The organism is Paenibacillus sp. MDMC362 (assembly GCF_003269305.1).
Lineage (GTDB): Bacteria > Bacillota > Bacilli > Paenibacillales > Paenibacillaceae > Paenibacillus_AQ.
The window spans coordinates 1-49,866 of sequence record NZ_QLYT01000054.1; the positions used below are offsets into that span (position 1 = coordinate 1).

42 protein-coding genes and 1 pseudogene are annotated in these 49,866 nt (G+C 51.4%); 13 read left to right on the forward strand and 30 right to left on the reverse strand.

Annotated features, from left to right (window positions below):
* Nucleotides 1-116 precede the first annotated feature (116 nt).
* On the reverse strand, nt 117-599 hold the full coding sequence (bcp, locus tag DP091_RS25015; RefSeq protein ID WP_071220856.1) for a thioredoxin-dependent thiol peroxidase: 483 nt from the start codon (nt 597-599) through the stop codon (nt 117-119).
* Nucleotides 600-728: 129 nt separating this feature from the next.
* On the opposite strand from bcp, the gene DP091_RS25020 reads away from it, so the two are divergent.
* The 3 genes from DP091_RS25020 (at nt 729) to DP091_RS25030 (ending at nt 4,254) form a co-directional block, all read left to right on the forward strand.
* Nucleotides 729-1,814: an LCP family protein gene (locus DP091_RS25020; RefSeq protein ID WP_113060803.1), complete on the forward strand. Its 1,086-nt coding sequence runs from the start codon at nt 729-731 to the stop codon at nt 1,812-1,814.
* Between the two features lie 79 nt (nt 1,815-1,893).
* Nucleotides 1,894-3,210: a glutamate-1-semialdehyde 2,1-aminomutase gene (locus DP091_RS25025; protein WP_113060834.1), complete on the forward strand. Its 1,317-nt coding sequence runs from the start codon at nt 1,894-1,896 to the stop codon at nt 3,208-3,210.
* Between the two features lie 171 nt (nt 3,211-3,381).
* Nucleotides 3,382-4,254, forward strand: coding sequence for an aminoglycoside 6-adenylyltransferase (locus tag DP091_RS25030; protein ID WP_113060804.1), 873 nt, complete (start codon nt 3,382-3,384; stop codon nt 4,252-4,254).
* 191 nt (nt 4,255-4,445) lie between these two features.
* Here DP091_RS25030 and DP091_RS25035 read toward each other — a convergent pair whose 3' ends face one another.
* From DP091_RS25035 to DP091_RS25100, 13 genes and pseudogenes are all read right to left on the reverse strand, one after another.
* The gene (locus tag DP091_RS25035) at nt 4,446-5,894 is read right to left on the reverse strand and encodes an ABC transporter substrate-binding protein (protein ID WP_113060805.1); all 1,449 of its coding nucleotides are present in this window, start codon (nt 5,892-5,894) and stop codon (nt 4,446-4,448) included.
* 129 nt (nt 5,895-6,023) lie between these two features.
* On the reverse strand, nt 6,024-6,890 hold the full coding sequence (locus tag DP091_RS25040) for a carbohydrate ABC transporter permease (protein WP_113060806.1): 867 nt from the start codon (nt 6,888-6,890) through the stop codon (nt 6,024-6,026).
* A gap of 1 nt (nt 6,891) precedes the next feature.
* Nucleotides 6,892-7,827: a carbohydrate ABC transporter permease gene (locus tag DP091_RS25045; RefSeq protein ID WP_113060807.1), complete on the reverse strand. Its 936-nt coding sequence runs from the start codon at nt 7,825-7,827 to the stop codon at nt 6,892-6,894.
* Between the two features lie 96 nt (nt 7,828-7,923).
* The gene (locus DP091_RS25050) at nt 7,924-9,243 is read right to left on the reverse strand and encodes a response regulator (RefSeq protein ID WP_113060808.1); all 1,320 of its coding nucleotides are present in this window, start codon (nt 9,241-9,243) and stop codon (nt 7,924-7,926) included.
* Nucleotides 9,243-11,075: a cache domain-containing sensor histidine kinase gene (locus tag DP091_RS25055; RefSeq protein WP_113060809.1), complete on the reverse strand. Its 1,833-nt coding sequence runs from the start codon at nt 11,073-11,075 to the stop codon at nt 9,243-9,245. The genes DP091_RS25050 and DP091_RS25055 overlap by 1 nt, the downstream gene beginning before the upstream one ends.
* Before the next feature lie 304 nt (nt 11,076-11,379).
* A pseudogene (locus DP091_RS25060) lies at nt 11,380-13,229 on the reverse strand (SLC13 family permease).
* Between the two features lie 377 nt (nt 13,230-13,606).
* Complete coding sequence (locus tag DP091_RS25065) at nt 13,607-14,869, reverse strand: SGNH/GDSL hydrolase family protein (protein ID WP_113060810.1); 1,263 nt, start codon at nt 14,867-14,869, stop codon at nt 13,607-13,609.
* A 348-nt stretch (nt 14,870-15,217) separates the two neighbouring features.
* Nucleotides 15,218-15,484, reverse strand: a complete 267-nt coding sequence (locus DP091_RS25075; RefSeq protein ID WP_113060812.1) for a hypothetical protein — start codon at nt 15,482-15,484, stop codon at nt 15,218-15,220.
* A gap of 64 nt (nt 15,485-15,548) precedes the next feature.
* Nucleotides 15,549-16,412 (reverse strand): inositol monophosphatase family protein, encoded by an 864-nt coding sequence (locus DP091_RS25080; protein WP_373456951.1) that lies wholly within the window; start codon nt 16,410-16,412, stop codon nt 15,549-15,551.
* Nucleotides 16,413-16,675: 263 nt separating this feature from the next.
* Entirely contained in the window at nt 16,676-17,677 is a 1,002-nt protein-coding gene (gene uvsE, locus DP091_RS25085; RefSeq protein WP_113060814.1) for a UV DNA damage repair endonuclease UvsE, read from the reverse strand.
* Complete coding sequence (locus DP091_RS25090; RefSeq protein ID WP_006208215.1) at nt 17,674-17,991, reverse strand: hypothetical protein; 318 nt, start codon at nt 17,989-17,991, stop codon at nt 17,674-17,676. Before DP091_RS25090 ends, uvsE begins: the two co-directional genes overlap by 4 nt.
* Before the next feature lie 98 nt (nt 17,992-18,089).
* Nucleotides 18,090-19,184 (reverse strand): D-alanine--D-alanine ligase, encoded by a 1,095-nt coding sequence (locus DP091_RS25095; RefSeq protein WP_113060815.1) that lies wholly within the window; start codon nt 19,182-19,184, stop codon nt 18,090-18,092.
* 45 nt (nt 19,185-19,229) lie between these two features.
* The gene (locus tag DP091_RS25100; protein WP_113060816.1) at nt 19,230-20,252 is read right to left on the reverse strand and encodes an amidase domain-containing protein; all 1,023 of its coding nucleotides are present in this window, start codon (nt 20,250-20,252) and stop codon (nt 19,230-19,232) included.
* Between the two features lie 316 nt (nt 20,253-20,568).
* Here DP091_RS25100 and acnA point away from each other — a divergent pair, with 316 nt between their 5' ends.
* Nucleotides 20,569-23,286: an aconitate hydratase AcnA gene (gene acnA, locus DP091_RS25105; RefSeq protein ID WP_071220873.1), complete on the forward strand. Its 2,718-nt coding sequence runs from the start codon at nt 20,569-20,571 to the stop codon at nt 23,284-23,286.
* A 183-nt stretch (nt 23,287-23,469) separates the two neighbouring features.
* Nucleotides 23,470-23,625 carry a hypothetical protein gene (locus DP091_RS31480; protein WP_181469917.1) on the forward strand — a complete coding sequence of 52 codons (156 nt, stop codon included), beginning with the start codon at nt 23,470-23,472 and terminating at the stop codon, nt 23,623-23,625.
* Nucleotides 23,626-23,827: 202 nt separating this feature from the next.
* Here DP091_RS31480 and DP091_RS25110 read toward each other — a convergent pair whose 3' ends face one another.
* The gene (locus DP091_RS25110) at nt 23,828-24,568 is read right to left on the reverse strand and encodes an IclR family transcriptional regulator (protein ID WP_113060817.1); all 741 of its coding nucleotides are present in this window, start codon (nt 24,566-24,568) and stop codon (nt 23,828-23,830) included.
* 226 nt (nt 24,569-24,794) lie between these two features.
* Between DP091_RS25110 and DP091_RS25115 the strand changes: the two genes are divergently transcribed.
* The 5 genes from DP091_RS25115 to DP091_RS25135 all read left to right on the forward strand — a co-directional run bounded on the left by DP091_RS25115 (nt 24,795) and on the right by DP091_RS25135 (nt 29,497).
* Nucleotides 24,795-25,787, forward strand: a complete 993-nt coding sequence (locus DP091_RS25115) for an alpha/beta hydrolase (RefSeq protein WP_113060818.1) — start codon at nt 24,795-24,797, stop codon at nt 25,785-25,787.
* Between the two features lie 134 nt (nt 25,788-25,921).
* Nucleotides 25,922-27,097: a Fe-Mn family superoxide dismutase gene (locus DP091_RS25120; RefSeq protein ID WP_113060819.1), complete on the forward strand. Its 1,176-nt coding sequence runs from the start codon at nt 25,922-25,924 to the stop codon at nt 27,095-27,097.
* 469 nt (nt 27,098-27,566) lie between these two features.
* Complete coding sequence (locus DP091_RS25125) at nt 27,567-27,845, forward strand: hypothetical protein (protein WP_071220877.1); 279 nt, start codon at nt 27,567-27,569, stop codon at nt 27,843-27,845.
* A gap of 71 nt (nt 27,846-27,916) precedes the next feature.
* Nucleotides 27,917-29,191: a Tle-like phospholipase domain-containing protein gene (locus tag DP091_RS25130; RefSeq protein ID WP_113060820.1), complete on the forward strand. Its 1,275-nt coding sequence runs from the start codon at nt 27,917-27,919 to the stop codon at nt 29,189-29,191.
* A gap of 33 nt (nt 29,192-29,224) precedes the next feature.
* Nucleotides 29,225-29,497 carry a hypothetical protein gene (locus DP091_RS25135; RefSeq protein WP_113060821.1) on the forward strand — a complete coding sequence of 91 codons (273 nt, stop codon included), beginning with the start codon at nt 29,225-29,227 and terminating at the stop codon, nt 29,495-29,497.
* Nucleotides 29,498-29,605: 108 nt separating this feature from the next.
* On the opposite strand, the gene folE is transcribed toward DP091_RS25135, so the two are convergent.
* From folE to DP091_RS25180, 9 genes are all read right to left on the reverse strand, one after another.
* Nucleotides 29,606-30,199, reverse strand: coding sequence for a GTP cyclohydrolase I FolE (gene folE / locus DP091_RS25140; protein ID WP_113060822.1), 594 nt, complete (start codon nt 30,197-30,199; stop codon nt 29,606-29,608).
* A gap of 126 nt (nt 30,200-30,325) precedes the next feature.
* Nucleotides 30,326-30,562 (reverse strand): YneF family protein, encoded by a 237-nt coding sequence (locus tag DP091_RS25145; protein ID WP_009594912.1) that lies wholly within the window; start codon nt 30,560-30,562, stop codon nt 30,326-30,328.
* A 142-nt stretch (nt 30,563-30,704) separates the two neighbouring features.
* Entirely contained in the window at nt 30,705-32,546 is a 1,842-nt protein-coding gene (queG, locus tag DP091_RS25150; protein ID WP_113060823.1) for a tRNA epoxyqueuosine(34) reductase QueG, read from the reverse strand.
* A gap of 43 nt (nt 32,547-32,589) precedes the next feature.
* Nucleotides 32,590-33,192: a signal peptidase I gene (gene lepB / locus DP091_RS25155; RefSeq protein ID WP_113060824.1), complete on the reverse strand. Its 603-nt coding sequence runs from the start codon at nt 33,190-33,192 to the stop codon at nt 32,590-32,592.
* A gap of 205 nt (nt 33,193-33,397) precedes the next feature.
* Entirely contained in the window at nt 33,398-33,820 is a 423-nt protein-coding gene (locus DP091_RS25160) for a GNAT family N-acetyltransferase (protein WP_012819018.1), read from the reverse strand.
* 438 nt (nt 33,821-34,258) lie between these two features.
* Complete coding sequence (locus DP091_RS25165) at nt 34,259-35,347, reverse strand: efflux RND transporter periplasmic adaptor subunit (protein WP_113060825.1); 1,089 nt, start codon at nt 35,345-35,347, stop codon at nt 34,259-34,261.
* A gap of 33 nt (nt 35,348-35,380) precedes the next feature.
* The gene (locus tag DP091_RS25170; protein WP_113060826.1) at nt 35,381-36,676 is read right to left on the reverse strand and encodes an ABC transporter permease; all 1,296 of its coding nucleotides are present in this window, start codon (nt 36,674-36,676) and stop codon (nt 35,381-35,383) included.
* Between the two features lie 50 nt (nt 36,677-36,726).
* Complete coding sequence (locus tag DP091_RS25175; protein ID WP_113060827.1) at nt 36,727-37,494, reverse strand: ABC transporter ATP-binding protein; 768 nt, start codon at nt 37,492-37,494, stop codon at nt 36,727-36,729.
* Between the two features lie 27 nt (nt 37,495-37,521).
* The gene (locus DP091_RS25180) at nt 37,522-40,089 is read right to left on the reverse strand and encodes a hypothetical protein (RefSeq protein ID WP_113060828.1); all 2,568 of its coding nucleotides are present in this window, start codon (nt 40,087-40,089) and stop codon (nt 37,522-37,524) included.
* Nucleotides 40,090-40,416: 327 nt separating this feature from the next.
* On the opposite strand from DP091_RS25180, the gene DP091_RS25185 reads away from it, so the two are divergent.
* The gene (locus tag DP091_RS25185) at nt 40,417-41,025 is read left to right on the forward strand and encodes a superoxide dismutase (protein WP_100540176.1); all 609 of its coding nucleotides are present in this window, start codon (nt 40,417-40,419) and stop codon (nt 41,023-41,025) included.
* Nucleotides 41,026-41,125: 100 nt separating this feature from the next.
* Here the strand turns inward: DP091_RS25185 and DP091_RS25190 are convergent, their stop codons facing one another.
* The 3 genes from DP091_RS25190 to acpS all read right to left on the reverse strand — a co-directional run bounded on the left by DP091_RS25190 (nt 41,126) and on the right by acpS (nt 43,995).
* Nucleotides 41,126-42,361, reverse strand: a complete 1,236-nt coding sequence (locus tag DP091_RS25190; protein WP_113060829.1) for an MFS transporter — start codon at nt 42,359-42,361, stop codon at nt 41,126-41,128.
* 64 nt (nt 42,362-42,425) lie between these two features.
* Nucleotides 42,426-43,574 (reverse strand): A/G-specific adenine glycosylase, encoded by a 1,149-nt coding sequence (gene mutY, locus DP091_RS25195; protein ID WP_113060830.1) that lies wholly within the window; start codon nt 43,572-43,574, stop codon nt 42,426-42,428.
* A gap of 25 nt (nt 43,575-43,599) precedes the next feature.
* On the reverse strand, nt 43,600-43,995 hold the full coding sequence (gene acpS, locus DP091_RS25200) for a holo-ACP synthase (RefSeq protein WP_113060835.1): 396 nt from the start codon (nt 43,993-43,995) through the stop codon (nt 43,600-43,602).
* 191 nt (nt 43,996-44,186) lie between these two features.
* Here acpS and DP091_RS25205 point away from each other — a divergent pair, with 191 nt between their 5' ends.
* Nucleotides 44,187-44,738: a dihydrofolate reductase family protein gene (locus DP091_RS25205; protein WP_113060831.1), complete on the forward strand. Its 552-nt coding sequence runs from the start codon at nt 44,187-44,189 to the stop codon at nt 44,736-44,738.
* A gap of 73 nt (nt 44,739-44,811) precedes the next feature.
* Here DP091_RS25205 and nadE read toward each other — a convergent pair whose 3' ends face one another.
* The 3 genes from nadE to DP091_RS25220 all read right to left on the reverse strand — a co-directional run bounded on the left by nadE (nt 44,812) and on the right by DP091_RS25220 (nt 48,325).
* Nucleotides 44,812-45,621 (reverse strand): ammonia-dependent NAD(+) synthetase, encoded by an 810-nt coding sequence (gene nadE / locus DP091_RS25210; protein WP_071220892.1) that lies wholly within the window; start codon nt 45,619-45,621, stop codon nt 44,812-44,814.
* A 219-nt stretch (nt 45,622-45,840) separates the two neighbouring features.
* The gene (locus tag DP091_RS25215; RefSeq protein ID WP_071220893.1) at nt 45,841-46,275 is read right to left on the reverse strand and encodes a BrxA/BrxB family bacilliredoxin; all 435 of its coding nucleotides are present in this window, start codon (nt 46,273-46,275) and stop codon (nt 45,841-45,843) included.
* A gap of 325 nt (nt 46,276-46,600) precedes the next feature.
* Nucleotides 46,601-48,325, reverse strand: coding sequence for an ATP-binding protein (locus tag DP091_RS25220; RefSeq protein WP_113060832.1), 1,725 nt, complete (start codon nt 48,323-48,325; stop codon nt 46,601-46,603).
* Nucleotides 48,326-48,536: 211 nt separating this feature from the next.
* On the opposite strand from DP091_RS25220, the gene DP091_RS25225 reads away from it, so the two are divergent.
* The gene (locus tag DP091_RS25225) at nt 48,537-49,814 is read left to right on the forward strand and encodes a BaiN/RdsA family NAD(P)/FAD-dependent oxidoreductase (RefSeq protein WP_113060833.1); all 1,278 of its coding nucleotides are present in this window, start codon (nt 48,537-48,539) and stop codon (nt 49,812-49,814) included.
* Nucleotides 49,815-49,866 lie beyond the last annotated feature (52 nt).

Genomic DNA, 49,866 nt, shown 5'->3' on the forward strand with positions numbered 1-49,866 from the left:
TCTGCTCACGAATCGTTCATGGCAGAGCTGTCGCACTTGGCTTGACAATCCGTCATTTAAAAAAAGGTCCCTTATCATGCCTGTTCAGGCATGCTGAGGGACCGTTCTTCATATAGCTATGACAGCACGGCTGCGAGGACCGCTTCGACATGGCCTTTTACTTTTACTTTCCGCCACTCGGCGGCCAGCTTTCCCTGCTCATCAATCAAGAAGGTAGAGCGTACAATACCCATATACTCGCGGCCGAACATCTTCTTCATCTGCCACACGTCAAACATTTCGCTTACCTTATGCTCCTCATCAGACAAGAGCAAGTAGGGCAGGCTATGCTTATCGATGAATTTGGCATGGGATTTCAGGGGATCCGGGCTAATCCCGATCACGACCGCCCCTGCCTGCTCCAAGCTTCCATAATGGTCTCGGAAGCTGCAAGCCTCTTCCGTACAGGTTGGGGTCATATTTTTCGGATAGAAGAACAGCACGACTTTACGTCCACGAAAATCGCTTAAAGCTACCTTCTCCCCGTTCGAAGCCGGAAGTGAAAAATCCGGCACCTGGCTTCCAACTGTTAACTGTGTTTGATCTGCGATAAGGCTCAACTCCTAAAATACGGACTATAGTCCCGAAAATTGATTGTCTTTTCGAAAAAAATTATAATAGAATGAATGTCGAATGTTCAAATGTTCTATCGAATTCATTCATCAGCGTAATCCGAAAGGAAGAACACAATGACCAAAAAAACAAAGAAGACGATTATATGGAGTGTCAGCCTCATCCTCGCCGCTATTATTGGTTACGGCATTTATTATGCGGCATCGTTCTACGACGGCTTGCAGAGTCTTCAGAAATCAGGTGAATCCTCCCCTTTTCGTGAAATTGAAAAGGTAGATGCCAAAGTTCCAGCGCCACCCGAGTGGGAAGGAACGGAGACGGTTAACATTCTGCTGATGGGCGTGGATGCGCGTGGTTTTGAGGAAGGCGAAATTCCTCGTTCCGACAGTATGCTTGTTGCCTCGATTGATCCCGTGAAGAAGAAAATGCACTTATTCTCTATTTTGCGCGATACTTACGTAGAAATACCCGGATATGACAGAAACCGAATCAATACGGCCATTACACACGGCCCGAATACGGCCATGAAGGCAGTAGGCGATCTGCTGGGCATTCCGGTTCAATACTACGTCTATACGGATTTCCAGGGTTTCATGAAGCTGGTTGATTCCGTTGGCGGGGTTGATTTCTATGTTGAGAAGGACATGAACTATTCCAGTAAAGCTGACAAAAACGAATACGACATCGAGTTGAAGCAAGGCATGCAGCATCTGGATGGCAATGCGGCGCTGCAATATGTCCGATTCCGCTATGATGCGATGGGCGACTTTACCCGCACCGAGCGGCAGCGTGAGCTCTTGAAGGCCGTAGCCAAGAAAATGCAGACCACCACTTCCATCATGAAGCTTCCGGACATTCTGAAGTCCGTCAGCCCGTATATCGATACCAATCTCGATGTTGAGGATATGTGGAAGCTGGCGAACGTTGCCTACAAGAGTAAAATGAGCGGCAGCGAACAGGTGCCTCCGATGAAGCTCCTGAAGGAAGAACATATCGGCGGGGCAGCCGTTCTAACGGTCGGCAATTCGGATACGCTGAAACAGTATATCCAGGACATCTTAAATCCGCCAACGCCTGACCCTGAGACAGAAGGCAGCGAAGGTACGGACAGCAATTCTGAAACCACTGGTTCTGAGAATAACGATTCTGAGGGTCATTCGGATAGCTCCACTGCTCCATCTGCAACAACGGATCGTAACTAATGCACCTACAGCAATCAGGACAGGAGCTATGTCATTTTAGCTGCCTGTCCTGCTTCATGAAGAAAGGAAGTTAACCATGATGACAACATCAAGAAACCGTTCGGAAACTCTATATCAAGAAGCGCTGCAGCATATCGTAGGCGGCGTAAACAGCCCCTCCCGTTCGTTCAAAGCCGTAGGCGGCGGCGCGCCCGTATTCATGAAACGCGCGAATGGAGCTCACTTCTGGGACGAGGACGGCAATCGCTACATCGATTATTTGGCAGCCTATGGCCCGATCATAACCGGACATGCCCATCCGCATATTACGGCCGCAATCACGGCAGCAGCTCAAAACGGCACCCTCTACGGGACGCCGACGGAGCTTGAGATCACCTTGGCCAAAATGCTGAAGACCGCCATCCCGTCCATGGATAAGGTGCGTTTCGTCAATTCCGGCACCGAGGCGGTCATGACCACGATCCGGGTCGCCCGCGCCTACACTAAACGCAACAAAATTATCAAGTTCGCCGGCTGCTACCATGGCCATTCCGATCTTGTCCTCGTGGCAGCAGGCTCCGGCCCTTCCACGCTCGGCATTCCGGACAGCGCCGGGATCCCGGCCAGCATTGCGACGGAAGTCATTACCGTTCCGTTCAACGATTTGGATGGCTTGCGGACTGCCCTCGACGCATGGGGTGATGATGTGGCTGCCGTTATGGTAGAGCCGATCGTCGGCAACTTCGGGATGGTGATGCCGAAGCCGGGATTTCTCGAAGGCCTATGCCAGATGACGCACGATAACGGCTCATTGGTCATCTACGACGAAGTTATCAGCGCTTTCCGCTTCCACTATGGATCTACCCAAACCTATGCCGGTCTGAACAATCACGAGGCGATTCAGCCGGATCTTACGGCGCTTGGCAAAATCATCGGCGGCGGTCTCCCGATCGGCGCCTATGGCGGACGTAAACACGTGATGGAACAGGTCGCGCCGCTTGGTCCTGCTTATCAGGCAGGAACCATGGCGGGTAATCCAGCCTCCATCGCCGCCGGAATCGCTTGCTTGGAGGTTCTGCAGGGTGAAGGCGTATATGAAGAAATGGAGCGCTTGACCATCAAGCTGACGGAAGGCTTGCAGGCATCCGCCGACCGCCACGGCATTCCGCTCACAATCAACCGCATCCGGGGCTCCTTCTCCACTCATTTCTGCGACCATCCGGTTACGAACTATGACGAAGCGCAGGACACCGACGGCGAAGCCTTCGCCGCTTTCTTCCGCCATATGCTGGACCGCGGCGTGAACCTGGCTCCTTCCAAGTACGAGGCCTGGTTCATGACCACAGCCCATACGGATGCCGACATTGAGGCTACGCTTGAGGCTGCGGAGGAATCTTTTAAGGCCATGAAGAATTAATATAGATATATGCATAACCCGCGAAAGGAGATCTCCTCATGAAGAAGCGATTGAACAAATTATAACATGCTCCAGATCGCTGCCGAGCTTCCACAGTCCGAATTCGTGGACCTCCTGACCTGCCCGATTCAAACATGCGTAATCTAAATTTGAATACGGAGGCTGGATAACATGAGAAGCGAGCAAGAAATGATGGATTTGGTATTGGGCTACGCAGCCCGCGACGAACGGGTTCGGGCCGTTACCCTGGAAGGATCCCGAACGAATCCCAACGTGCCTAAGGATATATTTCAGGATTACGATATCAGCTTTCATGTTACGGACATGGAGAGCTTTATACAGGACCCGGATTGGATCGACGTCTTCGGTGAGCGGATTATTCTGCAGACGCCCGAAGACATGGCCATGTTCCCTCCGGATCTTGGAGGCTGGTTCTCGTACCTGATGTTGTTTACCGACGGCAACCGGATTGACATGACTCTGATTCCCATCGAGGAGAAGGAAAAATACTGCAAGGAGGACAAACTGATCCGAATCCTAATGGATAAAGATCAGGCGTTCCCGGCGATTCCGGCTCCATCTGACGAGGATTTTTGGGTAAAGCGTCCGTCCGCTGCCTTTTTCGAGGATTGCTGCAATGAGTTCTGGTGGGTATCCACATATGTAGCCAAGGGCTTGTGGCGGGAAGAAATACTGTATGCCCAAGACCACTTCCACAACATCATGCGGCCGATGCTGATGAAAATGCTGGAGTGGCATGTGGGCGCCCAAACCGATTTCTCGCTCAGCGTGGGCAAGAACGGCAAGTACTTGAAAAACTATTTGTCTGCGGACAGCTGGAACGAGCTGATGTCCACCTATCCGCGCGGAACCTACGAGGAAGTGTGGGAGGCGTTGTTTACGATGGGAGCGCTGTTCCGCAGAACCGCGCTGGATGTCGCTGAGCAGCTGGGCTTTGAATATGATATGGGGCAGGATCAGCGTGTAACGGGCTTCCTGCAGCATGTCCGTCAGCTGCCGGCGCATGCCAAGGCGATCTATTAAAAATCGCCGATGACGCGGTTCACTTGATTCCAAATATCGAATCGGGCAGCCGTGCTCGAGGAGGGCGGACCACTGGTCCAAGTCAACTCCAGATCGTAAGGAAATGGAACAGCAAAGAGAGACGCCGCTCCGGCGTCTCTCTTTTTTGTGCTGCAGAACTCTCCCCAATCCCATACGGGACAGCCGCTCTTTTACTTCTGTTCGATCTTATCGAAGAAATTCTCCTGAACCAGCTTGGCTGTTTCATCCAGCTGTTTCTTGGAATCCGTGCCTTCCTTCGAGAACGCTTCCTGTACGACGTTGGACATCGCTGCATAGTAGTCCTGCGTGCCAAATTGTGCTTCCGGCTTGCCCTCCAACAGGCTGAAGAGCTGCGGATCGTATTTGTAGACGTTGTCGTACTTATCGTAGATGGCTTTTACCTTCGCGGCATACTCGGAATCATCGCTGAAATATTCCAGCGGCGTCGGTACAAAGTATTTGCCTTCGGCTTTGCGGGCATTAATCGTATCTTCCACCGATTTCAGCGCATCATCCGTAAAATAATCAAACGTGATGTAACGGAAAGCCATTTCCTGCTCTTCCTTCGTGGCATTCGGGTTGATGACCAGATAATTGCCGCCTAGAATGCCGTGGTGAGCTCCTCCTTTCTCCATCGCTGGCATCGGATATGCCAGCACATCCTCAGGCTTCATGCCGCCCTCATTCAATGCCGGCTGGATCACGTCAAATGCGCCTGCAATGACCATCGCCGTACGTCCCTGCTGGAACGAACTGACGGCATCGCCCCAACCGAGAGCCCAGTCCTGCGGAATGGCATTCGCTTCCCATCTCAGCTTTTTATAGAAATCCAGCGCCTTCACGCCGGCTTCCGAGTTAAACACGGCCTTCACTTTGCCGCCCTCGTTCACTTCGATATCCCCGCCGGCTTCGAACAGGAAGTTGGTCCAGTTCCAGCCCGCTTCATTACCTTTGCCCATCGGCGCGATGCCGGATATGCCGGCCTTGGGATCTGCAGCCCCTTTCGCCGTGTTGTACATGTCGTCCCACGTCCAATCCATCGGCGGAACCGGTACGCCCTTCGCATCCAGCAGCTTCTTGTTCACGATCGTTGACGTGATGTACCCGTTCTGCGTAACGCCATACACCTTGCCGTCCACGATGAATTGATCCTGCAGCACGGGATTCATGTCGTCCTTGTACTCCCACTCGTTCCAGAACTCCGTGATGTCGGCCACCCAGCCCCGCTCCACGAGCAGCTGTGCTTCCGTAGCCCAAGTGTTATAAAACGTCGGCGCTTCGTTCGAAGCCATCTTGACCCCAATTTCGTTGACGCTGTACTGCCAATCGTCCTTCACGATGGTCACGTTCGGATATTTCGCCTGGAAACGGGCGATTTTATCATCCTCCTGCTGACGCAGCGTTGTATCATCCGGCAGCGGATAGTGGATCTTGATCGTTATCTTTTGATCCGCGATATCCTCCTTCGGCTCCTCCGTCTGCGTTGCAGTCGTGCCGCCCGAATTGGCGGTCCCTCCGTCTTTATTGCCGGCCTCCGGCGCTGCTTTGCCTCCGCCGCAAGCGGCGAGCAAGGAGCTGAACAGCATAAGGCAGATCAGTAATGCTGAGAACTTGCGCATGGATACTCCCCTTTTCCTGATTGAATTGATAATGTCCTTCTTATCTCCATCATAAAATTGAAACTCGGAAAGGACGATGTGCATTCATATGACGATCATGTGCAGGGCTACGATGGTGTACACGCTGCCCTACCCCTTAACAGCCGAGAGACTGACGCTGCGCATAATGAATTTCTGGAATATCAGAAATACGAAGATCGGCGGCACCATGACCATGAACAGGATCGCGAATTTGATGCTGCTGTCCAGGCTCCTTGCGTTGATGACATACTTGTAGATGGCCGTGGCCAGTGTGTACTTGTCCTGCGTCTGCATGACCAGCGACGGCCAGAACCAGTCATTCCATGCCGTGGAGAAGGTGAAAATCGCCAGCGTTGCAAAGATCGGGACGGACAGCGGCACGGCAATTCGCAGGAAGCTGCTCAACTCCGAAGCGCCATCGATGCGTGCCGCCTCGAAGATCTCCGGATGAATGCCATCGAAGAAGTTTTTGATCAGCAGGAAGAAGTACGCATTCGCTCCCGCCGGCAGCCAGAAGGCCCAGTAGGAATTCAGCAGCCCCAGCTCCTTCAAATTGACGAAGTTCGGAATCATATAACTTGACGCCGGAATAAACAAGGTCATGAGAATGAAGAAATAGAAGACGCGGTGATAGGGAACCCGGATACGGGAAATGCTGAATGCCGCCAAGCCCAGTACCAGAATCGTCACCAGCAGATTACCGCCAAAAATAAGCAGCGTATTCTTCAGAAACATCGGCAGATCGATGTATTCCCACCCCTTCGGGAAGTTATCCCAATGCCATTCCGACGGGAAAAAGCGCGGCGGAAACGTGTTGATCTCCTGATTGCTCTTCAGCCCGTTAAACATCGTCATGCCAATCGGATACAGCATCGTAAAGACCATCACCGCGATGCACAGCACCATAAACCCGTATATCGCCTTGTTCCACGGTTTTCTCAGATCCGAAGCGGACAGTATGCCTCTCTCTTTCATTCTAGTACTCCTCCCTGTTCATCTTGAACTGCAGGATGCCCAGCAAACTCAGCACCAGAAACATCAAGATGCCCATCGCGGTTCCTGCCCCGTAATCCAGCTGGTTAAACGCGTATTTTACGGTTAGAAGCGCATAGGTAAGCGTCGCCTTGTTCGGTCCGCCGTCCAGCATCGCCAGCTGCGACTGATACGCCTGCGAAGTGCCGATCAGCTGCAGGATCAGCATGAGCATAATCAAATTGCGCATCGAGGGGAGCGTAATGTATTTAATCCGGGCCCATACGCCCGCACCGTCGATCTCGGCGGCTTCATACCAATCCTTCGGTATGCTGAGCACGCCCGCCAGATAGATCAGCATCGCCGAGCCGAATTGCTGCCATGTCTCCATCACGACCAGCGACACCATGGAGAAACGGCTATCCGAAATAAAGGATACCGGTTCTGCCCCAAAGAAGCCGAACAGGGCGTTGATCGGACCTACCGGGTCATACATCCACCTCCACATGCCGTAAAGCACGACGCCGGGTACGACAAACGGTAGATACGCCGCAATCCGGGCGAAGCCCTGGAACAGCTTCAGCTCCGAGATGGCAATAGAGGCCGCGATGGGCACCCAGAAGCCGATGACCAGCGTTAACAGCATGAAATACAATGTATTTCGAACGGAAACCAGCAGATCGGGATTGCTGAGAACCTTGGCATAATTATCGAACCCGACGAACGTGTTCCCTTTTACGAAATCGATATGAAAAAAGCTGTAAAAGATCCCTTTCAAGATCGGCACCCACAAAAAGACGATAAAGATCGCAATGGCCGGAACGAGGAACATATACCCCCATATGTACTTCTTCCACAGCGGCTTGCGCTTGTGCTCCTGTCGGGTGCGATGACCGGGCTCTATCCGAGCCTGGCCTTGCGGCATGGCCGTTTCTTCCATGTAAACTCCCTCTTCCTTCATTAAATGTCCAGCTTTAATTGTAAAAAGACAGGGAGTCTTCGAACATGTCTAAAACTATGTGAAGTATAGCCGTTCTTACTTCTTTAGCTCGCTGGGGCTGACGCCGTAATATTTTTTGAAGATTTTGCTGAAATGCTCCGGAGATTCATAGCCGACTCGCTCCGCGATTTCGTAGCGGCGGTGATCCGTGCTCAAGATCAGGGACCTGCTCTCCTCCATCCGCAGCTTCACGACATACTCCCACAGGCTGCTGCCGGTATATTTTTTGAACAGATAACTCAAATAGTTCGGGCTCACGTGATTGTTCTTGGCTATCTCGTGAATCGTCAATCCCTTCTGGCGGTAATGCTCCTCGATATATTGCCTCGTATTCTCCACGATCCGGTTGCCCTGGCTCGAAAGCACCTCATGCGACGTCTCCTGGGCATAGTTGTGCCAATTGAAATCCCCGTAATAAAACACGTGAAAGTCCTGCAGCTGCTCGCTCCACAGCATCGCTTTGTCCGCCTGACGGCTGAGCACACTCAAAAATTCGGGCCCCCTCAATATTTGGCTGATCCCAACGGTACAGCTTCGTTTCAGGTACAGCTCCACATGGTGGTGCAGACTCCGGCCGATCATCTCCAGATGCTGGATCTTGCCGCCCGTATTCTCCTCCATCTCCTGCTCGCTCCATTGGAGGATGATGTTGATGTCCCGCTCCGGCGAATAGAATACGAAGGCGTGCGGCTCCTGCTCCAGCAGCTCCTTGGCGATATTCAGCGCGGCATATTGAATCAGGCTTACATCTTGCCTGGAAAAAGAAGCGCTGCTGTCTTCCCTTAAGCCCAGCTTCATCTTGATAACGGCAAAATAAGGACCGATCAAGCCCAGCTCCGATTCGTCCAGGCCGGCCAGATGCGGCTGATCCTGCTCCGTGGAGAGCCGCTGATTCAGCCGCTCTATTCGTTCGGACGGAGGCTCCTCCATCCGAAAATGCTCGTTATCGGCCATGAGAAATGGCTCCATCTGAGGCGCCGGTCGATCCATCTTGAGCAGCACGCTGCGAACCGAATCCAGAAACTGCTCGCTGTTCAGCGGTTTGATCAAATAATCCTTGGCTCCGAGCTGGAGCGCCCGCTGCGCATATTGAAATGTTTCATGGGCTGAAATAATGATCGTCTGAACCCACGGCTTTACGATCTTGGCCTGCTGCATCAGCTCGATGCCGTTCATCTCGCCCATCTGGATATCGGTGACCAGCAGGTCGATATCTCCCATCCGTATGTAATCCAGCGCTTCCTGCCCGCTGTAGGCCGTAGCAATCCCATCGATGGCCAGGCCCGAGGACGTTAACAGCCCGGCCAAGCCCTTGCAGATCAAAGGCTCGTCATCTACCACCAAAATGTTATACATCAGGAAACCTCCCGTCCGGTTGCGGTAATGGTTGTTTCTTCTATTCGGGGAATCGTGATCGTCACGCGGGTTCCCCCTTCTTCTCTTGGTTTATATTGCAGACCGCAGCCGCTTCCAAAATGCAGCTGGAGCCGCTCCTGAATATTGCGGATGCCGTAGCCAAGCGAAGGGTTCGGCGCTTCATCATGGAGCAGCCTGTGGATGGATTCGTAGTTTACGGGGCGGAAGCCGTTATCTTCAATGACGATCCGGCATTGTCCCTCCTCCAGATGGCCTGAAATCCGGATGATTCCGTCCTCGCCCATATTTTTAATGCCATGAATGATGGCGTTCTCCAGCAGCGGCTGCAGCGTAATCTTCGGCACATGGTTCACCAGCAAGGACTCGGGCACTTCCCAGTGGACGGTAAACTGATAATCATAACGGTTCAGCTGCAGATTGATATAAGCCCCCGCATGCTCAAGCTCTTCCCCAAGCGTGATGAGTTCCCGCCCCCGGCTGAGACTGATCTTCATCAATTTGGACAAATCCTTGATCATCTCGGCGGACTCGGTATTGCCCTCCATCGTGCTCTTCCAATAGATGCTCTCCAGCGTGTTGTACAGCAAGTGGGGGTTGATCTGCTGATACAGCAGCTGCAGCTGCGCTTCCTTCTGCTTCAGATCCATACGGTATTTGTAGTGGATCAGATCATTCAACCGGCGGGCCATGTCATAGATTGTGGAGATGAGGACACTGACTTCATCTTTTCTGCGCCGGTAGGGGGTCTCGGGCACGACGTTCCCCGGTTCGTACCTTCTCACAAAATGCGCCAGCTTCTGGAGCGGCGTCATCAGCGACTGCCAGAAATAAAAAACGATAATGAGACCCACGGCAAAGTAAGCGATGGAGATGACCTGGATAACACGCTTCATCTCGCTTTGCTGGGCGAGCAGCGTTTTGACGGGCACCTTGTAGACCAGCTTCTGATTGAGCACGTAGTTATAATCAATGACATAGATAAAATCCGACGTGATCACGTCCATGACGCCGATCGTGGATTGGCCCGGATCCGCTTCAGGGGGCAATTCAAGCCTTCCTGCCACGCCTTGTACCGACGAAGTCAGGATATGGTCGTTCCCATCCGTAAAATACAGCTCCCCGTCCGGAATCGAGACCGTCGATAACGACTCGCCGATCCGCGCGTCTAAATTCGTGACCACCAGAACGCCGATGGTCCCGCCCTTATAAATATTGTTCACGGCCCTCACATAGCTTAAGGTCTCTTGATCCTGCCGCCCTTGTACCGGCGGCGACAGATTCGCTATGCGCTTGAGATACCCGTTCCCTTTCATCGCCACGGCTTCATCGAACCATGCCGGCTTCTCCTTCTCATCGGAGAAAAAATACACCCCCGCTTTTCTGCGGTCAGGGTAATAGGGAGCAAAGAAGTAGCTGTTGTTCGGGTCATACACATAGAGCGAGTAATAAACCGGTTCGCGTTCATCCGTTTCCTGGGAGAAGGACAGCAGCATCTTTTCCAGCCGCTCGTAGTTTTTGACGCGCGCGAGAACGGTGTCCTCGGCAAAGGGATCCAGCTGCTGGATTTGCGAATTTTGGATGACCGTGGAGGTCACTTTGTTAACGGTTTCAATATCACGGTTAATCAGCTTAAAGTTCTGCTTGTTCAGTTCGATATAAGCATTGGTCACATGGCGCTTCAGGATTTGACCGGCCATGGAATTCCCGTAGGCGTTCAGCGCAAACAACGGAATGACCAGCACCAGGAACAGCAGAATCATCTGCTGCTTGATATTCATGCGGCCCAGCGGATTTTTGAAGCGGTTCTTCATCGGTCCTTGCACCTCCGGCTTTCTCAAGCATAGCAACAATCCAGCGGCATCAGCGTAGTCATTTCTACGGAAATGATGCGTATTTTTACGATCAGGCAGAAAGTCTTTAAGTGGATGTATTAGCCTTACGACAGGCGATTTCCTGCAAAAGCGGACGGCGTGTCTGGCGGGAGTCGATCGATCGAGGTGTGAGGGAGTACTGATCGGACAAGTTTTCACGATATTTTACCCCCAAAATGGAATAACACCCGCATGCGCAATCCTCATCGGATGGAACATGCGGGTGTTATGTGCCGGTTCTCCTTTAGAACGGAAAGAACAACGGCAGTACCGCCATCATGACCAGGCCGATCACCAGTTGAAGTGGCAATCCGACCTTCACGTAATGGCTGAATTTATAACGGCCCGCCGACATAACGAGGGCGTTCGGCGGCGTGGAGAACGGTGACGCAAAGCACATACTCGCTCCGATGGAGACGGCGAACAGAAACGGATACGGACTGGCTCCCATCTGGATCGCAGCCGATAACGCAATTGGCGCGAATAATACGGCGCAAGCCGTATTGCTGATAAACAGGGTCAGCAGCGAAGTGGTGAAATACACCCCTGCCAGCAGGGCAAGTGATCCATAGCTGCCCAGCGAATGGACCAGCATATCCGAGATCAGCGTGGCGGCTCCCGTTTTCTCGATGGCAATGGACATCGGAATCATGCCGCCAATGAGCACGATGCTCTCCCAGTTGACCGTCTTATAGGCTTCTTCCATATTGCGCACACAACCAAATACGACCATCAGAACCGCCGCTACCATGACGGAAGCCACAGCCGGAATCCATTCGGTCACCAGCAGGATCACCATCAAGAGCATAATCCCGGCCGCAATCGGCGCTTTGTGGTCCATCGTCACCTTTCGCGATTCCTCTGCTGGTTGTCCGACCACGACAACATCTGATTGCTCAGCAGCCAGCAAAGCGATGTCCTTCCAAGTGCCCTGAACCAGGAGCGCATCGCCAAGGCGCATTTTCTCTTCCTTTAAATGATGCAGCAAATACTGTTCTTTTCGCTGAATCCCCAATATGTTCACCCGATATTTCTCGCGGAAACCCGAGTGCTTGACGAGTCGGCCAATCAGGCGCGAGGACGGAGTCAGCATCACTTCGGCAATGCCGACATCGCTCGTTGCGTATTGTGACTCTTCGGCATGCTTTCGAAGTTCAAGCACGCCCTGATCCAACATGACCAGCCCGTACGTCTCCGCAAACTCCGAAGCCCGCTCGAACGGGCCGTTCACATACAGAATATCGTCTTCCTCAATCACGGTCTCGGGACCGGCAATTTCCTGATTGATCGTCTTGAAGAATTGATTCTTGGCCGACAATTTGCGGCGGATTTCAATGACGTTCACTTCGAACTTCGCCGAAATATCCAGCTCCCGTAATGTCTTGGAGCGTATGGAGGAATCGGCTCCAACCTGAATCCGATACAGGTTCTGGGTCAGCCGATACTGTTTAGCCAGTTCTCGAAGCGAGCGCCCGCGCCGCTTGCCTGCTCCCCCTTCCTCGTTGCTGGGAAGAAAACGACGAAGAAACAATATCGCGATAATCCCCGTTGCCAAACAAACAAGACCGATCGGCAGAAATGCAAAAAACGACAGCCGCTCATATCCTGCATTGATCAACGTCTCCTGAATCACGAGGTTCGGGGGCGTACCGATTAATGTGAGCATGCCCCCCAGGCTGCTAGCAAAAGCAAGGGGCATCAGCAGCCGCCCCGGATGAATCTCGGCGCTGAATGCCAGACTGACCACGATGGGAAGCATCACCGCTACCGTGCCGGTATTGCTGACAAATCCGCCAATGAGCGACGTTACCAGCATGATCATAATCAAGAGCCGGGTCTCGCTTCCGCCGCCAAGCTTCAGGAGCTTACCGCTGGCCATCTAAAAATCCCCCCGCCCACAACAAACAAACCGATCATCATGATGACAACCGAATTGGAAAAGCCCGAAAGGGCTTCAGCCGGACTTAAAATGTCCGTTAACATAAGTACCATCAACACGCCGATCGCGACCAAATCCGACCGCACTTTTCCCGACATGAACAATGCGGATGCCACGGCCAAAACAGACAACGTAACGATCATCGGCCCATTCATTCCTTGTTCCCCCTATCATGCCATATCTATGTTTCTTCCAAGATTCGACATTCGGCAACCCTTTCCCTACCGCTTTCACGCATTTGCACTTTCCAGATGTCAGGAAAGGGGTTCAAAATCTGATCTGATGTCAAACATCCATGAAAGGAAATGATGTCGTATTGTACCATCTGCCCTGGAGGAACTTATGTTACAAACATCACACCACCGGCTTTGTAAGACATCTCTAAACTATATCCTAAGCCATGTTTCTCTATCGTGCCGTCAGTAATTAGGGAAGATCAACTGAAATCTCCTCTCATTGGCCATCACCACAATCGGTAATGACAAAAAAAGCTGCATCGACTCCTTCCAGCCGATGCAGCTTGCTTATGGGATTACAAATTAATGAATGCGGTACGCAATTTGGTGCTGTATTGAACGTCAAAACCAAGACCGGATGCAATCACCGCGAGCGGGACGTAGGTTTTATCTTCTTTTCCTACTTTTTGCAGGAAAGCCGGCGTATCGATCGGTACATCCGCTCCGTTAACTTGAACGGTTTTGGCACCGATCTTCACTACCACCGTCTGATCTCCAAACGTGATCGTTGCACTGGACGTTTTATTTTCCCATGTGGTCGTCGCCCCCACTGCATCTACGATATCCTGTATCGCTACGTAATTCAGGTTATCGCGAAGGATCGGCTTATACGGAGTGTTCAGCTCCTGCCCCTTCACGATGATGCGCATCGGCTGCCCTTGTTCTTGAACAACGGGATTTTTGTAGCTGCCCCAGATCGTCTCCGCGAACACACTGGCCATCGTCTCATATCCATATTGGTTCGGATGAATATCGTCTTTGAGAATATGGGTCATCGTCAGTTCGGAGCCCACGAACTTCTTCGCCACATGGGCTACCTTAATATTCACGCCCTGAGTGGCAAAACTGTCAGCTACGCCTTCCACCAGCTTCGTAAATTCTCCGGATGCTGCAAGCAGTTTAGCGTATGCGACCTCGTCAGCGACTTTGGGCACCGGATTATACTGGTCCGCCAGCACGATTGCGGCATCCGGATTGATGGCGTGCAAGTTGGTAATGACGGATGAGACATTATCGGTATAAATCTTGAACAGTTCCTGCATCTTTGTTTTCAGCTGTTCATCGCTTAATGTTTCCACGGTACTGACCAGACTCATCATGTCATTGCCGCCGATCGTAATGGTAATCAGATCCGCACCCGCGATAATCGGCTTGGCTTTCGCTGCGTCAGCGCCCATCTGCTTCGTGCGCGGATCGATGCCGCTTAGCCCCGGCTGCAGCTCTTCCGCCGTAATTGCGCGTTCATCCAAGACGGCCTTGACGTAATGGTTCAGCCCATCGGTTTTCAGGCCGCCGATCCCCAGATTCGTTATCTCGGTCCGGCCGTGGAACAAACCTTGCTCATACAGCCGGTCAACAAAACCGTATGGCTTGCTGTTCAGATCCATTCCCGGCTCATACCCGACGGTCAACGAATCCCCCAGTGCTACAATATGATATGTATCCTTGGCTGTAACCTCATCGGCATAAGCCGGCGCAACGCCCGGTCCAACCAGTGCCACCGCGAGCGTCAAGGTGCCGGTTACTGCCGCCAGCCCCTTCTTCCATTGTTTGAACATACCTTCACTCCCTCAACGTCAATATCTAAGTACAGCCTTATTTTACCACCAGCAACCTGTGAATGGTACTGAACTCAACCCGGACGATAAGGTTTCATGAAAAGATAAGCGAATAAATAGCCAAGAGATGCAGCTCCAAACCAAGCAAATATCCCAGGCGTGGCTGCCAGATACAGGCTTGGCAATATCGACCATCCAAAAGCAACCAGCAACTTGAGCCAGCCTAGAACAGTGTTATCTTGGCCAGCCATCATAAAAAAATGGACAGCACGCTCTATGCTGTCCATTCCTGGTTCGGGTCTTTAACAAATAGGGATGTCCCGCTTCGTCAACATCCCTAAAGCGCTATCAAGCTTCTTCACCTGAATCCTCAGGCTTATCCTTCTTAACCGCCTTATCCATGTACTTGTCATAGCGATCATCCAATTCCTTCGCCATGCTGCGGTACTTCTGCGTCTCTTCCACAATGGGATCGAGCTGCGTCTGAATTCGGATCTCGTATTTCGGAGAGAGAAGCCTGCGCTCCTCCTTCTCCCGATCCTTCTTCTGCATTTCACCGTCCGTTAACATCTCGCTGAGCTGGCGCTCCAAATCCTGATCCGACTTCTCATTCATCGTAAGCACACTCCTTTATCAAGCGGTTGTAAGTGACCTGCATTTCTCTATCGTCCCTGGCCGTTTAGCGAACAACAGCTTCACCGGCGTCTTTTAGTGTATCCAGAAAACGCTGATGAATCAGCCCGTTGGTTGCCGCCAAATGACGAACTGACAGATCATATGGCTTTCCTTCCGTATCGGTTACTTTACCGCCGGATTCCTGAACCAATAATGCGCCTGCAGCAACATCCCAAGCGCTCAAGCCGTGCTCCCAGTATCCGCTGAGCCGGCCGGCAGCCACATAAGCAAGATGAAGCGCAGCGGAGCCGCCGGCTCTTACATTGCGGACCATCGGCAGCAGCGCCTGCAGCTCCGCCATATTCAGCGGCAGGTTGACCGTGCTATCCAGCGGAAAGCCCGTGGCCAGCAAGCTGTCCGACAATTGATCTTCCTTTGAAACGTAGGTAGGGTTGCCGTGAACGTAGGCCCCTTTTCCTTTTTCCGCAACAAACAACTCGTCCCGGGAAGGGTCGTAAATAACGCCGACAATGACTTCTCCATGATGAGCCAGTGCAATCGACACGGAGTAAAACGGAAATCCATGGACATAGTTCGTCGTTCCGTCCACAGGGTCAATAATCCAGAGATACTCTTCGTCCTTGGCGTCCTCGAGTGCCTTATTGTAGGCATCGCTACCCGGGGCAACCCCTTCTTCTCCGAGGATCGCATGATCCGGAAAGTGCGTCAAGATCAGCTTGCGGATCATCTGCTCCGCGCCTTTGTCCACCTCGGTCACGATATCCTGTGCCGAAGACTTGGTGCTCAACTGCTTGACGGTACCGAGTTTGCTCTTAATCCACTCTCCCGCTTTGGCGGCGCAATTAATCGCTACGGCGGTGTGGCTCTTACTGCTGACAACATAAGGAATCTTTTCATTCTCGTTCAAAGCATTCACTCTACTTTCTATATAAATCTAGTGATTTTTGACAATCCCTACATCCTATTCAGTCATGGCGGTAATCGAAAGGGCAACCACGCGAAAATTCCGCCTATTTCAATAAAAGTCCGTCCTATGCTGTGCACCTGAATGCTTGGCGAGAACGAACTTTTTTATCCGATGTCATGTGTTAAGGGGAATCTCTGTTTGGATACTTCCAACGTAACCCAAAATCCATCAACTTGCAAGTGTTAACCATCTCATCTTTCGGGTTAAGGTTTCACTTGGATGGAAGCACCGTCGAGAATGGTTACGCCCTCTGCCGTATAATCTCCCAAATCCTTCATCAGATCAAACAAGGCGCCGTCCTTCATCTTCGCTTCTATCATGACGTCCACCTTCGGCGTAGCCCCCGCAATATTCCGTAAAAACGCCAGCAATGGCACGACATCCACCCCGTCCGCATGGCTGCGGATATCGGTAGGGCTCTTGGGACTGGATACGTGAATCTTGGGCGGGAGCGGCTTCGCCCGGTCCGAATCGGCCTGCGCAAGCGGCGTCTCCCAGGTGCGAAGGATATCCGGCCACAACTCCCAGGGAGCCTCGCCGTCGTTATTGACCCACTGGTGATGAATGTCCAGGACCATCGGCAGCCCGGTCTGCTTGCATACGGCCAATGTTTCCTGGGCGGTAAAGGTTTTATCGTCATTTTCAAGGGTCAGCCGTTCCTTGATGTGCGGCGCAAGCTCATGAAAATGTTCAACGAATCGCGCCGCTGCCGAAGGCTTGTCCCCATAAGCTCCCCCGATGTGGATGTTGTTCTTCATCGAAGCAGGCAGCTCCATCGCCTGCAGCATATGGACGTGCGACTCCAGATCACGGATCGAATTGGCCAGCACTTCGGGACGCGGCGTGCTCAGCACCGTGAAATGATCCGGATGAAAGGAGACCCGCATCCCGTGCTTTTTCACGAATTCCCCAATGGTCTGAAAGCCTTCCCGCAAAGCCGGGAACGGATTCCAATCCTGCATATCATTATGCGTGGCCAGCGGAATCAGCTTGGACGAGAAGCGGTACACCTTGATATCGTGAGCCGCATTATGCTTCAGAAGCCGAAGAGTATTATGTAGATTCTCATTCGCGATCCGCTCCAGTTTGTGTAAGCCGGCCTCACGGTCATTCAGCTTCATAAAACTCTTCATGGTCATCGTCTTGGAAGGAGAAGCATTCTGCACGACCGTGGACATGGCCACATAACCGAAACGGACAATCATGCATGATCTCCAAAGAACATTTCGTGAGCCAGCGCTGTTTGTACGCGGGCTTCCTCATCCGTCAATTTGCGGATCAGCTGCAGTTCGACCGAAGTGACCTCGCGGCCCTGGAAGTTTATCTCCGATACGCATGCAGTGATCAGGACGATGGCCACCGCCTGATTATCCGGCGTATAAGCAATAACCTTCTGGCCTGTCGGAAATACCCGAAGCCCGTCCTTCAGCATTTTACCGCGGCCGTATTCCAGCAGCTCATAGAGCTCCTGCTCACTCTTAAACTTACAAACGGAATTGAACTCGGTTTGAAATCCCATAATACGTATCTTCCTTTCATCCCATAATATTAGACTCAAGGGGAGCCGTATTAAATAGCGCGGACTCCCCCTTGTGTTTCATATCCTATTGTGACGGCTTACGCCTGATTCTCATAAATCAGGGATTGCTTGCGGTTGTACCGCTCAAGACCCAGCTCGATCATCCGGTCAAGCAGCTCGCGGTAGGACACGCCCGTTTCCCGCCACAAGAGCGGGTACATGCTGAACGGCGTAAAGCCAGGCATCGTGTTCACTTCATTGATCAGAATCGCGCCGTCCGAACGACGGACAAAGAAGTCGGCCCGAGTAATGCCGCCGCCTTCAATCGCTTTGAATGCGGTAATGGCGAGGTCGCGCAGACGATCTGCCGTATCCGGCCCGATTTCGGCCGGAATTTGCATCTGTGATTGTCCATCCGTATATTTGGCCGCATAGTCGTAGTATTCACTGGAAGAGACAATTTCACCCGGAACGGATGCCATCGGCTCATCATTGCCGAGCACGCTGACCTCCACTTCGCGCGCATCCACGAACTCTTCTACGATGATCTTGTCATCGAACCGAAGCGCGGATTCAATCGCCGCCTTAAGCTGCTCCCGGTTCTTAGCCTTGGATATCCCGACGCTTGAACCCAGGTTAGCCGGCTTGACGAAGCTCGGGTAACCGAGTTTGTCCTCGATATCCTTCAGCACCTCATGCTGGCTCCGCTCCCACTGGGTACGATTGAAATAACAGTACTCGCATTGCGGCAATCCCGCTTGGGCGAAGAGCTTCTTCATGACGACTTTATCCATCCCCGCTGCCGACGCAAGCACGCCGGTTCCCACATAAGGAATGTCCGCCATTTCGAACAGTCCCTGAATCGTTCCGTCCTCACCGAACGTCCCGTGAAGCAGCGGGAACATAATATCCACCGCCTGAGTCTCTTGGCCATACAATCTGCTGAACACGGTGTTCAGCGCGGTTTGCGTGCCTTCCCCTTCAGCCAGCTTCAATTCCTCCAGCTGGGCAAAAGGAGCCGACAGCTTGCTGCCGATTCTCCAGCTGCCCTGCTTGGAAATATAAAACGGAACAATCTCATATTTATCAAAATCAAAAGCGTTCATGACCGCAAATGCCGTGGATAGCGACACCTCATGCTCGCCGGATTTCCCCCCGTATACTAAACCTACCGTCAATTTATCCTGTCCCATGTTAACCTCTCTCTTGTCCGTATTGCAGCACGACATGCTGTCATCTTAAAAATAATCGGGGATATGGTAAAACCGGTATTCGGTGTTATCATTCCAAGCATAGGAATCCCGGTAGTCCCAATAGCGATGGCGGCTGGACACCGTATGTGCATTAACGAGCGGCATACCGCCCGCGTCAAACGCCGTCACGATGGTGCTGTGCTGAAACGCGCCGTCACCATCCCAGTCGTATACGATGACATCCCCCAGCATCAGCTGCTCGGGACGCTCCACCCGCTCGGCCCGCAGCCCCGAGGTACTGGCGTTCAAATAATGCGCAAAGCTGTTCGATACCGCCCAGCTGTAGCTCCACCATTCCCGTTGGTTTACGTACCCCTTGTACCACCATCCCGTTTCTCTTTTACCAGTATAGTGGATTGGGGCTTTGCCTGCAAAGAGGCACTGGGAGATATAATTTGTGCAATCCACGTCAAATTCCTCAAACTCCGGATTCCCGGAATCCCACCAACGGTCGGCATATGCGGCTGCGGCTTCACGCTCGTAACGGCCGGACCGCGGACTGCTGCCGGCGGCATATACGCGTCCGTTCATAAAGGGAGTGGACGGCTCTCTACCAGCCACATCCGCGCCTGCTGCCGGAACATCGGCTCTTTGCAGGGGATGGCGTTCATCCTGCAGACGTTCGATGCCTACGATCAACCAGGCATCCCCGTCCCGGATCAGCGTCAGCCGCTCTTTAAACACCGTATCTTCGCGGTGCGTCATCCCTCTTTTATCATAATAAAATACGCTGTGAAGCCGCACGTCCGCGACCACATCCTCCTCCGTCTCCCTCAGAATGCGCAGGAGACGGGCACGAGTCTCGCTCTTAAGCGGCGTTGCCTCCCGCTGCGCATACCACGACTGCAGCCGAAACTGCCTTTCTCCTCTCTCTACCAGGAAATTCAGATCCGCTACAATCTGCTCTTTCAGGCCTGAAGAATAGTCCACGCGATTTTGGTTATATTGATTGACGTAAATATATAGAGCTTGCTTCCAAGGCTTCTCTGCTTGCTTCAGACTGTTCATCTACTCTCCTCCTCTAACCTTGCCTTTCACGCTGTTCCCTATCACAACTATATGAAGAAAATGTTCGGGCTATGTACTTCAGTCGAGAGAATACAGAAACACCGGGATCACAGCGGCTGTATTCGGGTATAAAACAGGCTTGTTTTCACCTTTTTGAAATACGTTTCTTCTATAAAAAATGCTTTACGCAGCGAGTTGAAAACGGTATACTTAAAGTAGTTAATTTATGAAATTAGGTTTCACCTAGTGAAACGAAAGAGGATTTATCTCAAACTGTCTTTATTCGATTTATGAAATGACTTAAGGAGGTTCATCAATGCCAGCAAAGGATCAATTCTCCATCTCCCGCAACCTGGAGGTGGGCGGTAAAAGTTACCGTTATTTCAGCCTGCAGGCTCTCGAAGAGCAAGGATACGGCAGTGTATCCAAGCTTCCTTTCTCCATTCGGGTGCTGCTGGAAGCAGCCGTGCGTCAGTTCGACGGACGCGCAATTACCGAAGATCATGTAAAACTCTTGTCCAAGTGGAATGAAGGACGCGACAACAATAAGGAGATTCCGTTCATTCCTGCCCGTATCGTATTGCAGGACTTCACCGGTGTTCCGGTTGTCGTAGACCTTGCAGCTATGCGTGACACCGTTAAAAAATCCGGCGGCGACCCTAAACAGATCAACCCTCTCGTTCCGGTTGACCTCGTTATCGACCACTCCGTCATGGTTGACGCTTTTGGTACCGATCAAGCTCTGGAAACGAATATGAAGCTTGAATTTGAGCGTAACGAAGAGCGTTACCGCTTCCTCCGCTGGGCTCAAACGGCATTCAACAACTTCCGCGCAGTTCCTCCGGGAACGGGGATCGTTCACCAGGTTAACCTGGAATACCTTGCTTCCGTAGCGGCTACGAAGACGGTTGACGGCGAAACGCTCGTCTTCCCTGATTCCCTCGTAGGTACGGACTCCCATACAACCATGATCAACGGTCTTGGCGTTGTGGGCTGGGGCGTAGGCGGTATCGAGGCGGAAGCCGGCATGCTCGGCCAACCGCTGTATTTTGTAACGCCTGAAGTTATCGGCTTCAAGCTGACGGGCAGCCTGGCGGAAGGTGCAACCGCGACCGACCTTGCCCTCACGGTAACCGAGCTTCTCCGCAAGAAAGGCGTTGTAGGCAAATTCGTAGAATTCTACGGCCCTGGCCTTGCGAACATCAGCCTGGCTGACCGCGCAACGGTAGCCAACATGGCTCCGGAATACGGCGCTACCATCGGCTTCTTCCCGGTTGACAGCGAAACCTTGGCTTATCTCCGTAATACGGGCCGTACCGATGAGCAGGTTGAGCTCGTGGAGAGCTACTATAAAGCGCAAAACATGTTCCGTACGGCAGATACGCCGGACCCTGAGTTCTCCGATGTGATTGAATTGGATCTCGCTTCGGTTGTACCGAGCTTGGCTGGACCGAAGCGTCCGCAAGACCGTATCGAGCTTACCAACATGAAACAAAACTTTAACGATATCATCCGTACGCCAATCGACAAAGGCGGATACGGCCTCAGCGATGAGAAAATTGCGGAAACCGTTAAAGTCAATCATAAAGACGGCTCCACCAGTGAAATGGGAACGGGTGCGGTTGTTATCGCAGCCATCACCAGCTGTACGAACACGTCCAACCCAAGTGTTATGCTCGGCGCAGGTCTCCTGGCGAAGAAAGCCGTTGAACGCGGCCTGACGAAGCCTGGCTATGTGAAGAGCAGCTTGACCCCAGGTTCCCTTGTCGTAACCGACTACCTCGAGAAGTCCGGTCTCTTGCACTACCTTGAAGCTCTCGGCTTCTATGTTGCAGGCTATGGATGCGCAACTTGTATCGGTAACTCCGGTCCATTGCCGGATGAAGTGAGCGAAGCGATTGCCGACAACGACATGACGGTAGCCGCCGTATTGTCGGGTAACCGTAATTTTGAAGGCCGCGTGCATGCTCAAGTCAAAGCCAACTACCTGGCTTCGCCGCCATTGGTTGTTGCTTACGCTCTGGCAGGCACAGTGAACATCGACCTGCAGAACGAACCGATCGGCTACGATCCGAACAATGAGCCTGTCTATCTGAAAGACATCTGGCCAACGAGTGCGGAAATCCGTGAAGCGATCGGTCAAGCCGTTAGCCCTGACGCTTTCCGTGAGAAATACGAGAATGTGTTTACCGCCAATGAGCGTTGGAACAAGATTCCTGTTCCTGAAGGCGAGCTGTACGAGTGGGACGATCAATCCACTTACATCCAGAACCCGCCATTCTTTGAAGGCCTGGGCAACGGCCTGAACGACATCCAGGACATCAAGGAAGCACGCGTGCTGGCTCTCTTGGGCGATTCCGTTACAACGGACCATATCTCCCCAGCGGGTAACATTGCAGTGAACAGCCCGGCCGGTAAATACTTGAGCGACCGCAACGTGGAACGCAAAGACTTCAACTCCTACGGCTCCCGCCGTGGTAACCACGAAGTCATGATGCGCGGTACCTTCGCTAACATCCGGATCCGTAACCAGGTAGCTCCAGGTACGGAAGGCGGCGTTACGACTTACCTGCCAACGGAAGAAGTAATGTCCATCTATGATGCTTCGATGAATTATCAAGCAGGCGGACAGAACCTCGTCGTTATCGCCGGTAAAGAATACGGTACAGGAAGCTCCCGTGACTGGGCGGCAAAAGGTACGTATCTCCTCGGCGTCAAAGCCGTGCTGGCTGAAAGCTTCGAGCGTATTCACCGCTCCAACCTTGTGGGCATGGGCGTTCTTCCGCTCCAGTTCCAGGAAGGTCACGGCTGGAAGAGCCTTGGTCTGAACGGCCGCGAAACATTCGATATTCTGGGCCTCAGCAACGATGTGAAGCCTGGCCAGGAATTGACCGTTGTCGTTACGCGTGAAGACGGAACCCAATTCGAGTTCCAAGCTATCGCCCGCCTCGACAGCATGGTGGACGTGGACTACTACCACAATGGAGGTATCCTCCAAACGGTACTGCGTCAAATGATCGCATCGAACCAATAAGACACACCCTATAGGCGCTTTAGCCTTAGGAACAAATCCCCATCACCCGCTTATGGATGATGGGGATTTTGTTATTTTCCGGTACTTCTTTCCTGAATATTGAATTTTCCGTTTCGGGCGATGCCAAGAAGGTTAATTGGTAAACAACATTTTCGGAAATCCATGCCCAGGAGGAAAGTACCTATGATCAAAATACATACGTTATCTTCGTTCCAATATCAATACCAACGGCCGCAGCCGGTGGCAGCGCCTAAGAAGGGCGGAACGATGGATAAAGCCCTCACCTTTCAAGAGATCCTTAATCAGAAAATGAAGGAAAAGAACACGAAGCTGACTTAAGCTGGCCTTGCCTGATACAGAGCGAAGCCGTCACGGCAAAAGGACCGTTCCTACGATCACCAAGATCAAGGGCACGGTCTTTTTTCTCGTTTTCAAACGGGCATCCCCGCATAAAAAATGACCGGGCAGCTGTATCACATGGAGCCGCCCGGTCATTCAATAACTTATAGTGATGCTGTCCGCACTCTCGCAATAGAATGAATTAAATCATCATTCCCATTTCCCGTGCCGCCTCCATCAGGATTGGCGCATGTTCGCGAAGCGTTTTCGCAGACAGGCGGGTGACGGGCCCTGACATCGACAGTGCTGCCGCCACTTGACCATTCCGGTCAAAGATGGGTACCGATACCGCAGCGGCTCCAGGCTCGCGCTCTTCGATGCTGATCGCGTATCCCTTCTCCAGTATTTCGGCCAGCTGCTGCCGGTAAACGATCCGGTCGACAGATTCCGGCCAATCCGGCGCATTCAGCAGCTCCTCCTGATCGGCTGGTGGCGCAAAGGCCACCAGTACCTTGCTGGAAGCGCCAACCGACAACGGCAGTCGCACTCCGACCTGGGCGACCCGCCGAATGCCCTGGTTGCTCTGAACCGCTTGAATCCGAAGACGATCCGAACCGTCTCTCAAATACAAGCTCACCGTTTCACCAAGCCGATCCCGCAAGGCCTCCATCGCGGGCAGAAGGCGAATCGCCGGGTCGTCGCTCTGAGACAGATGCATGGACAGTTCCCATATCTTCAAGCCGAGCCGATACTTCTCCGTCTCTTTGTTACGCACAACGAATCCTTTGTCTTCCAGCGTTGTTAGCAGCCGATGAACGGTACTTTTATGTAATCCGATAAGGGTAGAAATCTCCGTGAGGGCAAGTTCACTGTCTTTCGTAAAACACATCAATATATCAAGCGCCCGCTCTACAGCACGCACCGTCAATTTACGGTCTTCCATCCCGACCAGCTCCTCTCCTGTTTCATTCTATGAAACCTGGTTACAAGAATTATATGAGAATTCTTCTCAAAAGTAAACCATGGAGACAGGGACTTTACAGTTGTCTTACAATCTATGGATTTGCATTGACTTTATAGGCATACAGGCATACCATTATTATAATTTCAACTCAACTCTTTCATGTTAACGAAACATATCCAGACTATATGGTAAGGAGGGGCCACTTATGAGCACAACGACTGGTAGTAATGCCCCACTCTCCCAATTAAATGACACGCCGGCCGAGCTGTCGACGGGCTTGGTTCGTTTAAAGCATATTATATTAGCGCTGTTATTATCTGTCGTTTTTTTCCTTGTTTTCTGTTTTATTGCGCTTCATGCCTATATTGCTTGGGTATTGTCGAATCCGACGGTTGCTCCGCTCTACTCCAATCCCAAGCTTGCTAAAGATATGAATTACGAGAATGTCACGTTCCACTCCATTGATGGCAAACGAAATATAAATGGATGGTATATCCCGGCCGAGAACTCTTCCAAAACCATCGTGCTCAGCCATGGATACGGCGCCAATCGGGAGGAAACCTGGGTACCGATGTACGATATCGCCCATTACGCGCACAACATGAATTTTAATGTGCTGATGTTTGATTACGGTTTTGCCTCGCAGACCAGCAAGGAAGTGGCAACCGGAGGCAAGGAGGAGAAACGCCAGCTTCTCGGGGCCATTGAGCATGTGAAGCAGCGAGGCGCGAAGCAAATCGTCGTCTGGGGCTTCTCCATGGGTGCCGGTACAGCTCTGCAGGCAGGGCTTGAGACCAAGGACGTAGATGCCATGATTCTGGACAGCGCTTTTTTATTGGAGCCGGACACGCTTTACCACAACATTCACAACCAGATCAATCTTCCTCGTCATCCGTCCCTGGAGATTCTGGAGCTGCTCTTCCCGGTGCTCAATGGCACTAGCCTGGATCAGATCCCGTACAATGAGGTGAAGAAGCACGATTATCCGTTCCCGATCTTGTTCATCCACGGAACGAAAGACGACAAGGCACCTTACCCGATTGCCGAGAAGATTGCCTCCAATCAAACCCATACGGATTCGGATTCCTGGATTGTAGAGGATGCGCATCATGAGCTTATCTTCCGTGAGCACCCTAAAGAATATCTGCGCAGAGTATCCACCTTTCTAGGAAAACTCGAAACTCCTAATGAATCCTGATGCTTTATTGATCATACGATCCACTTCCCCCTGCTGCTTTGTTGCGGCGGGGGTATTTTTATTTCCTCCCTCATAATACAGGCTGCCACGTGAATATAGTGTGTTTAGTGAACCTGATACTGGAGGGAACGGACATGTTATTTATTTACGGAGCGAAGCTCCCGGTACGATTACTCGAAGAGATTCGATATTGGAAGCATCAGGAGAGGAAGCATACCGGGCTCATCAAAGCCGTTGTGCCGGATCTGGAGCCGGACTATGTCAAAATGCTGGATCAATGGGCCGTGGTATTCTCCGACACGGAAAAAGCAGCAGACGAACTTCTGCGCCACATTCTTCGTTATGAGGGGCCTCCTTCGCCGCAGGTGCTGGCCCAGGTCGAACAGCTGCTGCGCGCTTCCTGCGAGCAATCCAGAGAGTTCATTCGCCAACTGCATGGATTGAAGGAACATAGTGAGGCTGTTCGGAAAGTGCCGCTCGCCAGCACGGTCCTGCACCATGTGATTCGGGAATCCGAATACTTCCTGAACGCGCTGGAGACGCTCAACTCCGCTGGAGCGCTGGAGAGATTTATGGATGTGGAGATGCCGGTGCAATCCATGACGCTTCACGAGGCCTCTTCCCCACCGCCATCTCGCTCTGAGGCTGATCTGTCCATTCAAGGCATGGGAGACAGCGGCAAGCCCGTACCGATTGGCGGGCATCGCCTTCCTCCGCTCCCTTACGCATATAATGCGCTGGAGCCTCATATCGACGAGAAAACCATGCGGATTCATCACGATATCCATCACCAAAGCTACGTCGACGGTTTAAACAAAGCGGAGAAAAAACTGGAGGCGGCCAGAAAAAGCGGCGATTTCGAGCTGGTGAAGCATTGGGAACGCGAGTTGGCTTTTCACGGTGCTGGCCACTATTTGCACACGATCTTCTGGGACATTATGAACCCGCAGGGCGGTGGTGAACCGGGCGGGGAGCTTGCCCAGCAGATCAAGAAGGATTTCGGAAGTTTCGATCGCTTTAAAAGGCACTTCTCCGAAGCGGCAGACAAAGTGGAAGGCGGCGGATGGGCGATCCTCGTCTGGAATCCGCGCAGCCATCGACTGGAAATTCTGCAGGCCGAGAAGCATCAGAATCTCTCCCAGTGGGACGTCGTACCTCTTCTGGCACTGGATGTATGGGAGCACGCCTACTACCTCAAACATCAAAGTAAACGCAAGGATTACATCAAGGATTGGTGGAACGTGGTCTACTGGCCAGCGGTTGCGGAGCGTTTCAAGCATGCCAGTGAGCTGAAATGGAAGCCTTTTTAAATCAAAGCCTTGCTGGGTTGCTTCACATTGGATAATATTGGGTATGATGTCTATAGCCCTCCTTACTTCATGATGGAGCTTAAGGAGGGTTTATCCTTATTCAGGGGGTACGCTTGCTTGAAACCGGCGCTTGGTCATGAGTCCAGAATTGGACAAGATTATTCAAGCTCCGGAGTAACCGAGCCTATTGTTAGGTCTTTTTTACCACATATCTGGTTATTTAATCGGTTGAACACTACCATATGCTGGATTATGATATGACAGTAAGGTCGATGTGCCGCTTCTACATTGCCTAAGGCGAAACGAAGAGAAACGATGCGCTCCAAACCAGTACTGCAAGATTCAGCTTGCCTGTAAGAGCAGAACATCACCACTGAAGGGATGGGTCAGTGTGAACAGTAGGTTCAAATCACGTGTTTTCATTTTTGCTTTTGTGCTTATCATTTTAATTGTTGGAGGATGCCAGCCAGTGAACAATAACCAAGCCAATACAGACGACAGCTCGGATGAAGTCATAACGAAGGCTAAAACCACAGCCGTTGAGCATTTTAAAGAGAAATACAACTTGGATGTCGAGATTACCAAAGAAGAGATGATGCCTTCGATCGTAGCGGACAAGGTCAACCTTGAGGGGTTTGTAGTAGATCATCCGGAACAAACCTTTAAAATATCCGTTGATTTCAACACAGGCGAGACATCCAATTTCGTAATGAACCCGGAGCTCAGAAAAGCGATTAAGGGCGAGTGATGGGTTATGCTGCCTTTTGGCTGTAACTAAAGGTTCTGATCCTGCTGGGTCATGTTAAGGAGGGAGTATATTTGAGTTCACCGCAAGTGGATGACGAGACGTACCGATTGATGTCAGAAGCGGCTTATCTCGATCTGAAAAAAGAAGATACCGTTGAGGACTTGCCTGGGTGGGAGGTCCTTGAGGACTATAAGAGCAACAGCATATCAGGTTTTGATGCGGTAACTTTTTACAACAAGGAAACGAATCAGGCCGTTATCGCTTACCGGGGCACCGAGGCAGGCAAAGACTTATCCCATGCACTGCCCGATTATTTGGCCGATGCGGACATTGGTATTGAAGAGATCAAAAGAAAAATCCCGGAATTCCGGCCACCTTGGGCGGACCAAGTAGACAAAGTCAAAGAAGCCACGGGGATTAACGATGTCACGGATTGGTTCGGTGAACAATCGCGGCAGATCGATAAAAAAACGGATATAATGGGAACCAACCAGTTGTATCAAGCCGAGGATTATGCGCTGGAAATGAAGGAGAAATACAAGGGTGTTGATTTCACCCTCACGGGTCACTCCCTAGGGGGAGCCAACGCACAATATGCTGCCGCCTATACGGGCATGTCGGCCGTCACCTTCAGTGCTCCGTCGGTCATCGGAAGCCTCTCCCCTGAAGCCAGAAGAAAGGCAGAGAACGGGGAATACGATTCACAAATCATTAATTTCGCCCATCCCGGCGACATTATTGCCAGCGGCGCGCTCGGCGGCTTCGATGGCCACGTCGGTTCTACCTATTACATAGACTCCAGTTATAAAGACGCCAATGACGGTCTCAGCATAAAAGAAAAAATTGATAATACACTGGGCGGCCCCAATTATCATCAGCTTGACCGCTATCGATTCGAGGATGGCTACATTTCGAACCGTCTTTATGACGGTGCTACCGATAAAGCCGTGGATTCGCCCAGAATCCCTGCCCACAGCAATCTCTTGTTTGGTCTTGGCGGACCGCTGAGCAATTTGGGCTTAGGTTTGGGCGGCTCGCTGGGAGCCCTGGGCGGCTCCGTCGGAGGCTCCTCCGGTACCATCCAGGTAACCCCTGCCGAGCTGCGAAGCGTTGCCGAGAAATGGAGAGCACACGCCCATCAAAGTGATGCCGAAATCCAAGGAATCCGGCAGCGTCTCTCCAAATACATGTTCTCCAGCCACAGCAGACGTCTGCAGCCGATTGTCCAGCAGCTGGATACATCTATCATGTCGATGAGTCAATGGCATCTGCAGCATACCACCGACATCGTTCAGTATATTAAATTCAAAGCGGATTTATTTGAACGGACAGACAACAGCGGGTAAACATCAATACGAAAACTACCGGGAGGGATGGAGATGAGTCGAGAGATTCTGCTGGAGCTGGATGATTTGCTTCAAGCCGAACGCGAGCTGTCAGGACTGCTGGCAGCCATTCGGGCCGATGAACAGGAGGCACGGGTCATGTACGCCCGTCTGCAGGATTGGAAGGGACAATCCGCCAATGTGCTGCGCAATCAGATTGAAACCTTCTTCATGGAGATGTCCCGTCGCATTCGGGATATCGAGGAGCAAAAACACGCACTCATCCAATATGTGCAGTATATGAAACAAGTAGATGGCGCTTCTTGAGGAACCCTTGCCTTGTTTCGATCATCATATGAGCTCGCTTTCGTTATTAAGTACAAAAAAAGGCTTCGCCTCCGTGGGCGAAGCCTTTTTCAATAGTCTGGATCCTGCTTAGTCTTTAATCAAAGACAGAAATTCTGAACGCTGTGCAGAATCAGTCTGGAAGGAACCGCGTACAGCTGACGTGACCGTTTTGCTGCCCGGCTTCTTCACACCACGCGCGCACATGCACAGATGCTCGCCTTCCACAACGACCATCACGCCGTTTGGCTGCAGCGCCTCCACCATGATGTCAGCGATTTGCGAGGTAATGCGCTCCTGCACCTGAAGACGGCGGGTAACCGCCTCTACCAGACGCGCCAGCTTGCTCAAGCCGGCGATTTTGCCGCTAGGGACATAACCGATATGGACTTTGCCAAAGAACGGCGCCATATGATGCTCGCACTGGCTGTAATATACGATATCCTTCACGATAACCAGTTCCTCATGATTCTCGTCAAAGGTAACCCCGAGAACATCCTTGGGATCCACTTCGTACCCCGCAAAGATCTCCTCATACATCCGCGTCACACGGGCCGGTGTCTCAAGGAGTCCCTCACGCTTGGGATCTTCACCGATCAGTTTTAATATTTGCTCTACATGGTACTCGATCTGCTCCCGGTTATCGCCTACTTTATTGTTCACATAATCCTTTACACCCGCCACAGTACATCCCCCTTTTTCGTTCCATAGAAAAAGCAAACGGTTGACTTATAACCGCTGTTAGCGGCCTTTTTAAATAGAAATGCCCCTCCGTCATTCCATTTAGACGGGAGCGGGCTTTTTTTTTCATTATGATTTGCGTTTACGTCCTTGCCCTTTACCTGGCATAGGCTGATTTTTCATCATTTGCTGTGCGCGCTGCATTTGCTTGCTGTTCATGTTATAGCCCATTTGTTTTGCCATCTTCTGCAGCATTTGCGGATCGTTCTGCATCTTCTCCAATTGCTTGCGGAGATAGAATACGCCGATGAAAAATCCGCCAACCAGACCCACGATCAATGTAATAATCGGAATGACTATATCCATCACTTGACCACCTTCTATTATACTAATATTTACCATTTAATGGCGCATATACGAACCTATCATAGCATGTCCTTTTCGCCACAGCAAATGAAAATAACGGATCCATCGCAGCAAGCGGTCCTAGTCATGCATATTGTATCCATTACGACCCTTTTCGGCCTGGCATAGCTCCTTCAATCGTTAACAGAGTGCGTTTGATCTCCGGCCCGCCGGCATATCCGATGAGAGCTCCGTCAGCACCTACCACACGATGACATGGCACGATGATCGGTACCGGGTTCTTGTTGTTCGCTCCGCCTACGGCACGGACCGCTTTAGGACGCCCAATGGATTCGGCCACATCCTTATAGGAACAAACCGTTCCATACGGAATGGACTTCAGCGCTTCCCATACCTGCAATTGGAATGAGGTTCCGCGCATGTCCAGCTGTACGTCAAACGCCTTTAACTCCCCTGCAAAATACTGCTTCAACTGCGTGATCGCAGGAGCTAATCTTGCCTCGTCACGCTGGTAGCCGCCGTTACCGGCCCAGGTCCGTGACCACTGCTGAATGACCGCCTCCTTCACGTAGAAGCTGCCAAATTCAATAAGACATAATCCCTTCTCCGTTGCGCAGACCGTCAGCGGTCCAATCGGAGATTGAAGTTCATCGTAATACAGCATTTCCGGTCCTCCTTCAGGGATGGCCATCGGCTCAACTCCCTGAATTACAGGACTTTCCTGTTCCGGCTTGTCCCCATTAGAGGAGCCCGCAGCAGGAGTGCCAGCGCTTGAAGCATCAGCCGCAGCTCCGGCAGGCGCTTCTTTCTCAGTCGGTTTATTCAGTTTATTCAAGGCTTGCTGCAGCATATCTCGTACTTGGGAATCCCCTTCTGATTTCATGCTTTTCTCTAAGTTGTTCAACGCTTCTTCGCCTCCAATACGGCCCAGAGCCCATGCAGCGGTTCCCCGCAGCTCCGGGCGCGGGTCTTTCAGCAGTACCTCGCTCAGCTTCGGTACGGCTGAAATATCTTTAAAGTTGCCAAGCGCGATGACAGCATTGCGCTGTATCGGCTTTCGGCCGCGCCAAGCGGCCGAAGTATCTCCAAATGCCTCCTTGAATTCCCGGTTGGTCATATCCAGGATGGGCAGGAGCAGCGGCTTGGCTTTTTCAGGATCGGGCTTAAAGTCCTCTTGATGAGTCCAATTCTTGCCCCGGTTCTTCGGACAAACAATTTGACAGGTATCACAGCCGTACAGGCGGTTACCGATCTTGCGCATGGCTTCTTCGTCCAGAAACCCTTTGGTCTGGGTTAGAAAAGAAACGCAGCGCTGGGCATTCAGCTGCCCGGGACCGACAAGCGCGCCGGTTGGGCAGGCGTCAATGCACTTGGTGCACTCCCCGCAGTCCTCGGTTACCGGCGTATCCGGCGGAAACGGAATATTGGTCACCATTTCGCCGAGGAATATCCAGGAACCGAACTTCGGAGAGATGATCGCGCAGTTCTTAGCGCTAAAGCCAATCCCGGCTCGCTGCGAAACCGCCCGGTCAACAAGCGCGCCCGTATCCACCATGCTTTCAAGCTTCGCATCCGGCACGCGTTCTTTAATGTATTCCTCCAGGCGGCTCATGGCCTCCCGGAGCACCTGATGATAATCCCTTCCCCATGCAGACCGCGCCATAATCCCCCTGTACTTGCCAGGCTCCGATTTGGGCGGGTTCTCCATCTTGGAGTGGTACGTTATGGCAATGGCAATCAGGGACTTCGGCTTCGTACCGGGAAGGGCCGGAGTAACCCGCTTATCCAGATCCGACTCCTCAAAGCCCGACTCATACCCTTTATCCCGATGGTTTTGCAATATTCCCTTCAAGGATTCGAACGGCTCCGCCGAAGCAAAGCCGATATCATCAATGCCAAGCTCCGGTGCAACGGCTTTAAGCTCCTGCTTGAGCTCCTCCCATACCGAAGGCGGAGGAGCATACGAGCCGAGTGTGTAGGTCATTCTCCAGCGCCTCCTTTCCTGGGATGATGTTCTGTCTTTTCAGCTACAGCTTTTTGATCTCGGACAACGGCCAGAAAATGAATTCAGCCCTGCCCACGATGTCGCTTTCCTTCACGCTGCCGAACATGCGGCTGTCCTTGCTCTTTCCAAGATGACGGTTATCTCCCATAACGAAGTAGCGGCCCTCTTCCAGGGTTATGGGCTCAAAGCCCGGGTCCTCGATCGGGACATCGGTATATCCTTCCTGCTGTGCAACTCCGTTAACGTACAGCTTCTGGTCCTTTACCTCAATGGTGTCCCCAGGTACGCCGACGACACGCTTTACAAGAAATTCCTTCTTATCCGGGCCATCACTCGGGTCCTTAAGCACAATGACATCGCCATGGCTCGGTTCGGCAAAGCGATATACCACTTTATTAATAAACAGCCGCTCCGATGCTACCAGTGTCGGCTGCATAGATTCACCTTTAACCATAGAAAGGTTGAACACAAACATATTTAGAAGCACCATAATAACAAATGCAATCGCAATCGTCTTTACCCAATCCCAAAGCTCGGCAGCCCAGCCGTTCTTCTTGCCAGGTTGATTCTGAGGTCCGTTGTTCTCGCCATGCTCAGTTGAATCCGGAGAAATCACTTGTCCCATGCTACACCTACTTTACTTCGATTTCGCCTTCGGGTACCAAAGGCGGCACCTTCAAAAAAGGTACATTAATAGAAAAGCATATCTCCCACCCATTTGCAACGGCTGAAAGATATGCTTCATATCGAAAAAATGTCGTTTCTTATCTCTGTCGAAGCTTAAGGCCGCCGTTTGCGCCCGCTCGTATGTACCGCTCTCGTCACGACTACTATTGACCAAGGATACTGAGCTTCTGGAACGACCGCAGGATTTGGCTGGCACCGTATCCCATGGCTTCATAAAATGGCATGGCTGCGGCGTTGTGCTCGTCTCCGGCTACCATGATCCGACTGACTTTACGTGATTGAAAACGCTGTTCCATTGCCGAAATCAATGCTTTGCCAATCCCTTTTCTGCGATAGTCGGGATGAATGGCAATGCGGTAATAACAACCATGATTGCGTTCGATCGTACCAATTAAGGCACCAACGATTTCACCGTTTTCTTCAGCCACCATAATCAGATCGGAGTCCCAAGCGAGCTGCCTGGAGAAGGGCTCCATCGTGTTTTCGTAGCATTCTTCCGATAAAGCAATCTGCAGAAGCTCGGTTACGGGGTTACAGTCACTCAACTGAAAGGAACGAACATGCATTTCAAAATCTCCCTTTTCGTTAGCATGATGCGGTTTACCCGGTTTACAAAAATCTAGTATTCCGTTAACGCAAACCTGACATTTATGTTACTACAAAAAACCCGAAAATCCTCTTTCCTTGTCCATTAAACCACATCTTTCTCGTAAATTCACGAGTTTTCTTCTGAAAGCGCTTTATATGAAGCGTTTTCATCTTTTTAGCTGGATAATATTCCATATTTTTGTTGAATGACAGGTTTGTTTCCTGCTGTTAAACCATTAGCTCACTGTTAAAATCACACCCATTATTTCCTAATTTTTTTCTTTCTGATTGAGATCTATATTTTAATAAATAACCGGACTTTCCCAGTCCTACCGTTGATATAGGCAAGTAAAAAAAACAACAGCGTTCTCTAGGCTAAGTGCCATTGAGCAACGCTGTGTTTTCGTTCATCATATTTACTGGAGAACGACGGTGTCGCCCACTTTCAGTCCGGACACAACCTCGACTTTATCCAACGTCTGCAAGCCGGTCTCGATATCCTGCCGTTCAATCTGGCCGCCTCCCTTGTCCACCATGACATAGGAGGTGCCTCCGTCCGTCATAACGGCAAGTTTAGGAACCACAACCGCCTTATCTTTTCGTTTGGTTACAATGTCTCCGTTTAACGTCAGCCCACCGATCAAACGCTCTTCCTTCGGCAGCGAGATGATCACCTTAAACTGCGGTGTCTGGGAGGTTTGCTTCTCCTGAGCCGTCGTCTCGGCAAATTTGGCCACTTCCAGCACCTTTCCCTTCAGCTTTAGATCCTTGATGGACGGCAGCTTTACTTCAACCGCCATGTCCTGCTTAATGCTGAATATATCGTTTTCCCCGACATATGCCACTAATCGTAGAGAATCCAGGTCGACGATTTTGCCGATATACTGGTTCGCCGTCACCGATTGCGGCCGCTGCTGCGTCGGATCAAACAGAAACAGGCCTGTTGCAGGCGATAGGTATGTAGCTTTCTTCAGCCTGTCATTCAAGTCGGCCAGCGTCTGGCGCTCAATATCGTTGGTAACCTCGTCCAGCTGACTGCTCAGCCGCGCATTTTCCTGGTCTGCCAGCATTTTAAGGCGCTCGGCCTCCGTTCCTAACGCCGGGGCGTTATCGAGGTCCTGATTTAACGTGAACTCCTTCAGCTCCTGCTCCAGCTTCCGCTTCTGCAGCTCGGCTTCCTTCTGCTGAAGCTGCTGGCGAATGGCCGTCTGCTCCAATTTAAAAAGCGCATCGCCTTTCTTGATCTGCTGGCCGTTCTCTACGTTCCAAGACTCCACTTTCGCTTCAAAAGGTGCGTACACATTGGTCTCCCGCCCGTATTCGGACGTTCCCTTGACCTGCACGGTCGAGACGATGCTTTCCTCGGTTACGGGAAATGAGATGACCTGCGGCTCTTCCATCATGGGAATCTCGGGTTCTTTCGGTTTCACCTGTCCATATCCCCAATATCCCACCAAGCCCAGCACGGCAACGATAACCGTCCATTTTATGATTTTTTTTATCATACCGATTTAGCTTCCTTTCCGAAACTCATTATCCTAATCCCGCTTGATGGCCAGAAGTGCGTTCGTTCTTGCTGCACTGATCGCGGGATAGATCCCCGAGAAGATTCCGGTCATCACGGCGAATGCAATGCCGATCGGCAGCGTCTCCAGCGTAACCGCAATTTGCAGCCCAGACATGCCCGCCGAAGCCATAATGAATGAATTTAGTCCCTTAATGATCAAAAATGCGAATACGATGCCAAGCAATCCGCCAAGCAAACCGAGCAGGCTGGCTTCTACAATGAACATGTTGCGGATTTGCGGCATATTCGCCCCCAGAACCTTCATGATGCCGATTTGTCTGCGGCGCTGATGCGTAGACATCGTCATCGCTACGATGATCGATATCGAGGCTAATAACAGGATAAATACGCCGATGCCGAGAGCGATCGCTTTGAATGTATCCAATTGGGAAGCGACCTGATCACGCATGGCCAGATTGTCGCTCGCATTAAGCGCAAGCTTTGAGATCAGATCCTCGAGTGGTTTAATATGCTGCAGATCATCCACTTTGACGGTTAGACTATCGTATACCCGCTGTTTCGAAGCTGTCCCATTTTGCAGTTTCAAATGGTTTGTTAGCCATTCCGCCGTATCAAAGGAAATATAGGCCTGACGATCGTAGATCGCAAACTGGGCATCTCTCCCCGTAGGCACGTCCAGAACGCCTCCAACATAAAGCTGCGGGCTAAGCTGTTTCTTGTCACCGTCCATCTGCTCCAGCTGAATATTTTTACCGTTCATTTCCGATACGGTGCTCTCGTACATCTGATATTCTTCCCATATCTTCGGATTGTTGGGATCGGTATTGATCATATTCATCAATCTTTCGCTCGTCTCTGCATCCTTCCATCCGGTTGTTGCTCCGTAATTGAGCACCATAGCACCGATCTGATCAAGCGGGCCGCCTTCCTTGAACCTGTTACCCTGCTCTTTGAGCTTCGACAGGTCCACGGCCACAACGTTGAAGCCGTCGTTGATCAGGTTGTCGGACGAAATGGCTCTAAAATATCCGAGCTGTTTGGTGGCTATAACGGATTTGACATGATCAAAGCCTTGAATCACCTGAACCTTATCATCCGTAAGCAATCCCCGGTCAGCTCCGACCGCGGGGCCGCTTCCTTCCCCTTGCCCGCTTGAGCCCTGCGGAGTCACCGTAATTTCGTCAAGCTTCATGCCGCCTATAATTTCCGTCTCCAAATAATTCTGGGCGCCGTTGCCAATGCTGATCGCTACGATAATAGCCGCGCATCCAATCGAAATACCGGTCATGCACAGGGCTGTCACCACTTTACGGCGTTTGATCTGTCCCCATGCCAGCCGTATGTTGTCTAAAATTATCAGCTGACCTCACCTGCCTCCTCCGCATGAACCGGGACCCCAGACAGGGACGAGGGGGCGTTTGGCCCCCGTTGACCTGCTGTTGGCGTTGTATAGTCCTCCGGCTGAACCAAATAACCGTCACGGAGCATAATCGTTTTTTTCATTTGAGCAGCGACTTCCATCTCATGGGTAACGATGACAAACGTCGTTTTCATGGACTCGTTCAGCGCCATCATGATTCGGATAATTTCCTCTTCCGTCTTGGTGTCCAGGTTACCCGTCGGCTCGTCCGCAAAAATAACGGAAGGCTCGGTAATCAACGAGCGCGCAATACTGACGCGCTGCTGCTGTCCGCCTGACAGCTGGGACGGGTACAATGAAGCCTTATCGCCGATCCCCGTCATCTCCAGCAGCTCCATCGCTTTCTTGCGGCGCTTGGACGGAGAAACGGATTGAAAGACCAGGGGAAGCTCCACGTTCTCCCGAACCGTGAGCGTCGGAATCAGCTCATAGGCCTGAAAAATAAATCCGATATGCTTGCGCCGAAAGACAGCAAGCTTGTTTTCCCCATACTTGACAATATCCTGATCGGCAATATAAATATGGCCTTCCGTCGGCTTCATCAGTCCTGCCATTAAGTTGAGCAGCGTGGACTTGCCCGACCCTGAACTGCCCAGCAGGGCAATCATCTCTCCCTTCTGGACTTCGAACTGGATATTATGGAGCACCTTTAACACTTCGTTACCGTTCTTAAAGCTGTGCGATACATTTTCCAAACGCAACATGTTCGCTATTCCTTTCCGGTTCTTAATTTAACTCTCCTCGTCAGAAACTGCAGTAGGCGTGAATATCAGATTGAAGCTTTGGCTGCCCAGCGTGATCCGCTCATTCTGGAATTCGTCCACCAGGGTTAAGTTAAACCAACCGCCGCGAAGTTTTTTGTATTGCTCATCGGACAGATCCATCGACACCGACCGGGTGCCCGGCACCTGGATATCGGTACCAGGCGTGAGCGTACGCTCCTGTGTCTGTCCGAGGCTGTCTTTGATGATCAAAATCAGCTTGTGGCCGGAGTCCGCCGCAACGATGCTCTCGCTGCGTTTTACATCAAACGTGATATTCAGCGGAATGGAAGAACTGCCCTCCTGCAGATGTCCTACCGCTTTCGTAACCGAAACATGGTAAGGATACCAATCGAGGTTCGTCAGTCCGGAGCTTACGGCAGGTCTGATCGGATTCAGCATCAATTTTTTCATGCCCATGACACCGGTAGCGTCTTTCCCCGTCTCCGCAAGCTTGCCTCCGGTCATTGCCGTACCCAGAGCAAGCCCCAGTTCGCTTGCAGCCCCCTTCGGCACTCTGGCCCAAAAGACGATCGACTGCTTGGACCCCGGCTGGAGCGAGGCTTCCGGCTGAATGGTTTCCGCTTCATAGATCTTGCCATCCGTGCTTTGGAAATACCCCTTCAGCACTGCTGCTTGAACGCGGCGCTGTTCATTGCTGGTCAGCAAGAACTCGGAATAGACAATGTCCGAGTCCACGCCTTCATAGATGACCGTCCGCCGTTCCTGCGCCTCTGCGCGCTTGCCAATCGCGGTAACCGTATACGGCTTCCCTTTCTCCAAGGTGCTGATCGACTGCGTCATGCCGGACGTGGTCATGGTAAGGAACGACGTTTTGGCCGTATCCTGCTGCGTAAACAGCTCGAAGCGGAGCGAACGGATATCCTTGGTATAAGGGATTCGCGCCATGACATATACCTCGGTTGATGACCCCGGGGGAATCAGGGAACCCTGCTCCTCCGCAATAACCTCCGAACCGGCCAGCGTCGTTTTTTCGTCCGCTGTGACGTTTACTTTAAGTTCAGGCAGCGGCAGCGATTTGGATTCCTGGGTATTCCGCAGACGCAGCTTCGCAACGATCAGATCCTGATCCTGCCATGGCAGACGCTGCATGGATTCCAGGGTGTATGCAAATCCTTTGGCCGTCTGCGCGTCGTACTCCACGCCGATCGATGATTTGCGTTCCGTTTGGTAAGGGATGGCAAAATATGCAATCGGCAGGGTCAATGACTCCTGGACCTCGACGGTCGACTCACCGCCCGGCTCACCCGAGCTCGCCGGCGGTTTGGATGAGCTGACCGGGCCGGATGCCCCGATCATTTGCAGCTTTAACCGGTCCTGCTTAAGATCAAGCGGAAGCGTTATTTCCATCACCATCGTTTTCTCTTCACCCGGACGCAGTGTCAAACCCGCCTTGTTATCCGGTGTGTAAGGATGGTAGGAACCTTCGGATGCTTTAATCGCATACTCGTATGCCGGTACCTCCACCGATTTTTTCCCTTTGTTCTTGAAGGCCATCTCGATACTCCATATGCCCTGTCCCCCGGCGGCGCGCAGCGAAGCCTGGCGGATTCTGGCATCGACCGGAATGCCCTTGATGGTCAACTTCTTGGCCGCGCCAGCCGCGACATCCCACTTTGGAGCTGTTGCCGCAGGCAGCTTGAAGGATGCAACTGGCAACGACAGCTTCAGCGTTTCATCGTTTTCGGTCCACAAGAAACGTAAACCTGCCGTTTTAAGATAGGAGGGAACTTCCGTTATGTAATAAACCAGTTTCTTTTCTTTCGGCTGAACAGGCACACCCTCGGCCCCTGCCTCATGACGCAGAAGGAATGAACTGCCGCCTGCCGTCACCAAATACGGTTCGAACCCGCGGTCATTCCATACCTTTCCGCCATGGTTCGTCATATACATCCCGACTTTGGCGATGACTTTGCCGTCATACTTGATGATCTCCAATGATTCCGCCTGTACGGTAAACGGACTGCCGCCCATTTGCAGCTTGGAGCTCGAACCGGACGGTACGGCGGCTGAATAGTTGGCCGGCATCCTGTACGTTCCGACACGCTGCAGGTATCCTTTGACCTGCGGATTCCATACGTCCATCACCAGCTTCATGCCGGACAAGGAGCTGCTATCGGTCTTCGCATAGTAGGTTACACTCAGGCTTTGCCCGGGTTCTACCTTCTTCTTGGTAAGATCCTTGGAAATGGGATTGGCTGCCGTCACCGAGCCTCCGGGAAGCACCACCTTGGGAAAATAAGATACCAGGCGCGCTGCGCTTTTCCCTCCGTTTTTATAAGTCAGTGTAAACACCGCCACATTCGTGCCGGTTTGCTGCCATACGTCGGCATGGTCAAGCTTTGCCGTGACGTTGTTGCCAAGTTTGACGCTCCAGGCGAGCGCCGCACCCTTCTGCGCAGTCGACTTCGTGATTTGCGATGGCTGCGTCTTAGATGCTGCAGCTTCCACTTGCGGTGCCGCAGCCAGAATGGCAGCCATCAGAATGGCAGTCATTCTGAGCTTTGTACTATTCATGTTATGTACCGACCCCTTTCTACCTCGACATATCCCTTCTATATCGACGTTTAATCATAGATTTGTTCAAGACTATATATATAACGACAAATTTCAAAGAAAAGTTTTCCATTAATATTCATTGCGCTGAAACAACGTTCCATCGTGCAATAAATTAGCCCTCTGTCGACTTTTCAAACATAAAAGTTGATTTAATCACCCAAAACGGTTTAATATATGTAGTGTAGCCGGATTACATATTACGTTTCTCCGGGATGATAAAGACTTCCTGATGAAGGAAGACCCTTTCATCATAACCAAAAACTAAATTTACAGGAGGTTTTTACTATGGCATTTCAATTACCAGCACTTCCTTACGCAAACGACGCGCTCGAGCCTCATATCGACGCACAAACGATGGAGATCCACCATGATCGCCACCATAATACCTACGTAACCAACTTGAACGCTGCTCTTGAGAACGCCCCTGAGCTTCAAGGCAAATCCCTTGAGGATCTGATCGCTAACCTTGACGCTGTACCGGAAAGCATCCGCACAGCGGTTCGCAACAACGGCGGCGGCCATGCTAACCACTCCCTGTTCTGGGAAGTTATCGGACCAAACGGCGGCGGACAACCGACTGGCGCATTGGCTGATGCCATCAACAGCGAGCTCGGCGGCTTCGATAAATTCAAAGAAGATTTCGCAAAAGCGGCTACAACCCGTTTCGGCAGCGGCTGGGCTTGGCTCGTTGTTAAAGACGGCAAACTGGCAGTAACCAGCACGCCAAACCAAGACAGCCCGATCATGGAAGGTCAAACTCCTCTCCTCGGCCTGGACGTTTGGGAGCATGCTTACTACCTGAAGTATCAAAACAAACGCCCTGATTACATTTCCGCATTCTGGAATGTAGTAAACTGGGAAGAAGTCGGCAAACGTTACGATAACGCGAAATAATATCGCTTAACTAAAAACCGATATCATATCAAAAAAGGCTGCTTTCAGCTGTAGACCCTGTCTACCGCGAAAGCAGCCTTTTTATATCGATATCGTGCTGTTACGTGTTATTTACCGCGGGTGGAGGGCCAGACTCATAATCGCGGACCTTGGACGGCGTATAGATGACTGCGAGCAGGATGACCGAGATCAGCACGGCTGCACCTGCACCGATCAGGCATACGACCTGCAGCGGCCAGGCATCGGCAGTGAAACCGAGCAGAAGCGTTAAGAGAATCTGCAGCATCCCTTCCAGCATGCGGGTCACGCTCGTAAAGCGCCCCATCAGATCAATAGGTACCTGATTTTGAAAAAAAGTGGTATATCCCGCATTCGCATATGAAGAGAAGAAACCAAATATGATAAAACCGATAACGGCCGTCAGAAGGCCCGATGCGGCATAGAAGATCATATACCCGGCACTCGAGAGAAGCACACCAGCCCCGATAAAGAAGCGCAGCGATAGCCATTTGACAGTTAGAGACGCAGCCGCTGAGCCGGCCAGATATCCCGCTCCGGCTACGCTGACGAGCAATCCGTAATCCTCGTCGCCGAGGAGCAGCACCTGTTTAATGAAGGTGGCCTCTTGGGAATCGAGCGCGAAGCCGAGCAGCATGGCGGATTGAAACAATAGGTATACGAGCATAAAATATTTCGCCGCTTTCCCGAAATCGATAACCGCAGCCCAGTCCCGAAGCAGCGTCTTCATTGTGATGGCTTCCCGTCCATTACCTGTGCTCTCCCCTCCATCCACATCGGGAAGGAAGTAAATGACAAACGCGCAGATAAAAAAAGATAAGGCATTGATGAAGATACTGATCCGAATGTCCGTATAAGCGATCAGGAGACCGGATATGGCAGGTCCAAGCAGCACAGCACCGGATGTCGTAAAGCTGGACCATGCATTGAACCGCTTACGTTCCTCTGCCGGGATCAGCTTCGTTATATACGTCATGGACGTCGGCCCGAAAAAAGCCCCTGCCACGTTAATCAGAAACATGATACAGTAGATGGCCCAAACCGAGGACATGAAGGGAATAAGGGCAATCAAAGCCCCCCGGATCACATCGGTAGTGATCATAAGCTTCCGCTTATTCGCCCGGTCAATCATACTGCCCGCCCAGGAGTTGGTAAACAGGGTTGCGAGCGGACGGATGATAAACAATCCAGCCACTGCCGCAGGAGAACCTGTCATATGCAGCACAAGCAAATTAATGGCCACCAGATAGATCCAATTCCCGAGATTGGAGACCCCGATGCCAAAAATGTAAAGAAGCGCATTCTTCCAGCTATGCAAAGTTCCACTACTCCTTACAAGCCGTTTTCTCATGATATCCTCCCATAGAAGGTTATTTTCGGCTTTAAGATGAGAAGTACGAGTTCAAAATCCGAATGAACACATTCGGAAATGCGTAGCGTTCCATGTCATGAACGTGAATCCAGCGAAAGTTCTCCTCCCCTGTCTCATAAGCCGCTGCACTCTCTGCTGCTTGCAGGGCTGCCGGCGGCACCTCGTGCCACTTACAGCGGTACACGCCCATATTCCATTGAATATGGCTAAAGGTATGCTCAGCGTCCATCACATGGCCGATCGGCAGAACCGGAATCCCTTCTTCCAGTAAGGCATCCCTCAAGCGGCTCATCGTTGACTCCTCGGTCATCGCGGCCGGTACGCCGCTCCCCTCGGTCGGTACTATCACATGCGGCAGCTCCCACATCCCTGCCAATAAACCGGTAGATGGACGCTTACGGATCAGAATCTTCCCTTCGTGCACGCCGGTACCCTCTACAATGGCCGTAAGGCGGAATTCTGGACGCGGCGGCTTCGCCTTCGTCTTAATAGGAAGGGACTCCTCTTTACCCTCAAACCGTGCTGTACAATGCTCCATCACCGGGCATACCAGGCATTTGGGGGACTTCGGCGTACAGATCAACGCCCCCAGTTCCATCAGCGCCTGGGTGAAATCCGATGCTCGTCCGTCCGGAACCAGCGTCAGCACGAGATCCTCCATCTTGGTCCGGGTTTTCACCTTCATAATATCTTCTTCAATCAAAAAATAGCGGGACAGCACACGCATGACGTTACCGTCCACTGCTGCGGCAGGAATGTTAAATGCGATGCTGCGAATGGCACCCGAGGTATATGGGCCAATGCCTTTAAGTCCCGACACTTCTTCTTTGCCGCTCGGCATAACGCCCCCATACTGCTCTGTCACCTGCCTGGCGGCAGCCTGAAGGTTGCGTGCCCGGGAATAATAGCCGAGGCCCTCCCAGCATTTCAATACATCGTCCTCCGGCGCATCCGCAAGCGACTGAATCGTTGGAAATCGTTCGATAAACCGGTGGAAGTAAGGAATTACCGTGTCCACCCGGGTCTGCTGCAGCATAATTTCAGATACCCATATATAGTAGGGATCGCGATGCCTGCGCCATGGCAAATCCCTTTTGTTGATGTCATACCAATCCAACAGCTCGTGGCTGAAGTATTGTTTGCGTTCCTTGTTATGCATCTATAAATAATCTCCTTCGTTATCCTTACTTTATCTTCTCAACCACGGCGAAAGCGGAAGCCAGCGTGGCCTGATGCGATATCGTCAAATGAATCGCATAATGGGCGGACTCCTTCATTCCAAGGCGGTCCCAGGCTTCCTGGGATAAACGTGCCTCAGGCCTGCCAAGAGCACCCGGCAGCACTTCGATGTCACGAAACCCGACCACACCCCCGATTCCGGAGCCAAAGGCTTTGGATATCGCCTCTTTGGCAGCAAAGCGCCCGGCAACAAACTCCGTGCGTTTCGCCCCCTTACCGGCGGCAATGACCTGCTCGCCCTGCGTAAGCACGCGCTGCATGAACCTCTCTCCATGCGGGCCCGTCATTAACATCTCCATTCGCTTCATGTCCAGCACGTCATGTCCGATTCCGTAGATCACAATCGTCTGCTCTCCTTCATGGATCCAGTCTTCCTGTCCAAAAAAATACACTCCTACTTATTGTATCAGTCGATGCACCTCAACGCGAGACCAACGGTGTTACAACAACATGAATTAAATAAAATTGTTGTGTTCCAAATTTTATCCATATAGACTGTAAAAAATAGCATGATGTGAGGGGGAAGCTTACTATGGGCTCATTGATTTATCACGTTGCCGTTTCGCTTGACTATTTTATCGCAGATCAAGCCATGATGGATGGGAGAATCGACCGGACTCTCTTTTTATTCGATGGGGAGCATGTTCCGGACTTCTTGGCAGAAATTCAGGAGTTTGAGGCTGTGCTGATGGGCGGTAAAACGTATGAGTTTGGATTTAAGATGGGGGCTAAGCCGGGGGAGCCTGGTTACAAAGGACTCAAGCATTATATATTCTCACGGTCATTAGAATTCGAATCCAATGATGAAGTTGAGTTAGTCAAGGAGGACGCCATCCCTTACATCCATAATCTCAAACAACGGACAGACGGCAAGCTCTGGCTGTGCGGCGGCGGGGAATTGGCAGGAAGCCTGCTTCAGCATCAACTGATCGATCAGCTTGTATTAAAGGTCAACCCGGTCATGGTTGGTGACGGCGTTCCGTTGTTCGGCAGTGTCAAACCCCGGTTAAGACTCGAACTGGTCGATATGAAGCAATATGCCAACGGCGTTCTCAAACCGACCTACAACATCATGTACACCTAACCTAGTGCCTCGCTAAATAAATAGCCTTCCGGAGGGGATTTCTCCGGAAGGCTATTTGCTGGATATTCGTATGTTAGATGCCTGGAATCGTATTGCGCTTGTGCGCGGTTTTATTGTAATAGCTCTCGAGCTTCTGCTGAACATCAGGATTGATCGTCTTGCCTTCCAGATAATCGCTGTTATCCTCGTAGCTGATTCCGAGCTCTTTCTCGTCTGTTTGACCTTCCCAAAGGCCGGCAGAAGGCGCTTTGTCCAGAATCGATTGCGGAACCCCCAAATAGGATGCGAGCATACGAACCTGACGCTTGTTCAGGGAACTCAGCGGCGTAATGTCCACTGCTCCGTCGCCCCACTTGGTATAGAAGCCGGTAATCGCCTCGGAAGCATGATCCGTGCCGACAACGATCAAATTCTGTTCGAACGCCAGCGCATATTGTACCACCATACGCACCCTTGCCTTCACATTGCCTTTGCCGGGAATGCTCATATGCTTATGGACGCCGATATTCTTCAGGCCATGCTCAACCTCCAGCGCAACCTCGTTCACGGCTTCCTCGATATTGGTCTCGACGGTATATTTCAAATCGAAGGCCTTCGCCGTCGCGTAGCTGTCGGAAATATCAGCCTGCTCGCCGTATGGCTGGAATACCCCTAGTGTCTTGTATTCCTTACCGGTCTCCTCCGTAAGCTCGTCAGTAGCCCGTTTACACAGACCGGCAGCCACGGCCGAATCAATCCCGCCGCTAATGGCGATCAGCAATCCGGAAGTACCCGAGTTCTTCACATAGGTTTTCAGAAAATCAACGCGCTTGCGTACCTCTTCCTCCACATTAATGGTAGGTTTGACACCCAGTTCGGCGATAATTTGTTCTTGTAGGCTCATGATAGATGACTCCTTTCAGTATGTTCTCTCTTTTATGAAGTGCTTCATTAATATAAGAAAAACGTCTATCGACGTAAGACAGACCGCATTTAGCGGAAGTTTTTCTTGCGATACAGAATTTCATCAGCGCAGCTGATAACTTATAAATTCTATATCTAAAACAAAAGCCCCGCGGCTTCGGAATATGCCGAATGCTTCGGGGCCTATGTAACTGCCGAATTACTGGCAGTAGCGATTGAATGCGTCGGTCAAATCCGCCGCGATTTCTTCTGCAGAACGATTCTCCACTTGATGACGCTCAATAAAATGCACCAATTCCCCGTCCTTCAACAGCGCAATCGATGGGGAGGATGGAGGATACGGAGCAAAATACTCGCGGGCTTTCGCCGTTGCTTCCTTATCCTGTCCAGCGAACACGGTATACAAATGATCCGGCTTCACCTGGTTCTCAAGCGCTATGGCTACACCAGGACGTGCTTGCCCAGCTGCGCATCCGCATACGGAATTTACAACGACCAACGTTGTGCCTTTCGCTGCCGGAAGCACTTCTTCCACCTCTTCAGGTGTTGTCAGCTCCTTGATTCCCAAGCTAGTCAGCTCATCCCGCATCGGTTGAACCATATCGCGCATATATCGGTCAAAAGACATACCCATAACTGCTTCACTCCTTATATAAACAAGATTGTTCGAATTATAACTGCTCATCGATATCTATATTATACAACCCTAAAGAGTGAAAGCAAGAAAATACAAAACGAGCAGCATCACAAAATAGGATACCGCCCGTCTTTCATTGTTCCATTCTTTGAACTAGGTAGCAGGATAGTTTACCCCATCTTTTTTCTTATCAACGATGGGCTCGCCACGGCGCTCTTTGTTTTCACGCTGCTGCTGCTCCTGTTGTTTGGAATCATTTTTACTCATCCGAATCCCTCCTTTACCCTAAGCTCTACCTTAGAATGCCTAATTACCAGTCCGTTTATTCGGAAGCGGCAGCGCTCTGGGTTTCCGGCAAGCTTTGCGGGAACGAGTGGACGGGAAAGGAAATAATGAAAACCGTTCCTTCCCCTAGCCTCGACTTCACATCAATGGTCCCGTGATGACGCTGTACAATGCTCATGCACAGGGCGAGTCCCAGCCCCGTTCCCTTGCTCTTCGTCGTAAAGAAAGGCTCAAACAAACGCTCCAGCTCATTCTCGGAGATGCCGATTCCCGTATCCGCAACATAAAGCTGGACCTGATCCCCTTCGAGCCGGGTTTCGATCGTCAACGTCCCCTTGTCGTCCATAGCCTCCATCCCGTTTCGGCACAGGTTCAGAATCAGCTGTTTCATCTCCTTGGCATTCAGATGCAGATGAGGAATTTCGGTTCCGAGTTTCAGCTCAATGCTCTGGCCGCGCAAATTCGCATCAGCCCACAAGAGGGGACTGAGCTCATGTATAATGTCATGCAGGTGACACTCTTCTTTCTCTGCAACCCGGTTTTGGGCGAGAGATAAAAAATCGCTGATGATACCGTTGGCCCGATCGAGCTCCTCCATGACAATCCGGTAATAATGGTCCAGCGTATCCGGACTCTTCTCCTGCATCAGCTGCAAGAATCCACGCACGACAGCCATCGGATTGCGAATCTCATGGGTAATGCTTGCCGCCATTTGGCCAACCAAACTTAAACGTTCTACATTAATAAATTCCGTGCGAAGCCGCTCCAGCTCCGTAATGTCTTCCATAATACCTACCGCGCCCAAGATATCGCCGTTCCCGTTATGTATAAGCGGATAGATGCCGGTGGAATACACCCGGGTAGCGCTTCGCATAATCTCGCCGGTGCTTTCGATTCCTTCTATGGCTCTATGAAACCGGCTGCGCAGATGTTCCTTTTGAATCATGCCGTCCAATAAGTCAAACAACGGTCTGCCGATGACATCCTTGGTTGTCAGATTAGGAAACGCGATTCGAAAGCTGCGGATAAGCGGTTGATTAAAAGCGATGATATTGCCGCTTCGATCCACCGCGACCATCCCTAAAGGAATCATCTCCATCATTTTGGTTAAAGATGACCACTCACTGTTCTTCACATCATATTGGCCCGCGCCCAGACGCTCATTGGTTAATTCGATCCAGTACACAATCATCCCAGAATAAAAAATGCCGATCAGCATATACAGAATGGTTACCAGAATCGTATCCGGATTCAGCACATCATGGTTGACCTTTCCTTCAATCGCGTGGGAGGCTACGATAATCAGCATGGCCGGGATCAGGGCGCTCCACAGCCAACAAATTTTCTCGGTCATAGAGCCTTTCCTGAAATTAGAGGTAATCCAAGGTAATAGCGAATACCCCAGAATCAGCATATTTAGAATGAGGCCGATCATGGACCATCCATTCATCAGCCCATGGCTTATGATATATATAGCTGCAAGATATAGCCCGGAATGTCGACTACCATATAATATGCCTAAAAATAACGGGATTACGCCAAGATGGATCGGAACGTAATAATCGTTCATGGCCGAGATCAAGACACATAATACAGTGCTGATTCCGCATGCCATGACAATATGTTTGCGAAATCGAAGCAGATCATCCGGATTCTTCTTGTTCAGGCATTTTAGATGTCTGTCGAGGAGAAGCGGCAGATGAAAGATGAGTGTACCAGACAGCAAAACTTGCAGCAAAATATCTTTCCATAGGCTCAGCACAGTGATCGATCACCTCAATTGGACAACGCATCTAATATTTCTGATTAAAGCATAGGCGACATCATATTACAATATATTGTAATTTCTCTTTCGAAGCCTGGGTAAACTCCATCCTATGTCCTATTCATGAGGTTTGGGATAATTCGCATAAATCCTTTATAATAAGATTCATCTAATAATTGATATACCCCCAAAGGAGCTAAGAGCAAACATGCTTGATTATGATATTATTGTCGTCGGCGGCGGACCTTCCGGACTGATGTCCTGCGTTGCTGCCGGGGAAAGAGGAGCTTCCGTTCTGCTGATTGACAAAGGTGATAAACTAGGCCGTAAACTTGGCATCTCGGGCGGCGGAAGATGCAATGTGACGAATGCTAAAGAACAGGATGAATTGATTGCCAACATCCCGGGAAACGGCCGTTTTCTATATAGTGCTTTTCAGCATTGGAACAATAAGGATATCATGTCTTTTTTCGAGGGGCTCGGCATTCGCCTCAAAGAAGAAGACAATGGGCGCATGTTTCCTGTGACAGATAAAGCCTCCAGTGTCGTGAATGCCTTGATTGGCAAAGTGAAGGAGCTCGGTACCGACATTCGGACAAACAGTCCGGTGAAAAGAGTTCTCTATGAGAACGGCCGGACGGCCGGGATCGAACTGAAATCCGGGGAAGTGTTCAAGTCTTCCTGCGTGATCATTGCAACCGGCGGACAGTCTGTGCCGCAAACCGGTTCGACGGGAGACGGGTATCCTTGGGCTGAAGCGGCAGGACATACGATCACGGAGCTGTATCCAACCGAAGTGCCTATCGTCTCCACCGAGCCTTTTATTGCCTCTAAAGAGCTGCAAGGTTTGTCGTTGCGGGATGTCGAGCTGTCCGTCTGGAATCCGAAAGGAAAAAAAGTGATTGCCCACCGGGGAGATATGCTGTTTACCCATTTCGGGGTGTCCGGTCCGATCGCGCTGCGCTGCAGTCAGTTCATCCTCCAGGTGCAGCGGAAGTTTGAAATCGTGAATGTGGACATGGCCATCGATATGTTCCCCGACCGCTCCCAAGCGGAGCTTGAAGCCGAACTCAAAGGAAGGCTGGAGGATGAGCCGAGGAAAAGCGTCAAAAACGTGCTCAAGGGCATGCTGCCGGAACGAATGATCCCCCTGCTGCTATCCAAATCCTCCATCGACAGCGACATGATCTGCAGCGGTATCTCCAAAACGGCGCTGACAACCTTTATCTCCATTCTTAAAAAGTTCACGTTCCGCGCGTCGGGCACCCGTTCGCTGAAGGAGGCCTTCGTGACAGGCGGCGGCGTCAGCCTCAAGGAAATCCAGCCCAAAAGCATGGAATCCAAGCTGATGCCCGGTCTCTTTTTCTGCGGTGAAATTCTGGATATTCACGGATACACCGGCGGTTACAATATTACGGCCGCCTTTGCAACCGGTTATACGGCAGGCAAGCATGCTGCCGAAGAAGCAGCGGTAAACAAATCATAAGAAAAACGTCTATCGACGTAATTCACAGATGACAGACCGCGGTTAAACGAAG

Coding starts and splice junctions, on each gene's coding strand:
- DP091_RS25185 (WP_100540176.1), top strand. CDS start 40,417: ATGGCATTTCAATTACCAGCACTTCCTTACGCAAACGACGCGCTCGAG.
- DP091_RS25045 (WP_113060807.1), bottom strand. CDS start 7,827: ATGGAAGAAACGGCCATGCCGCAAGGCCAGGCTCGGATAGAGCCCGGT.
- DP091_RS25165 (WP_113060825.1), bottom strand. CDS start 35,347: ATGATAAAAAAAATCATAAAATGGACGGTTATCGTTGCCGTGCTGGGC.
- DP091_RS25030 (WP_113060804.1), top strand. CDS start 3,382: ATGAGAAGCGAGCAAGAAATGATGGATTTGGTATTGGGCTACGCAGCC.
- DP091_RS25135 (WP_113060821.1), top strand. CDS start 29,225: ATGAGTCGAGAGATTCTGCTGGAGCTGGATGATTTGCTTCAAGCCGAA.
- DP091_RS31480 (WP_181469917.1), top strand. CDS start 23,470: ATGATCAAAATACATACGTTATCTTCGTTCCAATATCAATACCAACGG.
- DP091_RS25145 (WP_009594912.1), bottom strand. CDS start 30,562: ATGGATATAGTCATTCCGATTATTACATTGATCGTGGGTCTGGTTGGC.
- DP091_RS25040 (WP_113060806.1), bottom strand. CDS start 6,890: ATGAAAGAGAGAGGCATACTGTCCGCTTCGGATCTGAGAAAACCGTGG.
- DP091_RS25090 (WP_006208215.1), bottom strand. CDS start 17,991: ATGGGATTTCAAACCGAGTTCAATTCCGTTTGTAAGTTTAAGAGTGAG.
- DP091_RS25215 (WP_071220893.1), bottom strand. CDS start 46,275: ATGGGTATGTCTTTTGACCGATATATGCGCGATATGGTTCAACCGATG.
- queG (WP_113060823.1), bottom strand. CDS start 32,546: ATGACCTACACACTCGGCTCGTATGCTCCTCCGCCTTCGGTATGGGAG.
- DP091_RS25175 (WP_113060827.1), bottom strand. CDS start 37,494: ATGTTGCGTTTGGAAAATGTATCGCACAGCTTTAAGAACGGTAACGAA.
- DP091_RS25225 (WP_113060833.1), top strand. CDS start 48,537: ATGCTTGATTATGATATTATTGTCGTCGGCGGCGGACCTTCCGGACTG.
- DP091_RS25035 (WP_113060805.1), bottom strand. CDS start 5,894: ATGCGCAAGTTCTCAGCATTACTGATCTGCCTTATGCTGTTCAGCTCC.
- DP091_RS25115 (WP_113060818.1), top strand. CDS start 24,795: ATGAGCACAACGACTGGTAGTAATGCCCCACTCTCCCAATTAAATGAC.
- DP091_RS25065 (WP_113060810.1), bottom strand. CDS start 14,869: ATGTTCAAACAATGGAAGAAGGGGCTGGCGGCAGTAACCGGCACCTTG.
- mutY (WP_113060830.1), bottom strand. CDS start 43,574: ATGCATAACAAGGAACGCAAACAATACTTCAGCCACGAGCTGTTGGAT.
- DP091_RS25120 (WP_113060819.1), top strand. CDS start 25,922: ATGTTATTTATTTACGGAGCGAAGCTCCCGGTACGATTACTCGAAGAG.
- lepB (WP_113060824.1), bottom strand. CDS start 33,192: ATGGGACAAGTGATTTCTCCGGATTCAACTGAGCATGGCGAGAACAAC.
- DP091_RS25055 (WP_113060809.1), bottom strand. CDS start 11,075: ATGAAGAACCGCTTCAAAAATCCGCTGGGCCGCATGAATATCAAGCAG.
- DP091_RS25020 (WP_113060803.1), top strand. CDS start 729: ATGACCAAAAAAACAAAGAAGACGATTATATGGAGTGTCAGCCTCATC.
- DP091_RS25050 (WP_113060808.1), bottom strand. CDS start 9,243: ATGTATAACATTTTGGTGGTAGATGACGAGCCTTTGATCTGCAAGGGC.
- DP091_RS25075 (WP_113060812.1), bottom strand. CDS start 15,484: ATGAATGAGAAGTCGGATCAGGATTTGGAGCGCCAGCTCAGCGAGATG.
- DP091_RS25025 (WP_113060834.1), top strand. CDS start 1,894: ATGACAACATCAAGAAACCGTTCGGAAACTCTATATCAAGAAGCGCTG.
- uvsE (WP_113060814.1), bottom strand. CDS start 17,677: ATGATTGTCCGTTTCGGTTATGTGGCCATGTCCACGGTCGTGCAGAAT.
- DP091_RS25095 (WP_113060815.1), bottom strand. CDS start 19,184: ATGGGACAGGATAAATTGACGGTAGGTTTAGTATACGGGGGGAAATCC.
- DP091_RS25100 (WP_113060816.1), bottom strand. CDS start 20,252: ATGAACAGTCTGAAGCAAGCAGAGAAGCCTTGGAAGCAAGCTCTATAT.
- acnA (WP_071220873.1), top strand. CDS start 20,569: ATGCCAGCAAAGGATCAATTCTCCATCTCCCGCAACCTGGAGGTGGGC.
- DP091_RS25205 (WP_113060831.1), top strand. CDS start 44,187: ATGGGCTCATTGATTTATCACGTTGCCGTTTCGCTTGACTATTTTATC.
- DP091_RS25110 (WP_113060817.1), bottom strand. CDS start 24,568: ATGGAAGACCGTAAATTGACGGTGCGTGCTGTAGAGCGGGCGCTTGAT.
- DP091_RS25160 (WP_012819018.1), bottom strand. CDS start 33,820: ATGCATGTTCGTTCCTTTCAGTTGAGTGACTGTAACCCCGTAACCGAG.
- nadE (WP_071220892.1), bottom strand. CDS start 45,621: ATGAGCCTACAAGAACAAATTATCGCCGAACTGGGTGTCAAACCTACC.
- DP091_RS25180 (WP_113060828.1), bottom strand. CDS start 40,089: ATGAATAGTACAAAGCTCAGAATGACTGCCATTCTGATGGCTGCCATT.